Origin of the sequence: Sorangium sp. So ce124 (assembly GCF_051525235.1) — a bacterium.
Classification (GTDB): Bacteria; Myxococcota_A; Polyangia; order Polyangiales; family Polyangiaceae; genus Sorangium; species Sorangium atrum.
The window spans coordinates 6663632-6721302 of record NZ_CP150312.1 but is presented as its reverse complement, the minus strand read 5'-3'; the positions used below and the strand labels follow the sequence as shown (position 1 = coordinate 6721302).

Here is a 57671-nt window from a genome sequence, read left to right as displayed (position 1 = left end):
GGACGGCCTCGCAGCGTCCTCGGCGGTTCTCGATGCGTGCAATGACGCTGGCGTCCTCGAGGGCGTCGTCTCTACGCTGGTCTTTGGCCATTCTCGTGCTGGTCCTCGTCGCGTGCGGCACGCACGAGCGGCAGGCTGTCGACGGGCTCGGCACGGCCGTCTCCGCGGCGACGGTCACCGTGCCGCCTGTCCTGCGCGATCCGCTGGAGATGCCGCAGGCATCGATCGTCCGCGGCGACGATGTCGGCTACCTCCCTGGCGAGGGGCAGGTCACCGCGGACGGCGCCTTCTCCTACACCATTCCTCTCGACGTTCCGCAGGGGCTCGGGGTAACGCCAGGCCTCGCGCTCCGCTACTCGAGCCGCGGAGGCAACGGCCCTGTGGGGCGCGGGTGGAGCGTCGCCGGCAGCTCGTCGGTGATCGCGCGCTGCGATGCGACGATCGCCACGGAGGGGCGGGCCGACGGCGTGGACTACGACGCGTCCGATAGCTATTGCCTCGACGGCAAGAAGCTCGTCCCGGTGAAGTGGTCCGATCAGCGAGGCGAATACCGCACCGAGGACGACGAGATGTCGAGGATCTTCGGGCTCGGCGGGGCGAGCGCGGGCGGGCCGGGGGCCTTCGAGGTGCGCACCAAGGACGGCCGGATCCGCATTTACGAGGAGACGTACGCCACGCAGATCGTGGCTCGCAGCGTGGCCGAGCGGTCGGCCCGCGTCGTGACGCCGCTTTGGCTGCTCTCGCGCGAGCTGGACCGCTCGGGGAACGAGATCCGGTACCTGTACGAGAAGCACATCGCCTCCGAACCGCCTTACTCGCACGAGTTCCTGATCGAGACGATCGCCTATGGGCCGGGCTCATCGCCTCGCCGGAAGATCGTGTTCGAGTACGAGGACCGCCCTGACCCGAGCATCTCGTACAAGAGCGGGGTCCGCTGGCGGTCGACGAGGCGGCTCAAGACGATCTCGATGTGGGCTCCGAATCCGGGGACGACGCGGAAGGTCTGGGAGTACACGCTCGATTACGAGGTGGGGCAGCTCGGCCGGAGCCTGCTCTCCTCCGTGCAGAAGTGCGGACGGGAGGGGACGTGCCTCTGGCCGAAGCGGCTGCACTGGGTGCACGAGGACCCATTGCAGTTCGCCGGCGGTCCGGTGCTCCCCGTCTCCGGGGTCGTCACCTCGCTGCGCGTCTTCGACGCCAACGGGGACGGCAAGGACGACATCCTCCGCGCCATCGACGTTCCGACGCCCCCGGGGCTCCCGCGCCCTGTGATCGGGCTGCCCCATCCCTACGACCCGCCGGAGCCGCCGGACGAGCTGTACCTGAGCCTCTCCCAGCCGGGCAGCGACATTTCGTTCCGGACCGTGCGCGTCAATCCGGCGGGGTCCGCGCTGGAGAACACCAACCTCAAGCACAGCCGCCCGATCGACGCCAACGGGGACGGCAAGGTGGAGCTGCTCGCCTATGACACCAAGACGTGTCGCTACCAGCTCGTCCAATGGAGCGATACGAAGGGAGCGTTCTTCGCCACGCGCACGACGGTGTCGGCGGGTACGGGGTTCTACTGTACGGGCAAGTTCTCGTCGCCCCCGCCCGCGCTCGAGCTGGTCGATCTGGACGGTGATGCGTTGCTCGATGTCGTGATCGCGTTCGCGCCGTCCCTGCTCGAGTCGTTCTGGAGCATCCAGCTGAACGAGGGCGGCTTGTTCGGCGAGCGCATCGAGACGGGCGTGCGCGCCGCGCGCGGCAGGTGTCCGGGGGCGGTCGGCGGCGACCTCGACGGCGATGGCCGCGGCGAGCTGGTCGTCGGCGAGGTGGTCGTCGGCGAGGAGATCACGTGCCAGGGAGGGGTGGCGATCGGGCTCGATGACGCCGGGGAGGTGACGACCACGCCAGCGTTCCCGCTCGAGCGAGAGGGGGCGCCGGTGGCGCTCGCCGACATCAACGGCGACGGGCTGAGCGACGCGCTGTGGGTCCACGCGGGCTCGGTGGAGCTCAGCTTGAACACGGGCAACGGGCTCGGGCCCGCGGTGCCGCTCTCGGATCCCGGGATGGTGGAGGTGCTGGGCCTGGAGACGAACGAGTCGGGAGGGAAGGTGGTCGAGCCGTTCGACCTGAACCGCGACGGGCGCGACGATCTCCTCGTGTCGATCTCCGGCGCGTTCAACCCCTGGCCGTCCGAGCCTCGCTACATCGATCGCATCATCGCGCTCCTCTCGCGCGGCGATGGCACGTTCCTGCGCGAGGAGATCGGATGGGAGGAGCCGGAGATGGGGACGCACTACTCGCCCATCCCCGCCGGAGACGCGATGTGGAGCGGCGACTTCGACGGTGACGGCCGCGCCGACGTGCTCACACGGGACGGGTCTTCGCTCGAGGTCACGCTCGCGGCCGGGCCGGACGTGGAGCTCCTCAGCGGCGTCTCGGACGGCGATCAGCCGAGATCCCGCCGCGTGCAGGTCCGGTACGGCCGGACGGATCCGGCGTCGGCGCCTCGGGCTACGTGCACGTATCCGCAACTGTGTGTACGCCGTGGGGTGCCGGTGGTGGCGTGGCTGGGCGGGCTCGAGAGGCCCGGCGGGACGCGCTACCGCTTCGAGGACCTGCGGACGGACCTGCTCGGGCGCGGAGCGCTCGGGTTCGGGCGGATGATGGAGTGGAGCAGCGCGTGGCCCGTGGAGCGGGTCACCACCTTCGACCATGCGACGCGGGTGGGCATGACCTATCCCTTCGCCGGGCGCCCGCGGTCGATCCAGGAGGTCACGCCGATCCTGCCCCACGGCCCGCTGGGCGCGCGCGACTGCGAGCCGCTGACCGACGGATCATGCACGCTCGAGGAGGGCCCCGCGCGCGCGCGTGCGCGGGTGGTCCACCAGGAGCTCGATTACCAGGTGGTGCAGCTCAACGGGGGTCGCAGCTATTTCGTTGCCACGCAGGGGATGGCGCGACGCGAGTACGAGGACCCGGAGGTGAGCATCGACTGGAACGAGGAGGCGCGCACGCACTGCGTGGACGTGGACGACCCCGGCGGCGCGGCGCCGATCCGGCAGAGCGCGACGTACGAGGTCGACGACTATGGCAACCTGCGGAAGGAGATCGTTCAGACCGAGGGAGGCGTGCGCCGCGAGGTGACGAGGACGTTCGACGTGCGGCCTGGTGTGTGGCTCGTCGGGCTGATCGACACGCAGGCGGAGCGCGCGTACGAGGTCGGCTCGACCCTGCCGGGGAAGCTGCACATCGACTACCACCATGACGAGCGCGGGCTGCTCGACGAGGTGAAGATCGAGCCGGACAGCACGGACGCCGATGTCCGGGAGACGACCTCGCTCGTCTACGACGAGGCTGGGCGGCTGACGCAGGAGAGGCGGGAGGCGCCCGGGGAAGCGCCGCGGATCTGGAACTATGAGCACGACGATATGTCGGGCGAAGGGATCTTCGTCAGCCAGACGTGGAACGGGCTTGGTGTGTCGCACTGGACGTACACGCACCCGGCGTACGGGGTGCTGATCGGGGAGATCGACGTGAACGGCGCGTGGTCGACGCGGGTGCATGACGATCTCGGGCGGCTGAGGAGGACGATCTCCGGCACCGGCGCGGTGAGCGAGACGGCGATGGCCGCGTGGGTGGACGCCGGCAAGACGGCGGGGCTGACCGTGGAGACGACGCTGTCGCGCGGAGGCCGCGCGGTGGCGACGGTGGACGAGCGGGGCCTTGTGGTGGAAGAGGCGGAGCGGTCGTTCGACGGGCGGATGAAGGTGCGCGCGCGATCGTACGACGTGTTCGGGCGGCTGCTGTCGGTGAGTCGGCCCGGGTTCGACGCGGCCGCCGAGGAGAAGGCCGAGCGGACGTACGACAGCCTGGGCCGTGTGCTCTCGGAGACCGGGCCGGACGGCGCGCGCCAGCGGTACGAGCACGAGCTGCTGCAGACGATCAAGATCGACCCGGAAGGCCGGCGCAGCCGGAGGGTCGTGGATCCCGAGGGGCGGCCGCGCGAGACGGCGGTGGAGGTGGACGGCGCGTGGCAGTCGACGATGTTCGCCTACGGGCTGAACAGCAAGCTGTGGAAAGTGACCGACCCGAAGGGGAACGTGACGGAGATGCAGCACGACATCCGCGGGCGGCGCACGACCGTGCGTGACCCCGACGCCGGGACGCGGCGGACGCGGTACAACGGTCATGGGGAGATCCGGGAGGAGGTGAACGCGCTCGGAGAGTGGACGGTGGTGGTGCGGGACGCGATGGGGCGGCGGCGCCAGGTGAAGAGGGTCGACGAGGTGACGACGTTCACGTGGGACACGGCGCCGCACGGGGTGGGTCAGCTCGCCGGCGTGGTGAGCCCGGATGGGACCGCGGTCTCCTATACATACGGCGCGATGGGGCGGCTCTCGGAGGTGCGGACGAGCGTCGAGGGCGAGGAGTTCGCGGTGGGGATCACGTACACGCCTGACGGGCTGCGCGATGAGCTCCTGTACCCGAAGGTGCCGGGGCGGGATCGCTTCCGCGTGAAGCACGTGTACGAGGACGGGTCGCTGTCGGAGCTGCGCGCGAGCCAGGATGACGGGACGACTCGGCTCCTGTGGAAGGTGCACAAGAGGAACGCGGACGGGGCGCTGCTGGCGGCGACCTTCGGCAACGAGGTGTTCGTGCAGCGGACGTACGACCCGGTGACGGGACGGCTGGAGACGGCGCAGGCGACCAAGCGCGAGCCGCTGCAGGCGCTGACGTACGGGTACTACGAAGACGGCCGGGTGCGCGAGCGGCGCGACGGCGTCGCGTTGCGGATCGAGACGTTCCAGTACGACGACGCGGGCCGGCTGGAGAGGTGGGACCTCGCCGCGCCGGATGGTGCGCAGGGAACGGAGTACAATTACGATGAGCTTGGCAACCTGCGCACGGTCGCGGTCGACGGGGTGCTGGCGGAGGAGAGCCGCCACGATCCGGCGGGAAGGCCGCACGTGGCCGTGGCGCAAGACGGGGTGGCGTTCAAACACGACGCGGCCGGGCGGCTGGAGTGGTCGAGCGAGGGGCTGAAGATCGGGTACACCACGTTCGATCTGCCGAGGTGGGTACAGAAGAAGGGCGAGAGCTGGGAGTTCCTGTACGACGCGTTCGGGGCGCGGGTGAAGAAGACGCACGGCGAGGAGGAGACGATCTACATCGGCGGCGTGTACGAGCGGCGCACGGACGCGGGCGGGACGCGGCACGTGTTCCGCGTGGCGTCGCCCGAGGGCGAGGTGGCGCAGGTGGTCTTCGCGGGCCCCAAGGACGAGCGGACGCTGTATGTGCACAGTGACCCGCTGGGGAGCGTGGGGGTCGTGACGGACGCGGCGGGCAAGGAGGTGGAGCGGCTGCACTACGAGCCGTTCGGGCGGCGGATCGAGGCCGACGGCAGGGCGCCGGGCGTGGCGAAGGGCGAGGTGAAGCACGGGTTTACAGGGCACCGGCACGACGACGAGCTCGGGCTCATCGACATGCGCGGGAGGCTGTATGATCCGAACCAGCGCCGCTTCTTGACGCCGGACCCGCTCGTGACCGACCCGCTGTGGGGGCAGAGCTACAACCGGTACAGTTATGTGATGAACGATCCGGTGAACCTCGTGGATCCGACGGGGTTGTACTGGAAGCGGGTCACGTATACCGACGGCAGTACGGGGTGGGCGGAGTTCGACGACACCACCGGAGCGCTGATCGGGATAGAGGCGGAGACCATCGAGGTCGTTGCGCCGTCTGGGGATGGGCAGCCTCCGCGTCCCGGTGGGGCGCGTGAGCGAGGGGGGGCGGAGATCAGGAGAGATCTGGCGCAGTTCTTCGAGGCTGGAGACGAGTATTTCGAGCAGGGCGGTGGCTCTTCGGTCGGCGACGACTACTCGGGCGCCGGGGATACGCTCGCCGCGACGCTGGAGCGCGGGGTCAGGCTGTCGGATCTGACCGGAGAGAAGCCGATGCCGGGCCTGGTGAGCGGGTCGGTGATCGGGGATCCGGACATCGTGCCGAGGTTCACCCGGTCGGCGGCCGTCGCGCGGGACTTCCACAACTCCCTCGAGCTCGGGGGGCTGGCATGGCACGCGGGCAATGACGGCGAGGCATTGATGCTGGACCTCCGGGCGGCGATGGATGTCGTGGCGCTGTGCGCGACGGTTGCCGTCGAGAGCGGCATCGGGGTGGCGATGGTCCTCGGCGCCGTGCTGCCCGGGGGGCAAGGGGGAGTGGCCGTATCAGGGGCGGCCGCCGAAGCAAGGGCCAGCATCACGAGCGGATCTCAGGTCACCGAGCAGGTGATCCGAGAGGCTATGAAGGACGCTCCGCTCGCATCGCAGCAAGCGCGCGGTGTATCCCTGCCGCTGGTTCAGCAATACGTGGATAAACTGATTGCTGGTGAGGTCGCGCCTGCCATCAAAGTTGATGGCCGGATGATTGTGGACGGCAACCACCGGTACATCGCCGGTAGGGTGCTCGGGCAAGAGCCGACGATACAGGTATGGGCGGGAGGTCGTCCGGAGCGCATTATTTCCTGGGAGAGTATTCCAATCAACCCGGAGACATGGTGATGATCGTGATACGTTGTGAGACTGGCGATGACGTGTATGTGGACGCCGAAAGCCTCGTCGGCGCGAATCTGTCCCGACAGAATCTCCATCGAGCGCTTCTCGACGGGCAGCTTCTTCGAGGCGCCGATCTGTCGGATTCCGAGCTGCGATCGGCATGGATGGAAGGCGCATGTCTCGAGCAGGCGAAGCTCATGCGATCGAGTCTCGCTGCGTGCAATGCTTCGCGTGCGAGCTTTGCGAAGGCGGACCTGAGGGACGCAATGATGCGGAGTGGAGGCTTCCAAGAAGCCGATTTCACCGGCGCCGACCTTCGCGGTGCAAAGGTCGGCGGGGCGACCTTTGCCAGAGCGACGCTCCATGGCGCTGACCTCCGTTGCGAGGGGCTTGAGCGAGCCGAGCTCGCGGGAGCGCGGGCGGACACACTCACACGTTGGCCTGATGGCTTCGATCCGGCGGCACAGGGAGTTCTCGTCGAGCCGGCTGCCAATTGATCCACTGCCTCGGCGACCTGTTCGCCGACGATGAGGATGATCGAGCAGGAGCGAAATCGCTCCTCGGGGCCGGCGTCTCCCTCGACAGGCTGAGGACGCTCGGGTTCGATCGTCGTACCCCCCTCGTGGAACGCACCGCGCTGCGAATCGGCGCAAAATCTGCGATCAGTGTCGATGATGCCCCCTGGGGCGCGACGCTCCACGTCGCATTTCGTGAGAATCGGCCGGCGCTCACGGGAATGCGTGCCTACGCTCCGGTGAGCGCCGCCGGCGCTTACTTCACCGGCCCATGACGCCTTTACGCGAGCGGAGCGACGGTGTATCTCCCGCCACCGCTCGCGCACCCATGGCGACGGGCATCCAGGACAGCTCATGTCGACTTCGTTTCTCACGCGCTCCCTCCGCGCCGCCGCGCTCGTGACCTGGGCCGCCAGCGGGCTCGGGTGTGCTCCGCCCAAGCCGCCGCTCACCTGCGCGTCCCAGGGCGGTGCCCCGTGGGTGGAGCTCTCCTCGGAGCACTTCGTGATGTGGACTGATCTCGACCGCTCCGAAGCGCGCGACGCGCTCGCCGAGTTCGAGACCTCGTACAACGCGCTCGAAGACGTTTGCTTCCCGAGCGACACGCCCGACCCGTTTCGGATGCAGATCGTCCTGTTCGCGCGCGAGCGGGATTTCAGTCAGTTCGTTCGGCGGCCCTTCGGCGGCTATTTCATGCACGCGCTGCCGAACGACCTCGAGCCAGCTCCGACCATGGTCATGTACGGTTCGCTCGGGGAACAGACGCGCCTCACGTTCCAGCACGAGCTCGCGCACCACTTCATCGCGCAGAGCATCGGACCCACGCCAGCGTGGCTCAGCGAAGGGCTCGCCCAGTTCTACTCGACGCTCCGCTTGCAGGACGGTTATGCGATGATCGGCTCACCGCTGCCCGATCGAAGCTTCCTGAAGGGGGCGTCCTGGCGCGCCGCAAGCAATGGCCCGTTCACTCGCTTGCTGATCCCCGTCAGCCGGGCGCGGTCCGCCACGGAGCTCATCGACCTTGGCCGAGACGATTTCTACGGCCGCTCCGGCGAGCCATCGGAGGCCGAGCGCCGCCAAGTGGCGATCAACTACCTGAGCTCGTGGGCGCTCGTTCACATGCTGAGCAACGGTCCCGAGCCCTACGTGCGGCGCTTCGCCGGATTTCTCGAGGCAGCCTCGCGAGGCGTGCCCGTGCGGCAGGCCTTCCAGCAAGCCATCGCCGACATCCCGTCCGAGCAGCTCGATGAGCATTTCCGGAGCTACCTCGTGGGCCCGCGGCTGATCAAGAAGGTGGGCCCCTATGCGCCCCCGCCGCCTCCGCCGCCGCAGACCGAGCGCGCGATGAACGACGCCGAGGTCCACGTGCTCTGGGCGCGTCTCAAGTCGTGGGATGGTGACGAGAGGGCCTGGGCGGCGGCGCACCTCGAGGAGGCGCTCGCTCATGAACCGAACAACGCGGAGGCCCGCCTCTGGCGCGGGCGCCTCTGGACCGCCGAGGGCCGCCTCAGGGAAGCGGAGCAGGAGCTCACGGTGGCGCTCGCGGCGAGGCCGATGGATCCTCGGTATCTCCTGGCGATGGGGAGGTTGCTCTACACGCTGGCGAGCCATCGCGTCATCACGACCCTCGACGCCATGGGACGCGCCGCCCCGCTCGTCGACCGTCTGAGCCGGGCCGCATCCACCGCGGCGCAGCTCGATTTCGTGGCCCGATACCGCATCGAGCACCGCGAGCTCGACGAGGCACAGACGTTCATAAGGCGCGCCCTGAAAACCGACCCAGGCTGCGCGTCCTGCTACGACACCTACGGCATGCTGCTCCTCATGCAGGGTCGAGTCACGGAGGCCATCAGCGCGGCGGGGCACGCGCTCGATCTCGTGCCGGAAGGGAGTGAAAGTCCGGTCATCGAGGCGCGTCTCCGCTGCTTCCTCGCGCACGAGCAGGCGGCGCGGGACGGCGCGCCGACGCGTGCGGAGAAGTGCTTCGACCCGCTCCGACGGTGACGCCGGGCGCGCTCGCGTCGCCTCAGCGCTGGCAACCGCCGAGCAGCGGCGCCCCGAGCAGATCGAGCTGCTCGACCGCGCGCTGCGGCCGGCGCGCGCGCCCGCCCGCGCCCACACCCGGGGCGGCGCTCCGGGAGCTCGCCCGCCAACCACGGCTCCGGAGGCAACACGACGTACGCGCCCGGCAAGCGCCCGCTCTCGGCCCACGCGTCATGAAAACGGAAGTCGAACGTGGGAATGTTGAGCTCCAGGTCGACGAGGATCCTCCGCCCGTCCTCCTGGAGGCACACGAACTCCCGCTCCTGGTCGCTCCATGAGCGCTCCGTCGTCCTGCACGAGAACGCAAGGCCCGACAGGCCGACGCGCCGAGGCCGGTGAGCGAGTAGTAGAGCAGCAGCGCGCTGCGCCCTCGCGCGCGCTCCGCGCCGGGCAGGATCGCGCCCGCGTTCAGCACGTTCAGGTCGGGGGAGACGAGATAGATGAGAAAGAAGAAGAAGATCAACGCGAAGACGCCGTCCCAGATCCCGAAGAACCGATAGAGCCAGTGGAGCTCTCCGATGGTATAGAAGTAGAAGGTGAAGAGAGAATAGATGCTTTTCGCCACGATCCCCGTGACGAGCAGATCGGTGCTCACCTGGGCGGCACGGAAGATGAGGAAGGCCAGCACGCCGATGGTGAACGAGAACCCCGAGACAAACGCGAAGCTCGGGACGTCGATCGGCGGCGGGACGCCCAGCAAGGCGAAGATCGGCCGGTGGAACAGCAGGAGGAGCACGTTTCCTCCAGCGTTGGCGATCGCCGTGATCAGGCTGAGCACGCGGAAAACCCGGAGCAGTCCAGGCGGCGCTCCAACCGCATAGCCCTGCATTTCGAGACGCTCTTTCCTGACGGAAGCGACCGCGGCGATCCCCCCGATTTTACTGCTCGATGGCCCCTGAGGATCGCCCCCGCGCGATCCGGAGGAGATAGAGGAAGAAAAACGCGACGAAGCCGAAAAGCGCACGCGCCTTGTCGCTCAGGGCCGCGGCCCCCGAGACGCGGAACGACAGAAGGAGAAGCACCCCGTCAATCGGCCGGAGCCGCGCCACCCCCTCGCCAACCGCGCTCCCGTGCTCGTCATCCCCCTCCTGGATCCGGAAGGGGAGCACGACGCTCTCCCTCCACAGCCGCCATAAGGCGAAGGCGCTGCGCGGCCGGAACACCCGCGCGCCGCGCAGCGTGAACCGCCGGCCGTCGGCGCCGTCGAAGGGAAGCACGTAGCGTATCTCTCGCTCCGGGCCGGTCCCTGTGGCGACGAAAAGATTCCAGACGCCCTCCCTGATCGGAGTCTCTCCCGCGGTCAGCCCTCCCGCCGACAGCGTCCCCGTCACGAGCCCTGGGTGCGCCGAATCGGAGATGAACCTCGCCAGATAGGAGATCGTGATGCGCAGGTGAAGGCGCACCTGGCGGGGCGCCGCTCGCCGGTCGGCGGCCGCTCCTGGGGTGCTCTCCCAGGAGCCGGAGAGGCGCTCCCGGAACGTCAGACCAAGCCCCGGATGCCGCGGCGGCGCCGTCCCTGCGGCCGGTATCGCGATGGCCGTCAGCGGATCCGCATAGGGCGCGGCGTGCGCCCGCTCCGGCGGTGTCCAGCCCGGCTCGCCCGTGATCCGGCGGATGATCCGCTCGATGTTCCGCTCGGTCACCGCGGCGATGGTGTGCGACGGGTTCACGCCGGTCGCCGCTGGCAGGATCGCGCCGTCGAGGACGAAGAGGTTTGGATAGTTGAACACCTCGCCGAGGCCGCTCGTGACGCCGTGCTCCTCGCTGTCGCTCATCCGGCAGCCGCCGAGGCTGTGGACGGTGATGGGCAGGTGCGCGAACCGCCAGAAAGGCGAGACCGCGTAAGCGCCGCCGAGCTGCGCCACGATGTCCTGGGCGAGCCGCTCTTCCACGCTGTAGAGCAGGAGGTTCGACGGGACGTCCCACCGGACCGACAGCTTTCCGCCCCGCACGAGCTCCAGCCGCCCGTTGGCCAGGTCCCTCCCCATGCCCAGGAACATCGCGGTGTTCCGCATCTCCTCCGGCGTGACCGGGGGCGGCTCCCGCTCCGACGCCGCCCGCATGATCTCGTCGAGCGCGGCGCCGGTCGGCGGCTCTGCCGGGGTCGCCCAGGGCCTGTCCAACGCCGCCGCCGGCCAAGAGCGCCAGTCGATGTGCGGCCTCGAGAGCTTGATGATCGGCCAGAGCTGCCTCGGGAAGCCGCCGTCTTCGATCAAGAACCACGCCTGGTCGCGCCCGGGGCCGCCCGCGTAGACGACGCCGGCGGTGATGGGCGGCCCGCTCGCCGGCTCGAACGGAGCGGCGACATCGAAGCCGAGGGCGAGCAGATCCCCGTTGCCCGAGTACCCCGCGCCGAGCTGCGCGCTGAGCCGAGGCAGCGCGCCCGCCTCCTTGCAACGCAGGAGCAGCTCGGTCGAGCCGAGCGAGCCCGCGCAGACGAAGACGTGCTCGGCCTCCTCGAACAGCTCCTGTCCGCCGCGCCCGTGATCGCGGTACGCGACGCGGTACCGTGGTCCCTCCGCGCCGGAGAGCGGCTCTATCAGCGTGACCTCGCACTCCGTGCGCATCGTCGCGCCAGCGCGCTCCGCAAGCGGGAGATAGTTCATGTCCAGGGTGTTCTTCGACCGATGGACGCAGCCGATGGTGCAGTCGCCGCACTCGACGCACCCGCCCTGCAACACCCCGAACTTGTTCGGGTGGAGCCCCGGCTTATTGGAGAAATTGATCGCCAGCGGCGGATAGAAGAGCTGCTCCTTGCGGCGCAGCTTGGTGAGCGCCTCGGACATCTGCCGCGTCTTCGGCGGCAGTCCGCCCGGCGAGCGGGTGATCGGCTGGATGTCCAGCATGTAGGCGACCAGGTCGTAATAAGCATCGAGCGCCGCGCGGCTGTAGCCCTCGGGCCACCCGCGCTCGAAGACCTCCGACGGCGCGCGCAGGTGCACGTTGGCGTAGATCAGGGAGCCGCCGCCGTAGCCCGCCGACTGCACGACGCGCATCTGATCGATAGGCCGGACGTCATACAGCCCTCTCGTCTTTTCCCAGAGCCACTGATCGAGTCGACCTCTCGGAAACTCGGGGACCTTCTGGTCGTACCGGCGGCCGCGCTCGAACACGGTCACCGCAAATCCGGCCTGCGCGAGGCGACAGGCGGAGACCGCTCCACCAAAACCCGTCCCGATCACGATCGCTCGATGCTGTCCCATGGCTCCCCCCTGCTTCGATGCTGTCCCATGGCGCCCCTTGGCAGAGGCGTCTTCGGCCCGTCATGGATCTTCACGTTCGCCTCCGCTCGCGGCCTGCGCCCGTGAGACGGGGATGCGCCTGGCTCACGGAGCGGAGGAACGCGGCGAAAAGCCCGACAGAGACCCGATTCCCGGCGACCGGGATCAGAAACAGCCTCGGCACCTGCCCGGGGGTAGGCCGGGAAATTTCAGAGGAGTATCGCCGCGAAGGGACCTTCGACCCAACACATCGAACAGCGAGCCGGAGAGGTCAAGGGACCCTCCTTGCGATCCCTTCATTGTCGTCGATCTCCGCGGTATTTGCACCCTGCGTCACGACGCGGAAACCGAGAGCGGGCGCCTGCCGGGAGCGTATGTCACGTCGCCTCCGGATCCGTGGTTGAAGTGCGCCGTCAGCGCGCATGCGAACGCCTGCATCGTCGCCGCCTTCTATCGAGACGTGCTCAAGCGGAACGGCGTCGACAACCGCGGCCACAGGTTCACCTCGAGCGTCCAGTGCCTGTACGGGCCGGAAGGGATGCAGACTCGGGAATGGCGGAACGCGGTCTGGGACGGCGAGCAGATGAACTACGGCCAGCCCGATCACATGAACGATTACCGGCGCTTCCCGTGTCGCGAGCTGCGCGAGCTGGTAGAGCGCCGGTCGCGAGCTGGTAGAGCGCTCCGACAGGGAGGCGGACGCGCTCGCGTCGCCTCAGCGCGGGCAGCCGCCGAGCAGCGGCGCCCCGAGCAGATCGAGCTGCTCGACCGCGCGCTGCGCCCGGCGCGCGCGCGCGCCCGTGGCGCTCCGGGAGCTCGCCCGCTGCACGAGCTCCTCGCGGAGCGCCACGAGCTCACGCGTCGGCAGCGTGCTCGTGTCCGTCACGAGCCGCGCTCCGTCACGGTAGCCGGTCCACACCGTGTAGCCGTCCCGTGTGACCTCGATCCCGAAGCTGGGGCCATAATCCGTGATCTCGTAGCTGCGCCCCAGGGCCAGGAAGCTCCACTTCTTCATCGCGACCGTCTCGCCAGTGTCCGTCGAGGCGGTCGGATCGGCCAACAAACCGGGGGTCGGGCCCTCCCGGGCCCATGGCCCCGTGCGCGCGCGAGCTGCGCGCGAGCTGCGCGGAACCCGTGCGTAACCCGCGTGACCCGCGCGTCACCAGCGCCCGCGCTCCGGAGCGACGCGCCCTCGCAGGGCTCCCTCCGCGCCGCTCCGCACCGCGAGGTGCCTCACGTCGTGGGATACCTATCGTGATGGCGGACCCAAGACATCGTGTGAGGCAGCGCGGCCTCGTCGCGGCCCAGGGGCGTGAGATCCAGGTAGTTGTAGGTGCCGATCAGGACATCGAGCCCGCGCGCGTAGGTCGAGTAGGTGTGGAAGACCTCATCGCCTTCGCGGGCGAACACGCTCAGCCCAGGAGCCTCCGGGAAGGGGGAGCTCGCCTTCTTGAAGTTGTACTCCATATCGCCTCGAGCGCGCTCCTCCTCACGGAACGAGACGTGATAGTCATAGTTGAAGTCCGTCTCTCCCGAGGAGACCCACGGGAACGTCCAGCCCATCCGCGCCTTGAACGGCTCGATCTTGGCGAGCGGCGCGCGGGAGACGGCGCAGTACGCCGTGTCGCGGGCGGCGAGGTGGACGTGGCCACCCTGGATGTTGTCGGCCACGTACGAGCAGCTCTTGCAGCCCTCGTCCCAGCTCGGCGCGAACATGAAATGGTAGACGAGGAGCTGCCGGCGCTCGCCGAAGAGCTCGCGCAGCGTCAGCTTGCCTGAAGGCGCGTCGAACACATACGCCTTCTCGACCCTCACCCACGGCAGCTCGCGGCGCGCGGCGCTCAGCGCGTCGCGCCGCCGGTCGTGCTCCTTCTCTCTCTCCAGCAGCGCGAGGCGCGCCGCCAGCCACTCTTCCCTCGAAACGACCTTGGCGCGGCTCATCGGCGCTCTCCCTTCGACGCGGGGGCGCCGGCGGCGCTCCTGCTCTGGTTCCGGTTGCGGAGCTTCTTGACGGCGATCGCGGTCACGGCGCCGGCGGAGGCCGCCTGGGCGAGGACCCATCCGATGGACGCTAGGCACGCTGGGCACATGGGGATCTCCTCCTGTGGGCGGCGCGCGCGGCGTCTCGCCGCGCCAGCCGCTGACCCGCCGAAATGACCACGGCGCCTGCGGCCGCGACAGCAACATCGATGTCGCGATCCGTTGGCGCGCGCCGCCGGGCGTGCGACGCTGCCGCGATGGATGCGACGGCCGAGGTCCCCGCCGAGCTCGGCGCGCTGGCGGCCCGCTCGCTCGCGGCGGGCGACGCGCTCGACGCGCTCAATGTGGTCGGCCCCTTCGGAGGGCCACACGCGCTCGCGCTCCGCGGGATCGCGCTCGCGCAGATGGGCGCCTATCCGGAGGCGAAGGCAGCGCTCGGCCGCGCCGCGCGGGCGTTCGCGGCGGCGGGCGCCGAGCGCGCCCGGGCGCGCGCGAGCGCCGCCCTCGCGGAGATCGCGCTCGCGCAGCGGGAGCTCGGCGAGGCGCGCCAGGGGCTCGTCGAGGCGGGTGACGCCCTCGAGCGCGCCGGCGATCTCACGAACGCGGCGTGGGCTCGCCTGGGCGCGGCGCGGGCCGCGCTCCTCGAAGGCCGCGTCGCCGAGGCGGAGCGCGCGCTCGCGGCCGCCGAGGCCACGGTCACGAGCGACGCGCCGGTGTTCACCAGGGCCGCGCTGGCGCTCGTGCGCGCCGAGGCGCATGCGCGGCTCGTGCGCGCGTCCTCGGCGCGGCGCGCCGCCGAGCAGGCCGCGGCGTGGGCGCGGGCGAGCGGACACCCGCTGCTCATCACCGAGGCCGAGCGCTTCCTCCGCGCGCACGACGAGCCCGTGGCGCGCCGCGTCCAGGGTGGCCGCGACGAGCCCGTGCGCCTCGCCGATGTCGAGGCCCTGGTCGCCGCGCCTGCGGGGCGGGTCGTCGTGGACGCGCTCCGCCGCCGCGTCCTCGACGGCGGCGAGGTGCGGGCCGACCTCGCGCGCCGACCGGTCCTGTTCGCCCTGATCGAGGCGCTCGCGCGCGCCCACCCGGCGGCGCTCGCGAGCGACGACCTCGCGCGCGCCGCGTTCGGCGTTCGCGCGGTCAACGAGTCCCACGGGCGGCGGCTGCGCGTCGAGGTGGGGCGCCTGCGCGCCGCGATCCACGGCGTCGGGGTCGTGCGGGCGCTCGGGAACGCGTACCGCTGGGAGCTCGGCGCGGGCGTGGAGGTGGTCGTCCTCGCGCCGCTCGAGCCGGGCGACGCGGCCGCCATCCGCGCGCTCCTCTCGGACGGCGCCGCGTGGAGCGCCGCGGCCATCGGCGCCGCGCTCGGCAAGAGCGCGCGCACGGTGCAGCGCGCGCTGGCGGAGCTCTCGCTCGCGCGCGCGGTCGAGGTCACCGGCAGCGGCCCCTCGCGGCGCTACGCGAGGCCAAGAGCGGCGCTGTCGATCGCGTCACAGATGTTGCTCCTCGGGCTCGCGCTTCCTGGTTGAGTGCGCGTCGGGTGCGCGGGGCGAGGGAGGAGTTGACCATGAAAGCCCGGCAGGCCGAGATCATCGCGGAGCGCACGTTCGAGGGGGTGGAGTCGATTCACGGGGTCGCGTTCGACGGACACGCCGTGTGGTTCGCGCACGGCGATCGCGGAGACCTCGTGTCCGCCGAGCCCGAGAGCGGCCGCGTGCTGCGTCGCCTGAAGGCGCCCGCGAGCGCCGGGGTGGCGTTCGACGGGCGCCACCTGTGGGTCGTCGGCGGCGGCAGGATCCGGAAGATCGATCCCGCGAGCGGGGCCGCGGTCGGCGAGGTGCCGGGCTTCGACGCGACGCCCGTGAGCGGGCTCGCGTGGGCCGACGGCGCGCTCTATGCGGGCATCTACCGCGAGCGGAAGATCCTCAAGATCGATCCCGAGCGCGGCGCCGTCCTCCGCACGCTCGTCTCCGATCGGCTCGTCACCGGCGTCACGTGGACCGACGGCGATCTCTGGCACGGCGTGATGTGCGAGGAGGAGGGCGCGCCGTCGGAGCTCCGCCGCGTCGATCCCCGGAGCGGCGAGGTCCTGGACCGGCTCGCGCTGCCGGAGAGCGTGCGCCTCTCCGGCGTCGAGGCGGACGCGAGCGGCCGCATGTGGTGCGGCGACCCGGCGACAGGCAAGCTCCGCGCGGTGAAGAGGCCGCGAAAGGCGGTCTGATTCACCCTGGGTTCGACCTGCCGGGTGCAGCGGGCCAGCGTGTGGAGACAAACTCACAGCGTGAGTGACACCGCGCCGGCGGGAAACGTCTGGGTCGCTGCGCGCGGCGATGATCAGAATCGAAACCTTCGGGAATGCGAAGGCGCGAATGCGTGACTCGCGGACAGCGTTGGACTTCCAGCCTCCTCGACGGGAGCGGTGTCGATCGGCGCCGCGTACCCATGTGGAGATCCGATATGCATCTTCGATCGTCTGGCTGGATCTTCGTTCTGGGTTCCTTGGCGCCCGCCTGCACCGGGCAGCTCGGCGATCCGTCCTCGGGTCCGGCTGGCGGCGAGACCGGCGGGAAGAACCTGGGCGTGAACGTGGGCCAGTACATCAACAACACCACCGCGCAGAGCTCGAACAAGCTGCTCACGTCGGTGATGAATGCGCTCGGCTACGCCGCGACCGGCATCGGCATCGAGCCGAGCTGCGGACCGCTGCCGGGCTTCCTCGCCTGACGCGTGCTCGTGGCAGGGCAGCGCAGGCTCCCAACCGTCCTCTCTTGAGCGAGGAGCCGGGAACAAACCGCCTCGACCCCGTGTTCCATCGGCCATGGCGCGACGTGTGATGGGCTGGGTCCTGATTCTGTTCACGCTGGCCCTGGTGGGGTGCGATCATGCGACCAAGGCGGCTGCGCAGGCCGCGCTGGAGCGGCGAGGTCCCCTGTCGATCGTGCCGGGCGTGCTCGATCTGCGCTACGCCGAGAACCGCGACATGGCCTTCAGCCTGCTCCGCGGCATCGAGTCGCCGGCGAAGGTGGCGATCCTCTTCGTGTGCTCGATCCTCGTCCTGGGCGTGATCATCGCGGGCTGGTGGAGCAGCCGCCGCGCTTCGGCCACCGAGCAGGCCGGGTACGCGCTCATCGTCGCCGGCGCGATCGGGAACGCGATCGATCGCGCCTTCCGCGGCTATGTCGTCGACTTCATCCACCTTCACAGCTGGCCGGTGTTCAACGTCGCTGACATGGCCATCGTGGCGGGCGGGATCTTGCTCGCGATCGTGATGTTCCGGCGTGCGCGCCGGGAGCCGCGCGAGGTGTCCTGAGCATCGCCTCGTGAGATCGTCTCGCCCGAGCACGCCGCCGTCGATCAGGGTTTCTCATACCCGGACGACAGGGCGGTCGCGCCGCACCTCTTCCGGTCCGATCCCTGATTCAGCCCAAGAGGACTGGCCGTGCGGCAGCGCCGCTGGGATCAGGTACAGAGCAGCTTCTTCAGCTCCTCCTTGGTCTTGGCCTTCGCGCCGGCCAGGGCGGTGACGGCGAGCTGCTGTATCTGCTTCGCCCTGGAGCAATCGTCTGGCCGGTTGGGCGCCTGCTCCAGCAAGGGGCCGAGCTCCTCCGTGGGACCTTTCGCCTGCTTCTTGATGCAGAGCACGGGCTCGCCCTCCTGAAGATAGTACCGGCGCTGCGTGACGCTGCTCGTCGTCGCCGGCTTGTCCGGCGTACCCCTCGTCCCGTCAAAGGCCCAGGATCCATCGTCGTGCAGCGCGAAGACCAGCTGGCCCTGGTCGTAGTAGAACTGGTACGTCGACTCGCCGTGCCCCGCGTCGGCGGCCGCGATCTCCGCTTTCTGGACCGCGCCGTCCGCCTGGTACAACCGGAGCTCGCCGCGCCCCTCGCCGCCGGCGCACTCGAAGCGGAGCTCGCTTCGCTTCAGGTCGTTGCGGGCCTGGATGTCCTGATACCGGGCCCTGATCTTCTGGATCCGCGGATCGTCGAGGCTCACAACGGGGCCCTCGGCGCTGTCCGCTGCTGCCTGGGGTGCTGCCGCGGTCGTCGGGCTTTCCACCGCGGAGGTGCCGGCCGGGGGCGTGGTCGCGCCGGGCGCCGGAGCTCGCCCCGTACCTGCGGGGGCCTCGGAGACGCTCGCCGGCGAGGTGGAAGACGGCGAGCTACACCCGATGCCGACGGCGACCAGCAGGGCGATGGAGGATCGGTTCATGAGGACCCAGAACGCTTGGTGCAACCGTCACATTCGGCGGGTCGGGTCACCCGCCCTTGCGTCGAAACTCCACGAAGAACCGCACCGGGCCGTCGGGGTCGACGTGGTGCAGCACCTCGGGCGCGACGACGCCCGGGGTCTCTGGATCGAGAGAGAGCTCTCGACCGCCGAGCCCATCGATCCGGTAGCGGAGCCGCCCCGAGATCACGTGGATCACCCCCCATACGCCGGGCTTCGTGGAATGGTTCTTTCGCAGGCCGGCAGGGATCGTGGCCTCGTCGAAATCGGCCGTCCGCTTGTACGCGACCAGCCCGTCGGGCATCTCGAGCCGATCGCAGCGCACGCAGTCGAGCTCGGTGCCGAGCATCGAGGCGCGGCCTTCGGGCGTGACGACCCAGGGGCGCGAGAGGAACGGTGGCTTGTGCCGGACGTGCTGGCCATGTCCACAGCTCAGCTCGGCCACCCAGTCGTTCGCATCGTCCTGATGATAGCCCGTGATCGATCGGCGCATCGTCGTGCCCGACGACGTACTACGCGCCCAGCAGCGCGGCCATCGCAGGCGCGATGACCTCGGCGACCGCGCGGCGGTGGGAGGCGGCAAGCGCCGCGCCGTCAGGGCGCCCGTGCGCGGCGAGGGCGTCGGCCTCGGCGTCCGGCGCCGTGGCGGCCGGAGGAGGCGAGGCGAGGGCCGCCTCGAAGGCCTCGGAGACCGCCCGGCGCACCGGCTCTCCGCCCGTCTGGAGCGCCCAGGCCACGAAGCGCCATGCGAGCTCGGCGTGCCGCGCCTCGTCCTCGGCGATCGTGGCAAGGGCCCTCCGGACCGCGGCGTCGGTGGCTCGCGAGAGCTGCTCGCTGGCTTGCAGGGCGGCGAGCGTCTCGCCGACGCAGCCCTCGCGGACGGCGCGCGCCGCGAGCTCGGGCAGGTCCGAGGCGACCTCGACCCGCCCGCCGAACGCGAACGGCGCCGGCGCGAGCGCCGCGCCGGCGTACGCGCTCGCCAGGCCGAAGCAGAGCGCCGCGTGGCGCACCTCGTCGCCCGCGGCCTCGTGCGCGGCCGCGAGCATGTCCGGGGGGGCCCCGACCGCCATCAGCTCCAGCGAGAACCGCGCGAAGGAGGCGACCGATGCGTGCTCGAGCAAGGCGTCGCGGAGCCATGCCTCGGCCAGCGCGGCGCGGGTCGCCTGCGTCAACGCCGCCACGTCCGGGCGCGCCGCGGCGCCCCACGCGCTCGCCGCGCGCCGCTCTGCCCGCGCCGTGCGCGCGCGCTCGCCCACGAGGAACGGACGGCCTGAGCCGCCGCAGGTCGCGGTGAACTCGTAGCAGCACTCGCCGCCCCTTAGGACGCCTTCACCGAGGGTGGTGTACCAGCACCCCGCGGGCGCGCCGGGCAGCGGTTGCGGCGCGGAGGAGCTGTAGGGGTCCAAGGTCGGGCACGTGCCCGCGGGTGAGCCGCCGATGCCCCCCTCGCCGGCAGTCCCCCCTTCGCCGGCAGCGCCTCCGACACCGCCCTGTCCTCCCTGGCCCGAGGGCCCCAGGGCGACACAGACCGTTCCTTCCTCGGTCCATTCGACGCCGCCTGCCTGGATTGACGTGGCGGCATCGCTGCTTGGCCCGCCATTCCCACCCATCCCTCCACGCGTCCCCGAGCTCTCGTCGTCGGATGCGGGGCCACCGCCTCCGCCTGGCGCGCGCTCCAGGGTGACGTCGCCGCCGCAGGCGACGCCTCCAACAGCCACGTTGAGCGTCGCCGTGGCGAGAATCGCGCGTGTCAGCTGGTGAGCGAGCGCGATCCGGAATTGAGCCGGAGAAAAGGGAGTACTGGCCATGGTGCCAGAGAACAGCAGCATCCATACCAGCGCAGGATTCGCGGGCGCAGCCTTTCAGCGCGGGAATGGCCGGCACAGCATGGCACAGGCCTGGTCTGCACCGATTGCGCCGCTGCCGCGGCGAGCCCTCGCGGCCCGCGGGCGGCGTGGCCCGCGCGCGCGTCGACGTCGCGCTGCGCTGCGCCGCGCCCGCCTGGCATCGAGCCGGCCGTCCAGATCGCGGCGCGACGCAGCGCCTCCGGCTGCGCTCGGCTCTGCGGTCGCCGCTGCGCTCGGCTCAGCGGACGCCGCTGCGCTCGGCTCCGCGGTCGCGGCTGCGCTCGGCTCCGCGGACGCCGCTGCGCTCGGCTCCGCGGTCGCGGCTGCGCTCGGCTCTGCGGACGCCGCTGCGCACCGAACCGCGCTCGCCGCTGGTATAGAGGCGCTCATGACCCTCCTCCGAGACGTCCTTTCAGCGCTCGAGTCGATCGCGCCGCTCCGGTTCGCGGAGTCCTGGGACAACGTCGGCCTGCTCGCGGGCGACCCGGCGCGGCCCTCGTCGGCGGCGCTCCTCGCCATCGATTACACGCCCGAGGTCGCCCTGGAGGCGCGCCATCTCGGCTGCGATCTCGTCGTCGCCTACCATCCGCCCCTCTTCGAGGCCGTGAAGCGCGTGGTCGCGCCGAGCCCCGTCTTCGCGGCCATCCGCGACGGCATCGCGCTGTACTCGCCCCACACGGCGCTCGACGTCGCCGAGGGGGGCACCAACGACGTCCTCGCCGACGCGCTCGGGATCTCGGCGGACCGAGCGCCGCTCAGGAGGGCGCCCTCCAAGGCGTGGCAGCACAAGCTGGTCGTCTTCGTCCCGGAGGATCGCGCCGACGCGGTGGCCGACGCCCTCGCCGAGGCGGGCGCGGGTCGGATCGGCCGGTATTCGCGCTGCAGCTTCCGCACGCTGGGGACGGGCACCTTCTTCGGGGAGGAGGGCGCGAGCCCCACGGTCGGCGAGAAGGGCCGCCTCGAGCGCGTCGCCGAGGTGCGGCTGGAGATGGTCTTCCCCCGCGACCGGACCGCCGCGGTCGTGCAGGCGATGCGCGCCGCGCACCCGTACGAGGAGGTCGCGTTCGACCTCGTCGAGCTCGCCGCGGAGCCGCTCCGGGCCGGCATCGGCCGGATCGGGCCGCTCACCGGCGCAGCGCCGGTCTCCGAGCTGCTCGGCCGCGTCAAGGAGGGCCTGGGGGTCGACGCCTTGCTCGTGGCCGGCCCCGAGCAGCGCGCCGTCTCCCGCGCGGCCACGTGTGCCGGCGCGGGCGGCGCGCTCCTCGACGACGCCATCGCGCAGGGCGCGGAGCTCTACCTGACCGGCGAGCTGCGCCACCACGACGCCCTCCGCGCGGCGAGCGCGGGCGTCACCGTGGTGTGCGCGCTGCACTCGAACAGCGAGCGCGCCGCGCTGACGCGCCTCGCCGAGCGCCTGCGCGCCGCGGTGCCGTCGCTGCGCGTCGAGCTCAGCGCGCGCGACCGGGATCCGTTCTCGATCCGCTGACGGAGCGGCGCTGCGCCGGGAGGGGGGCGGGGCGCGGGCGCGCGTCAGGGCGCGGCGGCGCGCCCGGCGCACCGAGGCCCCTGGCTCGGACGGGACCCACCGATGCGGCAGTGTTGGCAAAGGTGTGCAAAGCCGCTGGACGAAACGGCCCGCCGCGATCAGCTTGCCGGCCCTCATGCGCGACCACGGCACGCCACCCGCCCCCGATCTGCGCGCGGACGCTGTTGCACCCTCGTCCCCCTCGGCCCGCGGCGCGGGCGTCTGGTCCACGCTCCGCGACGCGGTCCGCGGCGGCGAGCACGACTTCACCACCGGCTCCATCGACCGCGCGATCGCCCTGCTCGCGATCCCGATGGTCATGGAGATGCTCATGGAGTCGCTCTTCGTCGTGGTCGACGTCTTCTGGGTCTCGCGGCTCGGGGCCGATGCCGTCGCCGCGGTCGGGCTCACGGAGTCGCTCCTCGCGATCGTCTACGCCATGGCGATGGGCCTCGCGGTCGCCGCGTCCGCCACGGTCGCGCGGCGGGTCGGCGAGGGGCGCCCCGAGGAGGCCGCCGCGATGGCGGGGCAGGCGATCGCGCTCGGCCTGCTCATCTCGCTGCCGATCTCGGCGGTCGGCGCGCTGCTCGCGTCGCGGCTGCTCGCGGTGATGGGGGCGACGCCCGGGGTGATCGCGACCGGCGCGCCGTTCGCCTCGATCATGCTGCTCGGCAACGCGTCGATCCTGATGCTGTTCGTCATCAACGCGATCTTCCGCGGGGCGGGCGACGCGGCGCTGTCGATGCGGGTGCTCTGGTTCTCGAACGCGCTGAACATGGCGCTCGGCCCGTGCTTCATCTTCGGCCTCGGTCCGTTCCCGGAGCTCGGCGTGGCCGGCGCGGCGGTCGGGACGACCCTTGGCCGCGGGGCCGGCGTCGTGCTGCAGGTCTTCTTCCTCACGCGCGGCAGCGGCCGGGTGAGGGTGCGAGCGCGGCACCTCGTCCCCGACCCGGGGGCGCTCGCGGCGCTGCTCCGGCTCTTCGCGAACGGCGCGTTGCAGAACGTCATCGGCACGGCGAGCTGGATCGGCATGGCGCGCATCCTCGCGCCCTTCGGGAGCGCGGCGCTCGCCGGCTACACGATCGGGATGCGCGTCATCGTGTTCGCGATCCTGCCGGCGTTCGGGCTCTCGAACGCCGCCGCGACCATGGTCGGGCAGAACCTTGGCGCGGGGCGCCCCGACCGGGCCGAGGCCGCCGTGTACCGCGCGGGCATCTGGACCACCGTCATGCTCGGCGCGGTGGGCGTCGTCTTCGCCGTGGGCGCGCGCGCCATCGTCGGCGCGTTCACGGACGAGGCCGAGGTGCTCCGGTTCGGCGCGCAGGCGCTGCGGATCGTCTCGTGCGGGTTCCTGTTCTACGGCTTCGGCATGGTGTTCACGCAGGCGTTCAACGGCGCCGGCGACACCTGGACGCCCACGCTGCTGAACTTCGCCTGCTTCTGGCTCTGGGAGATCCCGCTCGCCTGGGGCCTCTCGGAGGCCGCGGGGCTCGGCCCGGCGGGCGTGTTCGTCGCGATCGCGGTGGCGTTCTCGACGTTTGCCGTCGCGGGCGGGCTCGTGTTCCGCCGCGGCGCGTGGAAGCTTCGCCGCGTCTGAGGCGCGCGGATGCCGCGCCAAGCGGGGCGGCGCTACGCCGTGCCGATGCTGCCCTCCTCGAAGACGTCGCGGTGACGCATGCGAGCCGTCCGGACGGCCTGGATCACGAATCCCAGCGAACCCGGACGCCGGGGTAGCGGGAGACGAGCTCATCCTTGCTCACCAGCTCGGCGTTGTGCTCCATGGCCGTGGCGATGATCACCCGGTCAATCGGATCACGGTGCAGATCGGGCAAAGCTGCCGATTTGGCCGCAATCTGCGGAGTCAGGGGAAGCAGGACAAGGCCTGCTTGGTCGATCGCCTTCGTGAAGAAGTCCTCAACAGAGACCGGGAGCATCACGCGCCCCTTCTTTGCAAGCCAGGCGACCTCCAGGCAGGAGACCGACGCGATGCCGACGGGTCCAGGCTCATGCTCGATGAGCGCCTTCGTCTTCGAAGGAAGATCCGCTGTGGTGCCTTGGATCCACCAGAGCCAGGTATGCGTGTCGAGGACGATCACGCGTCGCTCACGCCCCAGTCAGGCTCATCGATGGCCGGGGTGACCACGTCGCCCAGGATCTGGAGCCCAGACAGCTCCGGAGGGGGTCGACGCACCGGAGTCGACAGCGGGGGCGGTTCTTCGAGCACCAGAAAGATCGCCTCGACCCGTGCGCGAGGAGGGAGGACCGGCATTTCCTTCAGCTTGCCTTGCTCGTCGGTCTCGAGCAGCGCTCGGTGAGCCTGCATGTATGGACGCTAGCACGGTCGCACGGGAGCGCCGATCCGCGGCGCCGCCTACCGCGCCGGCCGCGCGAGCCAGGCCTCGATGAGCTTCCTGGCGATGCTGAGCGGCGGCGGCAGGAGCGGCAGCGCGTCGCGGTGGAACCAGCGCGCGTCCTCCAGCTCGCGCGTGTCGACGCGGAGATCGCCGCCGGCGTAACGCGCGGTGAAGCCGACCATGATCTGGTGCGGGAAGGGCCAGGGCTGGCTGCCGAAATAGACGATATCGGCGGCGTCGACGCCCGTCTCCTCGTGGACCTCGCGCGCGACGCACGCCTCCAGCGTCTCGCCCGGCTCGACGAACCCGGCGACGAGGCCGTACATGCCCGCAGGGAACCGCGCCTGGCGCGTCATCAGGACGCGCGGGCCGTCCTCGACGAGCACGATCGTCGCCGGCGTGATCCTGGGGAAGTAGTTGCTCGCGCAGCGGACGCAGCGCTTCACGCGCTCGTCTTGCCCGGTCTCGAGCGCGGCGCCGCACGCCGCGCAGTACTGGTGCGCCTTGTCCCAGTGCTGCACCTGGTACGCCGTGCCCGCGATCTCGAACAGCTCCGGATCGATGCGCCCGTGGAGGCGCCGCAGCGAGACGTAGGCGTATCCCGCCGGCGCCGGCGCGCCCTGCGCGAGCTCCGCGGACCGGCAGGCGCGCCCGTCGAGCTCGCCGAGCGTCTGCGCGCGCGTGACGACGACGCCGAGGTCGGCGAGATCGGCCGCGATCGGGATGTCGAAGCGATCGCCGCCGTCGCCCGGCGCGCGGACGAGGAGGTCGTCGCCGTGGAACGCGAACCACGCGATCTCGGCGGGCGCCGAGCTCGGACGGCCGAGCCCGGCGCGGAAGCGGGAGGACGGCATGGCGTTACCTGGGGCAGAGCCGCGCGGGCTCCCCGTCGAGGCGTCGCTCGGGTGAGCCGATCGGCTGCATGCGCGGGAGCCTAGCGCCTCGATGGAGGGAGCGATACCGCGACGTCGCGGTGGGGGGAGGCGCGGGCGTCGCGCCGCGGGCTCACGCGGGGCCGGCGAGCGTCGCGGCCCAGGCGAGCGCGACGAACGCGACCTCGACGTCGTTCTTCTTGGGGACGAGGCGCTTCGTCTCGATGCCCTCGCTCGCGCGGAGGGGGAGCTGCTCCAGCGCCGCGAGCTCGGCGGCCTGCGCGGCGTGGAGATCCCGGAGCGCGGCGTCCGCCTCGGTCCATTCCTGCCGCGCGCGCTCGAGCTTCGCGGCGGCCTTGTCGCGCTGGGTCCCGGCGCGCCGGGCGGTGTCCCGGCCGGCGACGAGCCCGAGGAGCGCGGCGCCGACCGCGCCGGGGAGCGCGGCCATCTCGGCCTCGGCCTGGTCGTACCGCGCCTTTGCGGCGGCGATGCGCTCGCCGAGGCGCGCGATCCTGGGCGCGAACCGGCCGACGACCTGCTGCTGCTCGGCGGCGGCGAGCCGGGCCGCGGCGGCGCGGCAACGGGCGGCGAACGCCTCGAGGGGCTCGCCGTCGTCCTGCGCGAGCCCGAGCTCCTTGTGGACGGCCACGGCGGCCTCGGTCGTGCGGTAGGCGTGCTCGCGGAGCGCGCGCGCGGCGGCCTGCGCGGCGGCGCGCTTCGCGAGCGGGGCGGGCAGCTCGGCGAAGCGGGCGCCAGCGGCGGGCGCCGTGGCGAGCAGCGACGCGTCGAGCCGGGTGACGCGCGAGAGATCCGGCTTGCCATCGGGCAGGAGCGGGGCGGCGAGGAGCTGGCTCCGGTTGAGGGCGACGCCGAGCTTCGTGTCGCGCAGGTGGGCGATCACCGAGGCAGCCACCCAGGGGATGTAACGGAAGCCCTCCGGCGCGGCGGCAGGGGCGTGCGCGTAGAGGCTCCGCCAGCCATCGGGCGGCGGCGGGGGTGCCGTCGCTGCCGGGCGCGGCGGTGCCGGCGCGGGCGGAGCGGCGTCCGCACGAGCGGCACCTCTGCGCAGCGCGGGCTGCGGTGCGGAGGGCGTGTGGCGCGGGTCGAGGAGGACCGTCCCGCCCGGGCCCACCGGCGCGCGATGGGCTGGGCTCGACGGGCCGGGCGACGCGCGTCTCGGATCTGGATGTGCGAGCCTTGGATCGAGAGAATCGACTCTGGAATCTGGATGTATGGACCTAGAATCCAGAGAATCGACTCTGGGATCTGGATGTGCGGACCTCGAATCCAGAGAATCGACTCTGGGATCTGGATGTGTGGACCTCGAATCCAGAGAATCGACTCTGGAATCTGGATGTGCGGACCTCGGATCGAGAGAATCGCGTGTGGGCTTGGGCGCGGCGGGCGCCGGCTTGGGCGCTGCGGGTACAGGAGCAGGCGGGGGAGGGGAGATGCTCCGGACGAGGCGGCTCACCTCGCGCCGGGTGACCGGGCCGCGCAGCCACGACAGGCTGAAGCGCGTCTCGGCGAGGAACGACGGCGGCTGCATGTGGACGTCGCGCACGAAGAACGTGCGCGGGGGGAGCGCCTTCAGCGTGGCCGAGAGGGCCGCGGCCCCGACGCCGCCGGCGCCGCCGTCGGCCCCCGAGAGCCCCTCGACCACGCGCTCGCGGTCGGCGTCCGTCTGGAGCCGGCCGACGAACCACGCGCCGGCGTTCGAGAGGGCCTTGTAGTCGAGGTCCATCGGGTTCTGCGTGGCGAGGACGACGCCGACCCCGAAGGCGCGCGCCTGCTTCAGGAGCGCGAGCAGCGGCCGCTTCGTGGGCGGGTTCGCCGGGTGCGGGGGCAGAAAGCCGAAGACCTCGTCGAAGACGACGAGGGCGCGCAGGTCGCTCGTGCCGGAGAGGCCGCGCACCCACGAGAGCAGCTGATCGAACAGCAGCCCGAGGACGAGGAGCCGCTCGTCGTCGTCGAGGTGCGCGACGCTGACGATCACCGCCGGGGTCTTGCCGCCGCCGCTGCCGCTGCCGACCTGCGGCGCGAGCCACCCCGCGACGTCGAGCGGCGCGCCCTTGCGCCAGGTGGCGAACGTGGGCGAGGCGAGCAGGGTGTTGAGCTCGCGGGCGAGCGCCTGGCGCTCCTTGGGGGCGAAGAACTCGTCGACGCCGAGGGCGCCCACGGCGGCGATCGGCGGATCGGCCAGGTCCGCGAGCAGCTCCTCGAGCCCCGCGGCCCGCCGCGCGCGCAGCCGCCGCTCGGCGAGGTGCGCGAGCAGCACGTGCTCGCGGCTCCGCGCCGGATCCGGGTCGCGGCCGACGAGCCGGAGCAGGAGCGACAGCGAGGCCGAGAGCGCCTCGCGGGCGGCCTCCTCGTCCTCGTCCCAGAGCGGCGAGGGGGTCTCGAGCGCCGACAGCACGTGGACCGGCTCGCCGGCCGTGGTGCCCGGCGTCAGCAGGCGCGGGGCCATGCGGGCGCGGAGCGCGGCGACGTCGGCCGCCCCGAGCCCCGAGGAGGCGAGCCCGTCGCGCCACCGCGCCGCGAGCCCCTCGGCGACGTCGGCGGTCGAGCGGCCGTCGCGCGCGGCGGCGGACGGGTCGATCCACGGCTCGAACTCGGCCGCGGAGAGCTCCGGGAACGTGAAGAGCAGGTTGGGCAGGTCGCCCTTCACGTCGACCATGAGCACCGGGACGCCCGAGCGCAGCGCCTCCTCGACGAGGACCATGACGAGCCCCGTCTTGCCGCTGCCGGTCATGCCGACGACCACGCCGTGGGTCACGAGGTGGTGCGCCGGGAGCTCGAACGGGCGCGCGCCGGCGGCGCCGGGATCGCCCGAGAGCGGGCGGGAGCGGCCCAGGGTGAAGGGGCGGGTCGGCATGAGGGCGGGCTCGTGCCATGGCGAGCGGGCTGTCGCAATGCTGGAGGGGGACGCGCGGCGACGCTTGGCGAGCGTGCAGGGCGGGGAGTCTCCGGATCCATGAGGCACAGGCTGCATGGGATCGTTCTCCGCATCCCAGACGCGCTGGGGCTCGCCCTCGACTCCCGCGTCTTTCTGTTTCGACACGATCGATCCGGTGTTCCCATCGACCTCCTCTCGATGGAAGCCCCGCCATTCGAGGAGTCGCGGTCGCCCCTCGTGCTATCGTCGCTGCATGTCGCGCCGCCCGCTGTGGGAAACGCTCTTCCAGCGCTTCGACCCGGAGCAGCCCGCGGAGCAGCCCGCGTGGCGGGCCCACCGGCCGCTCAGCCCGGCAGACGCCATCGGCAAGGCGCTCGATCGCCCGTTCGGCGTCCCGCGCGTCCTCCTGACGGGCACGGTCGGTACAGGAAAGACCACGGAGCTCCTCCGGATCGCGCAGGCCCGTGCGCACAAGGAGTTCGTCGTCTTCCTGGACCTGGCGCGGCACTTCGACGACGTCGTCGGGGATCTCGCCGCCCTCCAGCAGGTCAGCCCCTGGGAGGTCTGCTTCCTCGCCGGCCTCGCGCTCCTCCGCAGCGCCGAGGAGCGGCTGGCCTTCGCGTTTCCAGAGAGCCACGTGCGCGATCTCGGGAAAGCGTGGGCCGCGCTCGCCAAGGCGTCAGGTGAGGTCGACAAGGAGCCCGAACTCGACGTGGCGAAGCTCGCCAAATCCATGGTGCTCCTCGCGTCGAACGCCGCGTCAGCCGCGGCCGGGCCGGTGGGCGCGGCGGTCGGAACGGGCCTGAGCGCCCTCGCGTCGGTCGCCGACGCGGGCAAGTGGTCACTCCCGTTCGGCCTCGACAAGCGCGCCTTGCCGGACCAGGACAGCCAGGTTCAGACCCTGCTCCGATGCGTCAACGTGCTCATCGGCCTCGTGCAGCAACGCGCCACCAAGGTGCTGCTCATCATCGATGGCCTCGACAGGATCGAGGCGTTCGACCGCGCCAAAGCGCTGTTCCTCGACTCGCAGCTCATCGGGCAGCTCTCCTGTCGCACGGTGGTGTGCGGGCCCTTCGCGCTCCGCCGCGACGGCGCCATCGTCAACGTGCGCGGCTTCTCCGACGTCCCGCCGCTCGTGAACGTCCCTGTGCTCTCGCAGGTCGACCCGTCGAAGCCGGGGGTGGGCGTGTCCTTCCTATGCGACCTGTACGCCCGCCGCGTCGCGGATCTCGGCGTTGAAGGGCTCGTCCCGCAGCCCCTCCTCGAACGGATGGCCTACTACTCGGGGGGTCGCGCCAGGGAGTTCGTCGTCTTCGTACGCCGACTATCGGAGTTCGCCTGGGATGAAGGCGCCGACGTCGCCGCCGCCGCCCTGGTCGACCGGGTGCTCGACGAACGGCGTCGCCGGCGCGAGACAGGGCTGCACCGCGGCCACATCCGCCTCCTCGAGGCGGTTGCAGCCGACCCGGATCACCGGCTGCCAGAGGACGAGCTCGCCTACAAGCTCCTGACCTACGGGGCGCTTCTCCCCTACCCGGATGGGTCCGAATGGTACTACCCGCACCCGCTCCTGACGATCAACCTCGTCCACGTCAAGCCGACTGGATCGAGCAGATAAAGCGCGGGCTGCGGCTTAGCCGGGCAGGGATCCTCCTTCATGTGGATGACGCCCGGATGGAGCGGCTCGGAGAGCTCGTGCGCGCCCTCGTCTCGGATCACCCGGAGATGGATGTCCACACGGACGTCCGCGACGCGGAGACGGTCCCGGAGGGGAGCGTCATGGTGGTCGTGCCGAAGCCGGAGGACGCGGAGTGGCTCAACCTGAGGCGCCCCCTGTTCGCCCGGCGCGCGCTGAAGGTGGTCCTCTTCTGTGATCGGGAGACCACCATCGCGCTCGCGCAGCGGGCCGTTGACTTCTTCGACTGGGTCTCGCAGCACCACGAGTGTCCGTCTGCTCCCGTGCCGCATGCGGTCTCGGGGCTCCGTGGCGCAGCGGAGGCCAAGGCGCCGGGAGTCCTATGGATGCGCGCGGGCGACCTGGCCGATACCGGGCGCATGTGGGCCGCGTTCTCGGCGGCGTTTCCGGGAGACACGCTGCGCTGGGTGTCGGCGGAGCATCCGCAACGCTATGAGAAGCTCATTGACGACATCCGGGCTGCAGGCTCGGCCTGGATCGCCTGCCATGTCGACGGGAGCACCGAGCTCCGTCGCCTCCGCTGGGCCCTGGCGGAGGCGGGCAGGCGATCACCGGTGATCGCGCTCGCTCCGCCGCTCGCCTGTCCTGGCTGGTGGGCCATCCACGATCGGCTCACGCCGCTCGCGGATGCGCGCCGGTCGCTGGAGGGCGCGCAGGCCACGCGCCCCGGCTGCGTCGCCGCGCTGTCGAACCTGGAGCCCGAAGCCGTGGAGCTCGCGCGGGCGCTGTCGGCGCACGGGCTGACTCACCCCGACTTCGTTGCGCTCCTCAAGGAGGCTCCTGATCCGGGCGCTGCGCTCGCGGCACGAGCGCTCCAGGCCGGCCTGATCGATCGCGACCGCGTAGCCCAAGGCGACGCGCCCGCGCCGGCCCTCCGGGCGCTCTCGCAGGCTCCGGACGTGCGAAAGCGTCGCTCCGACCAGATCGCGTCGGTCCGCGAGGCGCTCGCGAAACGAGAGGACGTATCCGACGAGGCGGTCGGCCTGTGGGCCGCGACGGTCATCGCGCCTCCGCGGGTCAAGATCGGGCCAGGTCGGCTCGACGCGGCCACGTTAGGTTACGTGATGGAGTCCCAGCTGCGTCGACGCCTGAGCGCGGCGGGGTGGGCGGAGCTCGCCGGCCCCGCGCTCGATCTGGGTGAGACGGGGGCGGCGGGCCTCTGGGCCCAGCGCTCCATCGATAGAGCCGTGTTTCCGGATGGCGCGCTCGTCGACGTCGGAGCCCGGCTCGCTGCGATGAACGACTGGCGCGGCATTTACATCAACGGGAGGCTCGCCAGCGCCTCCAGGCCCCAGCTAACTGCTCCCGCGGCGCTCTGTGGGCTCTTGTCCATCTTCCCGATCTACATGGCGCTTTCAACCGGGCTGGAGCCCTGGGACAGGCTCAAGGCCTTCGCCGTGGGCGCAGGCGGCTTGAGCATGTCGCTCTATCACCTCGTCAGACGCCGCCTCCTCGCGCGCGCGCTCGCGGAGCGGTCGATGGACGCGCTGACCGCGATGACCCGAAGCGTCGAGGCTGCGATCGAGCTCGGTGCGCAAGGCCAGCCCGCGCTCGCTGTGCCCGCGCTGAAGGAGGCGCGCGATGCGGTTCGAGGCAAGCTCGGCGAGAGACATCCTCTCTACCGGAGGTTGCTGGCGTATCTCGCCATGAACGCCGCTGCCGCTGGCGCGAAGGGAGAGGCGCTCTATTTCCTGGAAGAGGCCCTCAGCCTCCAGGATCGGACCATCGGGTTCGACGATCCGTGGTTCGCGGAGCTCATCGCGGTGCTCGCTGACGTGCTCACCCATCAGGGGAGCCCCGTGGAATCCGAGGTGCTCTTGCACAAGCTGCTTGGTCCCGAGGGGGCAAGTCCAATGGAAGAGCGCGTGACCGCGCTGCCGCAGGCCATGCTCGCGGGCCTTTCCGATCGCAAGTCGCGCGAGCTCGTGGAGATCTTCCTGGCCCGACCGGACTCTCGCCGCGAGCTCGCGCCGGAGGTCAAGAGCCGCGCGTTGCGCCACCTCGCCGAGGCGCTGTCGGCGCAGGGGCGATACGAGGAGGCCGAACACGCCGCGGAGATCGCGCTGGAGCGCGCGTCGCACGGCCTTCCCACGCAGAACCCGGAGCGATGGCGCGCGCTCGTCGCCCTCGGACAGGTCCTTTCGCTCCAGCGCAGAGACGACGACGCGGAGCAGGCGATCGAGCAGGCGGCGCACCTCGTGCGGGCGGCCGTCGGCGAACGGCACATCGATGTTGCGCGCACCTTGCGGGAGCTCGCACGAATCAAGGCGCGCCGGCATGATCCCGCTGCTGCCAGCGTCGCACAGGAGGCGCTGGCGGCGTATGCGGCGATCCCGTGCGGCGACGACGAGCGGGACGCCGCACACAAGGAGCTCATTCGCATCAGCGAGCAGGGCGGCGACCCCGGCGGCGCGAGCTCGGCTCTCTCCCGGAAAGACGGTGATCGTCTGGAGTAGAAGGTGCGCCGCTCGCTCCCGCGACGCCCGCGACCGCGGCGACCTCGTTCCGCTGCCCCCGCATTCTGTCGCCCCCACCCCCGACGCCCCGCATCTTCGCGTCAAAAAAGGTGGGAGCGCGGCTATAGTGTGCCCATGGAGGTCGGGCCATCGGAACCGGATGCCCCCGCGTCGACGGCGGGCATCCCAGCGATAGGCGAGGTCTTCGCGCAGAAATACCGCCTGGAGCGCAGCCTCGGCCGGGGCGCCATGGGCGTCATCTTCGCCGCCGAGCACGTCTCGCTGCGCCAGCGCGTGGCCGTCAAATTCCTCCTCCCCCGCGCGATGACGCTGCCCGGCGCGAGCGCCCGCTTCCTGCGCGAGGCGCGCGCCGCGGCGGCGATCCGCAGCGAGCACGTCGCCCGCGTCATCGACGTCGGCACGGCCGACCGCGGCGTCCCCTACCTCGTCATGGAGTACCTGCGCGGCCGCGATCTCCAGCGGGAGATCGAGGCCCGCGGCCCATTGCCCGTGTCCGAGGCGGTCGATTACGTGATCCAGGGCTGCGAGGCCATCGCGGAGGCGCACGCGCGCGGCATCGTCCACCGGGACCTCAAGCCGGGGAACCTCTTCCTCACGACCGGCGCGACCGGCGCGCCCATCGTCAAGGTGCTCGATTTCGGCCTCTCCAAGTCGGCCGGCGCCGAGGACGACGGCAAGCTCACGGCGTCGGAGATGATGCTCGGCTCCCCCTGCTACATGTCGCCCGAGCAGGTGCGGTGCTCGAAGGACGTCGACGAGCGCACCGACATCTGGTCGCTCGGCGTCATCCTCTACCAGCTCCTGACGGCGCGGTTTCCCTTCGAGGTGTCCAGGATCTCGGCGCTCTTCGTCGCCATCGCGATGCAGGCGCCCACGCCGCCGCGGGTGCACCGGATGGAGCTGCCGGCCCGGCTCGAGGACCTCATCCTGCGCTGCCTCGAGAAAGAGCCGGAGGTGCGCGTCCAGACCGTGGCGGATCTGGCGCGAGAGCTCGCGCCGTTCGGCACGGAGCACTCCGCCCGCGCCCTGGCGCAGATCGAGGCGATCGCCCGGGGTAAGGCCTTTCCGTCGTCCCGGCCCCTCGGGCCCTCGGGCGACGGCGTCGCGAGCACGCTCCCCGCCGCGGCCAACGACGGCCCGGGCGCGTCGTCGACCCTGCCGGACGCCGACAAGGGGGCGGGAGCCGGGGCAGGTCCCTGCTCGACGGCGCTCGCGCCCGGCGGCGACCACGTGACCACCCTGCCCAGCCAGGGCGCCGCGGCGGCGACCTCGTCCAGCGCCGACGCCTCGTCCAGCGGCGAGCGTCGCACGCTCCCCCTCGTGGCCGCCGGCGAGCGACCCACGCTCGCGCTGGCGCGGAGCACCGGCCCCACGACCCCGGCGCAGGACAGCAGGCCCACGCTGAGGATGGCGCGGAACGACCGGTCCTCTCCCGGGGGAAGCTCCGAGGACGGCCCCACGCTGACGATGCCCCGAAGCGACATCCTCGCGCTGACGATGGCGCAAGGCAGCGGTTCCGTGCTGGCGACGCCGCAGGGCAGCGGTGCCGCGCTGAAGATGGCGCAGGACATCGGCCCCGCGCCGGCGACGGCGCAGGACAGCGGTGCCACGCTGAAGACGGCGCAGGACAGCGGCATCGCGCTGAAGTCGGCTCCCGAAGAAGGTCCCACGCTGACGATGGCGCGCGAGGAAGGCCCCACGCTGACGATGGCGCGCGAGGAAGGTCCCACGCTGAAGTTGGCGCGTGAGGAAGGCCCCACGCTGACCATGGCGCGCGACGACTCCCCCACGCTGACGATGGCGCGCAAGCCCGGGGCGACGCCGCGGCAGCTCGGTGCGGGCAAGCGGGCGGTGCCGCTGACCCAGCCGGACGGGAAGGAGATCGCCGGGAGCCCGCGCGAAGGGACCGAACGCCGCCGCGATAGGTGGAGCTCCCGCGCGTTCCGCTGGCGCCGCAACGCGGGCGCGTGGATCGCGGCCGCCGCAGCTCTCCTCGGCGCCGTGGCGCTCGGCGCGGCGCGGTGGACAGCGAGCTCGAACGCGCCGGTGGCCGGCAGCTCGCCGGCGGGCCAGGACGCGCCGATGGCCCCCGCGAGCACGGCCGGCCCCGCTCCGTTCAGCGCGCCCCTGCCAGCGCCCTCCGGCGTCGCGCGCGCGCCGGCCCCGGAAGCGCCCTCGCAACCTGCGGATCCGGCCGGGGCCGACGCGCCCTCCACGTGGGCCGGCGACACCGCCGCCACGACGCCCGATCCCGCAGCGGTCCCCGAGCACCGCTCGCAGGGGGTCCGGCCTCCCAAGGTGCGGCGGCCCGGCACCCTCGCGCCCCCGCGCCCGGGGCCCGTATCGCCAGAGCGCGGCGCGTACGGCGGCGGGGCCGAGGACGTGTACGAGGGCCTGGAGCCGATCCGCGACAAGCGGTAGACCGGCCCCGCGCTCCCCGCGCGGGTCGGCCTCGCCGGACCGGGCGGACCGCAGGGACAGGCATCATGGCGAAGAAGAAGCTCTCGGCCCGCGCCGCCCGGCGCGAAAGCGATCGCACGTCGGCGAAGCTCACCCGCGATGTCGAGCGGCTCGCGCTGCTCGAGCCGGGCCACACCCCCGGCCGCGCCATCGCCCTCGACGCGGCCTCGCAGGTCGAGGTGGCCGCCCGGTCGATCCCGTGCCCGCGCTGCCGCGGCGCCTTCCGCGTGGAAGACCACACGGCCGAGACGCTCGACGGCGTCCGCCTCCGCGTCGCGAAGGTCGCCTGCAGCGCGTGCGGCGCACGCCGATCGCTCTACTTCCGCCTCGGCGCCGCCTCGCTCAACTGAGCTCGTCGATGGGGGATCAGTACCGCGGGACGCTCTCGTCGATGTGGATCGACCACGCATCGATGCCGCCCTGGAGCGAGGCGACGCGCTCGTGTCCGAGCTTCTCGAGGAGGGCGGCGGCCGAGAGGCTCCGGACGCCATGGTGGCAGTAGGCGACGACCAGCGCGCCCTCGCCGGGCGCCACCTCGTCGGCCCGCTCGACGAGCTCGTTCAGCGGGATCAGCGTGCTGCCCGGCAGCGCGGCGATGTCGTGCTCGCCGGGCGTGCGCACGTCGAGGAGGTACACGGGCTCGCCCGCCTTCAGCTTCAGAAAGAGCTCTTTCACGGAAATCTGTTGGACCATGGCCCTGCTCGCCATCCCGCCAGGGGCGGCGCCGTAAAGGCTTCTACCTAATCGAAGGAGCGCCCCCGGAGCAACCGCCGCTCATCGGCTCGTCCGATCCGTCGGGTTCGTCGGCTGCATCGGATTCGTCGAATCCGTCGGTTCCGTCGGTTCCGTCGGTTCCGTCGGATTCGTCCGATTCGTTCGATCCTTGGTGAGCGCCGCGATCACCCCGACGAGCTCCGCCGGATCCAGGGGCTTGGCGACGTGCGCCTGGTACCCGACGCCGAGCGCCCGCGCCTTGTCCTCGGCCCGCGCCAGCGCGCTGAGCGCGACGGCCGGCGTCGCCCCGCCGCGCGCCTCGCCGAGGCCCCGCACCCTGCGGATGAGCTGGAAGCCGTCCTCGCCCGGCATCCCGAGGTCACTGACGAGGACGTCGGGCCGCTCCTGCGAGAGGATGACCAGCGCCTCGGCGGCCGATCCCGCGGTCGTGACCGTCGCCTCGCACTCCTCCAGCACGCGCTGGGCGACCTCGCGCGCGTCGGGCTGGTCGTCGACCACCAGCACCCGCAGGCCGGCGAGCGACGCGCCCGGGTAGTCGGCCAGCGCCTCGACGCACGCCTCGCTGGGGCGCGCCGCCGCGTCCGGCGCCTCCTGCGAGACGCCGGCGAGCGGCAGCCTCACGGTGAAGGTCGCGCCCAGATGCTCGCCGCGGCTCGCGACCTCCACGGTGCCGCCGTGCAGCTCGACCAGGTGCTTGACGATCGAGAGCCCGATGCCGAGCCCGCCGTGCTTCCTCGTCGAGGACGCGTCCGCCTGCCGGAAGCGCTCGAACAGGTGGGGGAGGAACTGCGGGGCGATGCCCATCCCGGTGTCGGTCACCGACAGCGCGGCGTGCGCGCCCGCGCGCCGCAGCGCGACGTCGATCCGCCCGCCGGGGGGCGTGAACTTCACGGCGTTCGACAGGAGGTTCCAGACGACCTGGTGGATCCGCGCGGGGTCCCCCCTCAGCGAGCTCGCCTCGGGGTCGATGCTCGAGGCGACAGCGATCTCCTTCGTCTCGGCCGCGAGCTGGATCGCCTCGAGCGCGCTCCGGATGACCGACGGCAGGTCGACCGGCTGCACGTCGAGCCGCAGCTTCCCCGAGACGATCCGGCTCATGTCGAGCAGCTCGGACACCATGTCGGCCTGGAGCCGCGCGTTGCGCTCGATGACCTCGAGCCCCCGCGCGAGCGTCGGCGGCTCGGGCACCCGGCCCCGCAGGATGCGCGCCCAGCCCAGGATGGCGTTGATGGGCGAGCGCAGCTCGTGCGAGAGCGTCGCGACGAAGTCGTCCTTGACCCGGCTGACGCGCTCCGCCTCGTCGCGCGCGGCGCGCTCGCTGTCGAGGAGCTTCTGGCGCTCTTCCTCGGCCAGCCACTCCGCGGTGACGTCCTCGGTGATCCCCATGAACGAGTCCACGGCGCCGCTCGGCCCGAGCTCGGGGATGACCCGGGCGCGGAATCTCCGCTCGCCGATGCTGAACTCCATCCGCTGCGGTCTGATCGTCGCGAGCACCTCGCGGCACGCGGCCTCGCTCATCTCGACAACGTCGGGCGGGAGCCCGTTCTCGCGGGGCGTCTTGCCGAGGTAGTGCTCCGGCGGGAACCCCATCACCGTCACCGAGGTGGGCGACATGAAGGTGCAGCGCAGGCCGCGATCCAGGCGGTAGATCACGTCGGGCGAGTTCGCCATCAGCGACGCGAGCTCCCGCTCGCGAGCGCGGAGCTCGTCCTCCAGGCGCTCGCGCTCGGCGAGGACCCGCTGCGCCTCGTCGAGCGCCGCGAGGAGGCGGCCCTCGCTCTCGCGCAGCGCCTCCTCCGTGCGCTTGAGCCGGCTGACGTCCAGACAGAGGCCGATCCAGGCGGTGATCTTGCCTTGCTCGTCGCGGACCGGGACGCCTCGATTGAGGATGGGGTGGACGGCGCCGTCAGGGCCGAGGTACCGGAGCTCCTCCTCGAACGGCTCACCCGTCTGCACGCACCGCTCGAAGATCGCCACCTTGTGCCGATCCTCGGGGTGGAGCGTCTCGATCCACCCGTGCTTCGAGCACTGCTCTTGCATCATCCCGGCCATCCTGAGGAATGCGTTGCTGGCGTAGACGTTTCGCCCCTCGGCGTCGCTGACCCAGACGCCATAATCGATGGATTCGCCGATGGCGCGGAAGATCTGTTCGCACCTCCGGACCGCCGCCTCCGATTGCCGGAGCTCCGTCATGTCGAGCACGATCGCGAAGCCGGCCTCCTCGTACCGCTCCCCGGGCAGCAGACAGCCGCTCACCAGCATCTTGAGGCGCGTGCCGTCGCGCAGCACATAGGTCCTCTCGAAGGGCGTGAACGCCCACCTGCTCGACCGCAGCTCCGCCAGGGCGCGGTCGCCGGCGGCGCGATCCTCCGGCGACATGTCGGCATCCCAGCGGACCAGGCCGGCCGTGACCTCTTCCCGCGTGTGGCCCACGAGCTTCAGATAGGCGTCGTTCGCCTCGACGATGCGTCCGTCATGCGTCCAGAAGGCCATCGGGGCCATGTCGCTGTAGAAGATGTTCCGCAGCCTGGCCTCGCTCTCCGCCAGCGCCTGCTCCGCGGCGAGCGCCCGCTCCTCCGCGTTCCTTGGCTCGGTGATGTCCTCGACGAGCACCACCGCGCGATACGGCCTCTGCCGGACGTCACGGACGAAGACGCCGGTCACGTGGAGCCAGCGGACGCCGCCGTCCTTGCAGCGGCAGCGCATCTCGAACGTGAGGTCCTCCTCGTCCGCTTCGAGGAGCGAGCGCCACGCCGCGAGCGAGCCCGTGCGGTCTTCCGGCAGGGCGAGATCCGACAGCTTCTTCTGGCGAAGCTCGTCCTCCGAGTACCCCAGCAGCAGGCAAAGCGATCTGCTGACGCGCAGGATCCGCCCGCTCGACGCGTCGATCTGCGCGGTCCCCCTGCTGGGCGATCGCGTCGCCCAGACTGGCTGTCCGGCCCTCTCCCCCATCCCCGCCCGTCCCGATCCTCCATGCACCGGCCCGATCGGCCGTGTGTGCATGGTGTTCCCTCCTGCTGTTTCGTCCGGCCACGCTATCACGATCGCGTGACGCTGCGGGCGGCATGGCGACGCGATCGCCTCCGTCCTCTGCTCGTCCGGATCGCCTGGACGGAGCCTGCTGCGCCTGCTCCGTCTCTTCCGTCTGCCGTGTCTGTCGCGCCGGCGCGTCAGCGGTGTCGGTTCCGCCCGCTGCGTCGCTCCCGTTCCGACGGCGCGTCGTCGGCGATCCGACCTGGACATGGAGGAGTTTGCTTGCATTCGCGCTGAAACCAGGCTTCTGCATGGATGCGCCCGCGCCCGCGGGCGCGCGCCCGACAGCCGCCATGGATCAAGCCACCGCTCCGCTCCTCGCTCGCCTCCCGCCGTCACCTCACGACTTCACGGCCGACGACCTGCTGAACGGCTTCCTCGACTACGTCGCCGAGCGGGGGCTCGAGCTCTACCCGGCGCAGGAGGAGGCCATCCTCGAGATCTTCGGCGGCAAGAACGTGATCCTCAATACGCCGACCGGCTCGGGCAAGTCGCTCGTCGCGGCCGCCATGCACTTCAAGGCGATCGCGGAGGGGATGAAGTCGTACTACACGTGCCCGATCAAGGCGCTCGTCAGCGAGAAGTTCTTCTCGCTCTGCAACGACTTCGGCCCCGAGAACGTGGGCATGTTGACGGGCGACGCGGCCGTGAACCGCGACGCGCCCATCATCTGCTGCACGGCGGAGATCCTCGCGAACATCGCGCTCCGCGAGGGCGAGAAGGCGCTCTGCGACTACGTGATCATGGACGAGTTCCACTACTACTCGGATCGCGATCGCGGCGCGGCCTGGCAGATCCCGCTGCTCACGCTGCCGCAGGCGAGGTTCCTGCTCATGAGCGCCACGCTCGGAGGCACCGAGTTCTTCCAGGAGGAGATCACGCGCCTGACGGGCGAGCAGACGGCCGTGGTCAAGTCGACCGTGCGCCCGGTGCCGCTCGACTTCGAGTACCGCGAGACGCCGCTCCACGAGACCGTCGCGACCCTCGTGAAGAGCGGCAAGGCGCCGATCTACATCGTGAGCTTCACGCAGCGGGGCTGCGCCGAGGAGGCGCAGAACCTGATGAGCCAGGACTACTGCACCAAGGAGGAGAAGCGGGCGATCACCGCCGCCCTCGCGGGCGCAGGGCCGGGGTCCGCGTTCGGGGGCCCCTTCAAGTTCTCGAGCCCCTACGGCCGCGAGGTGCAGCGCTTCGTCAGGCACGGGATCGGGCTCCACCACGCGGGGCTCTTGCCGAAATACAGGCTGCTCGTCGAGAAGCTGGCTCAGCAGGGGCACCTCAAGATCATCTGCGGCACGGACACGCTCGGCGTCGGCGTCAACATCCCGATCCGAACGGTGCTGTTCACGAAGCTCTGCAAGTTCGACGGCGAGAAGACGGCCATCCTGAGCGTGCGTGACTTCCAGCAGATCAGCGGCCGGGCCGGCCGGAAAGGGTTCGACACGCAGGGGAGCGTCGTCGCCCAGGCGCCGGAGCACGTCATCGAGAACATGAGGCTCGAGGCGAAGGCGGGGAACGACCCGGCCAAGCGGCGGAAGATCGTCAGGAAGAAGCCGCCGGAGAAGGGCTATGTGCACTGGGACCGGCAGACGTTCGAGAAGCTGATCCAGTCGCCGCCCGAGCCGCTCGTGTCCCGGTTCCAGGTCACGCACGGCATGCTCGTCAACGTGCTCGGGCGCGAGGAGGGCGGCTGTCAGGCGCTGAAGCGGCTCATCCGCAGCACCCATGATCGGCCGGCGGTCCGGCGCCAGCACGGGAGGACGGCGATGCTCCTCTTCCGCTCGCTCGTGGAGGCGCGCATCATCGAGTTCGTCCCCAGGGAAGACGGGCCGGGCAAGCGCATCCGCATCAACGCGGATCTCCAGGAAGACTTCTCCCTGAACCACGCGCTCTCGCTCTACGTCCTCGAGACGGTGGGCAAGCTGGATCCCGACAGCGGCACGTATCCGCTCGATCTCTTGACGCTCGTGGAGTCCATCCTCGAGAACCCCGATCTCATCCTGCAAAAGCAGCTCGATCGGCTGAAGACAGAGAAGCTCGCGGAGCTGAAGGCGGCGGGCGTGGAGTACGAGCAGCGGATGGAGGAGCTCGAGAAGCTCGATTATCCGAGGCCGAACCGCGAGTTCATCTACGGGACCTTCAACGACTTCGCGCGGCGGCACCCCTGGGTAGGGCAGGAGAACATCCGTCCGAAGGGCGTGGCGCGCGAGATGTACGAGCAATACCTGTCGTTCAGCGAGTATATCCGGGAGTACAACCTGGAGCGGGCGGAGGGGCTGCTCCTCAGGTACGTCTCCGAGGTGTACAAGGCGCTCGTCCAGACGGTGCCCGAGTACGCGAAGGACAGCGACACCATCGACATGATCGCCTATTTCCGGGCGCTCATCCGGGGCGTGGACTCGAGCCTGCTCGACGAGTGGGAGCGGCTGCGCGACCCGTCGTTCCAGCCGCGCTCGGCGGCCCCGGGCGGCGCCGGGGAGCCGGCCGCGTTCGACGTCACGCGGAACGTCAAGGACTTCACGGTGCTCGTGAGGAACGAGCTCTTCTTCTTCCTGCGCGCGCTGGCCCGCCGCGACTACGAGGTCGCCTCCGAGATGGTGGAGGGGGAGGAGGCGCCCTGGACGGCGGAGCGGCTGGACGAGGCGCTCCGGGGTTATTACGCGGAGCACGCCGCGATTCGCACCGATCCGGCGGCCCGGAGCCCGAGCAACACGATCATCCACCCCGCCGAGGACGGCGGCTCCTGGGTGGTCCAGCAGATCATCGCCGATCCCGAGGACCACAACGACTGGATGCTCGACTGCAAGGTGGATATCGATCGCTCGCGCGACGCGGGGCGGCCGGTCATCGTGCTCCGGCGCATCGCGAGCTGAGGGCGCGCTCCCTCGCCAGAGCACCGATCGCGTTGAAACCCGGAGAATTTTCACAGGGAGGCGGGGAGGCGGGGAGGAAGAAAAAATGAATTTCTTCCTCTTGCCGTCTCTCGCTCCCCGCCTCCCCGTCTCCCTGTGAACTCCTGCTTTTTCTCGTGGTTTCAACCCGTTTGTCGCTCTACGGCTCGACTCGAGTGCCCTTGAGCCGGTAGCCCACGCCGGGCTCGGTGATCAGGATCTGCGGTCGCGCCGGGTCGCGCTCCAGCTTGTGCCGGAGCTGCGCCATGTAGACGCGCAGATAGTGTGTCTGCCCCGCGTAGGCAGGGCCCCACACCTCACCGAGGAGCTGGCGATGAGTCAGCACCTTCCCGGCGTGTCGGATCAGCGTCGTGAGCAGCTTGTACTCGATGGGCGTCAGGTGGATCTCCTCGCCGCCCCGCAGCACGACCCGGCGCGCGAGATCGACGTCGACGTCCTGCACCTTGAAGGTCGAGCTCTCCGCCTTCGCCCCGTGCGCCGCGTGGGCGGCGTGGCGCAGGGCCACGCGCAGCCGCGCCAGGAGCTCGCCCGCGCTGAACGGCTTGGTCAGGTAATCGTCGGCGCCGCCGTCCAGCGCGTCGATCTTGTCCTGCTCCTGGCCGCGGGCCGATAGCACGATGATCGGGACAGCGCTCCACTCCCGGAGCCGCCGGGTCACCTCCAGGCCATCCATGTCAGGGAGCCCGAGATCGAGGAGCACGAGATCCGGATTGCGCGTCGTCGCCTGGGCGATGCCCTCGGCGCCCGTCTCCGTCTCCACGAGCCGGTAGCCGCGGGCCGCCAGCATCGCGCGCAAGAACCGGCGCATCTGCGGCTCGTCCTCGATCAGCAGCACGAGAGGAGACGCTTCCGCCATCGCCCACCCACGATATCAAGCGCCGGCGGCCGCCGGCAGCTCCGGGGCGGCGAGGTTCGGCGGGCGGCCCTCGATGGGCAACGTCACGCGGAAGACCGCGCCCCCATGAGGCCGATCCTCGGCCGTGATCTGTCCGCCGTGCGCGGCCACGATGCCGCGGCAGATGGTGAGGCCGAGGCCGAGGCCGCGCTGCGTCTGGCCGCGGCCTCGGTGGAATTTCTCGAAGATGGTCTCCTCCTCGCCGGGCGGCAGGCCTGGACCGCGATCCATGATCTCGAGCATCGCCGTGCTCCGCTCGGTGAACCCCCGGATCCCGATCGGGCTGCCGGCCGGCGAGTACTTGAGCGCGTTCTCGAGCAGGTTGATGAGCACCTGCTCCATCAGCACGCCATCCATCGGGACGAGCTCCGTGGCCCGGTCGAGCTCGATCGAGACCTCCCGGCCTTCCAGGCGCTCCTCGACCCGGTTCAGCGCTGCCCCCACGATCTCCTCGAGCGGCAGCCACTCCTTCTTCACCGCGAGCGCGCCGGACTCCAGGCGCGTCATGTCGAGCAGGTTGCGCACGAGGCGCTCGAGCCGCTGCGCCTCCTCCAGCACGGTCTGCGTCAGGTCGCGCCGGGCCGCCGGGTCGAGCGCGGCCCCCTCGTCGAGCAGCGCGCCCGCGACGCCGGTGATCGTGGCGAGCGGCGTGCGCAGATCGTGCGAGACCGAGCTCAGGAGGGCGTTGCGGAGCTCCTCCGCCTGGGCGTGGAGCTGCGCGCGCTGGGCCTGCCGCGCGAGCAGGGCGCGCTCCAGCGCGAGCGACGTCTGCGTGGCGAAGGCGCCGAGCAGCTCGCGCCGGCCCAGGTCGAGGGACTGCCACGACCCGCGCGGCCGGACGCTGAGGACGCCGATCGGCCCGGAGGACCCCTGGAGCGGCAGGTGCATCGCGCCCGCGCTCGGGAGCGTGTCGGTCCCGGCCCCCGCGACCTTGCCGCGCGCATACGCCCACTCCGCGACCGCCCGCTCCTGCTCGCCGGCGACGACGCCCTCCGCCGTCCCGGCGCAGACGGCGAGGCGGCCGTCGGGGCCGGGCAGGAGGACGGCCGCATCGGCCTCGAAGACGTCGCGCACGTGGCGCGCCGCCGCGAGGCTGAGCTTGTCGGTCTCGCGCAGGGCGGTCAGCTCCCTGCTCATCGCGTAGAGCGCCGCGGTGCGCTGCTCGCGCTGGCCGGCGCTCTCGGCGTCGCGGCGGATGCGCACGGTGAGGCCGGCGATGATCAGCGCCACGAGCAGCATGATCGCGAACGTGACGAGGTACCGGAGATCGCTGACGACGAAGGTCAGGTACGGCTTGACGAAGAAGAAATCGAAGGCCGCGACGCCGAGCACCGACGCGAGCACCGAGGGGCCTCGCCCGAAGCGGCTCGCGACGAAGACCACCCCGAGCAGGTACACCATGATGAGGTTCGCCAGGTCGGAGAGCGGGTGCATGACCCACGAGACCAGCGTGCAGAGCGCCACGACGCCCGCGCTGAGGGCGTAGGCCAGCGGCGCGACGCGGCGCCGCTCCGGCGACCCGACCTCGGGCCGCTGCGCCTCCGCCGTCCCCTGGATGACGTAGACGTCGATGTCGCCGCTCTGGCGCACGAGATCGTCGAGCAGCGAGCCGTAGACGAAGTCCTTCCAGCGAGGGTGGGTCGGCTTGCCGACGACGATCTTGCTGACGTTGTGCTGCCTGGCGTACCGCAGGACCTCGCCGGCGACCTGAGCGCCGTGGAGCTGGACCGTTGTGGCGCCGAGGCGCTCGGCGAGCGCGAGGTTCCGGTCGACCCGCCCGCGGTCGGCCTGGGAGAGCCGCGCCTGCGCAGGCGTCTGCACGGTGACCGCGTGCCAATCCGCCTTCAGGCTGCCGGCCATCCGCCGCGTCGCCCGGATGAGGCGCGCCGACATGGGGCTCGGCCCCACGCAGACGACGATCCGCTCGGCGACGGCCCACGTCTTCTGGATGCCGTGGGCGCGCATGTAGCCGCGCATCTGATCGTCGACGCGCTCGGCGGTGCGCCGCAGGGCGAGCTCGCGCAGGGCGATCAGGTTGCCCTTGCGGAAGAAGTTGCTCGCCGCGCGCTCGATCTGCTCCGAGAGGTAGACCTTGCCCTCGCGCAGCCGCTCGAGGAGGTCGTCCGGCGGGAGGTCGATGAGCTCGATCTCGTCGGCGCGCTCGATCATCGAGTCGGGCACCGTCTCCCGGACCACGACGCCCGTCACCTGGGCCACCACGTCGTTCAGGCTCTCGATGTGCTGGACGTTGACGGTTGTGTAGACGTCGATCCCCGCGTCGAGGAGGTCGATGACGTCCTGCCAGCGCTTCGGGTGCCTGAGCCCCGGCGCGTTCGTGTGCGCGAGCTCGTCGACGAGGAGGAGCTTCGGGCGGCGCTCCAGCGCGGCCTCGAGGTCGAAGTCGCGCAGCGTCCTGCCGCGGTGCTCGACCTCGATCGCCGGCAGGCGCGGCAGCGGCGGAGGCCCGCCGAGGAGCGCCTCCGTCTCGGCGCGCCCGTGCGTCTCGACCCACCCGACGACGACGTCGACCGCTTCCGCGTGGAGCGACCGCGCCGCCGCCAGCATCGCGTACGTCTTGCCGACGCCGGGCGCGGCGCCGAAGAAGATCTTGAGCTTGCCCTTCCCCTCGCGCTCCTCCTCCTCGCGGGCCGCGGCGAGCAGCGCCTCGGGATCCGGCCGGTCGTCGCGTGCGTCCGCCACCGCTCGCGCTCTCCTCAGCGGGCGCCGTCGAGGGCGAGGTTCAGGAGGAGCACGTTCACGTGGGGCTCGCCGAGGAGCCCGAGCCAGCGCCCCTCCGTGTGCCGCGCGACGAGCCGGCGAACCTCGTCGTCTCCCAGGCTCCGCGCGCGCGCCACGCGCCGCACCTGGTACTCCGCCGCCGCGGGGCTGATGTGCGGATCGAGGCCGCTGCCGGAGGCGGTCACCAGGTCGACGGGCACCGGCGCGGCGGCCTCCGGATCCGCGGCGCGGAGCGCCTCGATCCTGGCCTTGACCGCCTCGACCAGGGCAGGGTTCGTGGGCCCGAGGTTGCTCCCGGCAGAGGCCTGCCCGGCGTAGGGGACGGGGCTCGTCGCCGAGGGGCGGCCCCAGAAGTAGCGCGGGTCGTGCGAGTCGTGGAATGCCTGGCCGAGCAGGCTCGATCCGACAACGCGGCCGCCCTGGAGCACGAGGCTGCCGTTCGCCTGGTGCGGGAACGCGGCCTGCGCGACGGCGGTCGAGAGCAGCGGGTAGGCGAACCCCGTGAGGCCGGTGAGGACGAGGAGGAGGACGAGGGCGGGTCGCAGGTGCGCGAGCATGGCGTTCTTTCCTTGAGACCTCAGGCGAGGCCGAGGGCGGAGAGGAGGAGATCGATCCCTTTGATGCCCACGAACGGCGCGATGAGCCCGCCGAGGCCGTAGACGAGCAGGTTCCTGCGGAGCATCCGCTCCGCGCCGACGGACCGGTAGCGGATGCCCCGGAGCGCGAGCGGGATGAGCGCGACGATGACGAGCGCGTTGAAGATCACAGCGGAGAGCACGGCGCTCCGCGGCGTGGCGAGCCCCATCACGTCGAGCCGCCCGAGCGCAGGATACGTCGAGACGAAGGCCGCCGGGATGATGGCGAAGTACTTCGCGACGTCGTTCGCCAGGCTGAAGGTCGTGAGCGCGCCCCGCGTCATCAGGAGCTGCTTGCCGATCTCGACGATCTCGATGAGCTTGGTCGGGTTCGAGTCGAGGTCGACCATGTTCCCGGCCTCCTTCGCGGCCTGGGTGCCCGTGTTCATGGCGACCGCGACGTCCGCCTGCGCCAGCGCGGGGGCGTCGTTCGTCCCGTCGCCGGTCATGGCGACGAGCCTTCCGCCCGTCTGGTAATCGCGGATCAGCGAGAGCTTGGCCTCGGGCGTGGCGTGCGCCAGGAAGTCGTCGACGCCGGCCTCGGCGGCGATGGCGGCGGCGGTGAGCGGGTTGTCGCCCGTGATCATCACCGTCTTGATGCCCATGCGCCGGAGATCGCCGAAGCGCTCCTTGATGCCGCCCTTCACGATGTCCTTGAGGTGGATGACGCCGAGCACGGCGCTGCCCTCGGCGACGACGAGCGGCGTGCCGCCCTTCCGGGCGATGCCCTCCGTCGCAGCCCGCACCGCGGGCGGGACCGCGCCGCCCTTCTCCTTGACGTAGGCCTCGATCGCGTCGACGGCGCCCTTCCGGATCTCGCGCGCGCCGCTGTCGACGCCGCTCATCCGGGTCTGCGCGGTGAAGGGGACGAAGCGGGCGCCGAGGGTCGAGAGATCGCGCTCGCGCAGGCCATACTTCTCCTTGGCGAGCACGACGACGCTGCGCCCCTCGGGGGTCTCGTCGGCGAGCGACGCGAGCTGCGCGGCGTCGGCGAGCGCCTGCGCCCCGATCCCGTCCGCCGGGATGAGCTCCGTGGCCTGCCGGTTACCGAGCGTGATCGTGCCGGTCTTGTCGAGCAGCAGCACGTCCACGTCGCCCGCGGCCTCGACGGCGCGGCCCGACATGGCGATGACGTTCGCCTGGATCATGCGGTCCATCCCGGCGATGCCGATGGCCGAGAGCAGCCCGCCGATGGTGGTGGGGATCAGGCAGACGAGCAGCGCCACGAGCACGGTGATGCTGATCGGCGCTCCCTGTCCTGCCGCCCGGACGCCGTAGATCGAGAACGGCAGCAGCGTCACGGTCGCGAGGAGGAAGACGATCGTGAGCGCGGCGAGCAGGATGTCGAGCGCGATCTCGTTCGGCGTCTTCTTCCGCTTCGCCCCTTCGACCATCGAGATCATGCGGTCGAGGAACGCCTCGCCGGGGTTGGCGGAGATGCGGAGGATGAGCCAGTCGGACAGGACGCGCGTCCCGCCGGTGACCGCGCTCCTGTCGCCGCCGCTCTCCCGCACCACGGGGGCGCTCTCGCCCGTGACGGCGCTCTCGTCGACGGACGCGACGCCGACCACGATGTCGCCGTCGCCGGGGATGATCGCGCCTGCCTCCACGAGCACGAGGTCTCCTCGCCGGAGGCTCGACGCCCGCACGGTGGTCTGCGCCGCGTCGCGCTCCGGGGCGGAGAGCTTCACGGCCTCTACGTCGCGCCGCGCCTTGCGGAGCGTGTCCGCCTGAGCCTTTCCGCGCCCCTCGGCCATGGCCTCCGCGAAGTTCGCGAAGAGCACGGTGAACCAGAGCCACAGGGAGATGGCGAGGACGAACCCGGCCGGCGCATCGCCCTCGCGCTCGCGCTGAAAGAGCGCGTGCACGAACAGGGCCGTGGTGAGCGCGCTCCCGGCCAGGACCACGAACATCACCGGGTTGCGGACCTGGTGGCGCGGGTCGAGCTTGCGGAACGCCGCGACGATCGCCGGCCTCAGGATCGCGGGGTCGAGGAGCGGCCTCGCCGCGGTCTTCTTCCCCTCCACGTCGCGGGACGGGTGGCGCGACCTCGGCGGCGGCGACAGCTCGGGGAGCACGGGAGCAGGCGCGCCGCGCCGGGGGCTCGCTTCGCCGGTGCGATGAAGGTCCATGGTCATCGGGTCATCTCCAGGTGCTCGACGATCGGCCCGAGCGCGAGCGCGGGGACGTACGTGAGCGCCCCGACGAGCACGACGGTGCCTGTCAGGAGCGCGACGAAGAGCGGTGTGTGCGTGGGCAGCGTGCCCGGTCCGGCCGGGACGAGCTTCTTCCGCGCGAGCGAGCCCGCGAGCGCGAGCACGGGGACGATCAGCGCATAGCGGCCGACGAGCATCGCGACGCCGAGGGCGGTGTTGTAGAACGGGCTGTTCGCGCCGAGGCCGCCGAAGGCGCTGCCGTTGTTGTTCGCGCCGGACGAGAACGCATAGAGCACCTCGCTGAACCCGTGCGGCCCGGGGTTGAAGACGCCCTTCCGCCCCTCCTCGGTCATCACCGCGATGGCGGTGCCGAGGAGGACCGTGATCGCGGGGAAGAGCACGACGAGGGACGCCATCTTCATCTCGAACGCCTCGATCTTCTTGCCGAGGTATTCCGGCGTGCGGCCGACCATCAGGCCGGCCACGAAGACGGCGATGACGACGAACATGAGCATGCCGTAGAGGCCGGAGCCGACCCCGCCGAAGACCACCTCGCCGAGCTGCATGAGCCAGAGGGGCACGAGCCCGCCGAGGGGCGTGAAGGAGTCGTGCATCGCGTTGACCGAGCCGTTCGAGGCCGCCGTGGTGGCGGTCGCCCAGATGGCGGAGCTCGCGACGCCGAAGCGCGCCTCCTTCCCCTCCATGTTGCCGCCGGCCTGGAGCGCGCTCGCCGCCTGATCGACGCCCAGGCCGGAGAGGGCGGGGTTGCCCGCCTGCTCCGAGGCGATGCAGGCGACGAGGAGGACCGCGAAGATGGCCGTCATCGCGGCGAGCACCATCCAGCCCTGGCGCCTGTCGCCCACCATCCGGCCGAACGTGTGGCAGAGCGCGGCGGGGATGAGGAGCAGCGCGAGCATCTCGAGGAAGTTCGAGAGGGCCGTGGGGTTCTCGAACGGATGGGCCGAGTTCACGTTGAAGAAGCCGCCGCCGTTCGTCCCGAGCTGCTTGATCGCGATCTGCGACGCCGCGGGCCCCATCGGGATCACCTGATGAACGACCGCGCTGCCGCCCTGGTCCTTGACGGCCTGGAGCAGCGACGCGCTCTGGTAGCCCCCGAAGCCCTGAACGACCCCCTCGGACACGAGGAGGACGGTGAGCAGGAGCGAGAGCGGCAGGAGGATGTAAAGGGTGCTCCGGACGAGATCGACCCAGAAGCTCCCGACGGTGTCCGCCGTCTTCCGCGTGATCCCGCGGATCAGCGCGACGAGCACGGCCATCCCGGTCGCGGCCGAGACGAAGTTCTGCACGCCGAGCCCGGCCATCTGCGTCAGGTAGCTGAGCGTCGACTCGCCGCCGTACGCCTGCCAGTTCGTGTTGGAGGCGAAGCTCGATGCGGTGTTGAACGCGAGATCGGGCGGGACGGCGGCCATCCCCTCCGGGTTCAGGGGCAAGGCGCCCTGGAGCCGCAGGAGGGCATAGACGGCGACGAGCCCGGCCAGGTTGAACGCGAGCACGGCAAAGGCGTAGTCCTGCCAGCGCATCTCCTGATCCGCGCGCACGCCCGCCGCGCGGTAGATGAGCCGCTCGACCGGCCCGAGCACGCGGACCATGAGGCCGCGTTTTCCCTGGTAGACCCGCGCCATGTAGAGGCCGAGCGGGACGGAGAGGGCAATGAGGACGGCCAGGTAGATCGCGGCTTGCAGCGCCGCGCTGGCGGTCATGACAGGCTCTCCGGCTTGAGGAGGGCGAAGAGCAGATAGAAAAGCAGGCCCAGGGCGAGGAGGCCCGAGATCCAGGTGAACGCGATCATGGCGCTCAAACCCTCTCACAGAGCTTGATGAGCCCTGCGAACAGCGAAAACAGGAGGAGCGTCAGCCCCATGTAAACCATATCCATGGCGACCTCATCGGCCGCGTCGGGCGTGCTTTCGTCCGCGCCGGCCGAGCGGGACTGAACGTAGTGCTCCGCGGGTCAAAGGGCCGTCAAGATGGGGGAGGGGCGCCATCAAGAAAGTATCAAGACGAAGGTGAGCCCGCGCGCCCCGGCCTCGCCCGCGGCGCGCAGCGCTGTTTGACATCTCCATGGCGACGGGAGAGATAGCGGCCATGCGACGTCCGCTGCTCCCCGCGCGCTTTGGGTTGCTCTCCGTCCTCTCGGTCGCCGCGTGCGCCCCGCCCACCGGCTCGTCCCCGCCGAGGGCCGCCCCGCCCGCCAAGGCCGCCCCGGCCGGGGCCGCCGCGGCGGCGAAGCAGGCCGCCCTGCCGGAGAAGACGCGCATCGCCGGCCCGGAGGCGAGCCGGATCACGTATGCCCACCTCGGCCGGCAGCCGCCGCTCGGAGCGCGGCTGCCCAGGGCGATCCAGTACGCGCCCGGCGGCAAGCTGATCACCTACCTCCAGCGGCAGACGGACGGGCCGGAGCAGGCGCTCTTCGCCTTCGACACAACATCGCGCGAGATTCGGCAGCTCGTCGCCTCCGGCGATCTGCTGAAGGACGCGAAGCCGCTGTCCCGCGAGGAGGAGCTCCGCCGCGAGCGACAGCGCATGTTCTCCAAGGGGATCACGGCCTATTCGTGGGCGAAGCGGGCGGAGGTCGCCCTCATCCCGTTCGGAGGGGACGTCTTCTTGCGCGACTCGCGCGACCCGAAAGGCGCGATCGCGCGGCTCACCGACACGCCCGAGCCGGAGATCGATCCGAAGGTGTGCGACGGCGGCGAGCGCGTCGTGTTCGTCCGCGGGCGCGAGCTCTTCATGATCGACGTCGCCTCGCGCCGCGAGACGGCGCTGACCCGGGGGGCGCCCGAGGGGGTCTCGCGCGGCCTGAGCGATTTCAACGGTCAGGAGGAGTTCGATGAGCCGAGCGGCTTCTGGATCTCCCCCGGCTGCGACCGCGTGGCGTACCTGGAGGTCGACGAGCGACAGGTCGAGAAGGTGCCAGTCCTCGGCTTCCGCGGCGGCAAGGAAGATCTCATGATGGCGCGTTACCCGCGCGTCGGCGGCAAGAACCCCCGCGTCAGGGCGGGCATCCTCGATCTCGCCACCAAAAAGACGACATGGCTCACGTGGAAGGGCGGCGACGGCGAAGACGAGCGCTACCTCGGCCGGTTCGCCTGGGCGGGAGACGGCAAGGCGCTCTGGTTCCAGACGCTCTCGCGGGACCAGAAGCGCCTCTCGCTCCTCCGCGCGAGGCCGCGCTCGGGCGAGGCCGCCGAGGTCGTCGTCGAGACCTCGCCTACCTGGGTGGACTTCGCCGACATGCGGCTCCTCGAGCGCTCGCCGAGGTTCGTCTGGTCGACCGCAGAGAGCGGCCATCGCCACCTCGCGCTGCGGGACGCCGACTCGGGCGCCGAGATCGCCAGGCTCACCCAGGGCGACTGGGACGTCACCTCGCTCCTCCCGCCGGACGAGGAGCGCGGCCTGGCGCGCTTCGTGGCGACCAAGGAGCGCCCGACGGAGCGCCATCTCTACACCGTGCCGCTCGCGGGCGGCGAGGTGAAGCGGCTCACGTCCGACCCGGGGATGCACCAGATCACCGTGGATCCGAGGGGGCCGGGGTACGTCGAGCTCCACGCGGCCCTGGATCGCCCGTGGAAAGGGGCGGTGAGGGGCGCGGACAACGCCGAGGTCGGCGCGCTGCCGGCGCCCGTGGACCGCGAGCTCGCGGAGCTCGAGCTGCGCGCCCCCGAGATCGTCGAGGTGCGCGCCGCGAGCGGCGACACGCTCTACGGCGCGCTGCTCGCGCCGCGGAGGATCGAGCCCGGCCGCCGCTATCCGGTCGTCGTGAGCGTGTACGGGGGGCCCGGCGTCCAGACGGTCTTCAACTCGTGGTCTCCGTGGCTCCTGTGGAATCACCTCGCGGATCGCGGGGTGGTGGTCTTTCAGCTCGACAACCGCGGCTCGGCGAACCGCGGGCGCGCGTTCGAGTCGGCCATCTACGGGCGCCTCGGCGAGGTCGAGCTCGCCGATCAGATCGCGGGCCTCGATTTCCTGAAGACGCTGCCTTACGTCGACGCGGGCCGCGTCGGGATCTACGGCCACAGCTACGGCGGCAGGATGGCGCTGGACGCGCTCCTCACGGCGCCGGACCGCTTCCACGTGGGCGTCGCGGGATCACCGGTGACCGACGATCGGCTGTACGACACGGGCTACACGGAGCGGTACATGGGCCTCCTCGACAAGCAGGCCGCGCGGTACGAGGCGACCGATCTCACGAAGCGCGCGGGCAACCTGCGCGGCAAGCTGCTCCTCATGCACGGGCTCATGGATGAGAACGTGCACTTTGCGCACACGGCGAAGATGATCGAGGCGCTGATGGCCGCGGACAAGCGGTTCGACACCCTGGTGTTCCCGGGCGAGCGGCACGGTTACCGGTCGCCGGCCGCGAGCCACTATGCGAACCGCGCCATCGTCGAGTACCTGACAGAGCACCTCTGATCGCCGCGCGCCGCGCCCGGCCGGCGCGCTGCCCGCCTCGCGGGCGCGGCGCGCGGCGGCCTGCGAATCGCATGCGCCCCGGTCGGAGGGATGCATGAAGAAGCTTGCACAGACGAACAGAGACAAGGCCATCGACCTGCTCAGCGAGCGGCTGACCTTCGAGCGCGCAGGCGTCAAGCTGTACGATTCCATCGTGGAGAAGATCGGCCGCGCGGCCGATCCCTTCCTGATGGCCCGGCTCGGCGAGCTCAAGGAGCACCGGGACCAGGAGAAGGAGCACGAGGAGTGGCTCGAGGCGCAGATCCGCGCGCTGGGCGGGGACGCGCACGCCGAGACGGACATGTCGCGGCTCATCACGGTCGAGTCGCGGGGCATCGAGCAGATCGTGCTCGATGGGGACATGAACCCGACCCACCTCTTCCACGCGCTGCTGACCGCGGAGCTCGTCGACAACTCCGGCTGGCAGCTGCTGCTCGAGCTCGCCGACGAGGCGGACGACAGCGAGGCGAGGCAGGCGTTCCGGCGCCGCCTGCACGAGGAGGAAGATCACCTGATCTTCACGCGCAAGGTCGTCGAGCGGCTCACCCGCAAGGAGCTGCTCGGGTCGCCAGGCGAGCTGTTCACGACGGCGCACCCGGCGTGATCCGGCGCCGGACGGCGCGTATGGCGGAACCGGCGGGCTAGGCCCGCTTCGCGGCGGCGGCCTTGGCGGGCTTCGCGGCGGCCTTGGCGGGCTTCGCGGCGGCCTTGGCGGGCTTCGCGGCGGCCTTGGCGGGCTTCGCAGCGGCGCCCCTGGCCGGCTTCGCGGCAGGCGCGGCGGCCGGCTTCCTGGCCCAGATCTTCTCGATGTAGGCTGTCGCGTCGGGCGTCTTGCAGTTCGTCTCGCCGTGGTCGATCTCGACCTTGCCGATGCGCCGCGCGGCCGTGAGCGCCTTGCCGCGCAGCGGCTCGTTCCGCGCGCCGATGCTGATGAGCGCGCTGTTCATCCCCTCGCGGGCGCGGTTCCTGGCCCGGTGGATCGACGCCTCGATCACCGAGAGCCGCTCCTCGAACACGCTGTCGGGCAGCGACGGGTCCTCGGTCGCGAGCAGGCCGAGGAGCGTCCAGCCCGCGCGGCCGATCCACTCGTCGTTCGACGCGGTCCAGCGCGCCATCGCGTCCCGGGCGAACGGAGTCTTCAGCGCGACCCGCTTCATGAGCAGGTCGATGAGCACCGGAGAGCGCAGGCCATCGAGCCACGCCTCGAGCTTGTCCCAGGTGAAGCGCTCCGGATCGGCGATCGTCACCGCCAGCGTCCTCGCGTCGGCGTTGCCCGTCGCCCAGAGCGCCTCGGCGAGCTCGTGGTCGCGCTTGATCCGCTTCTCCAGCGCGTTCATGTGGGCGAAGCTCACGCCGAAGAGCGGATCGGTCATCCCGTGGCGCCGGTACACCTTGCGGTTCTGCTCGGTGCCGAGCCGCTCCAGCTCGCCCATCACCTCGGTGACATCCATGGGCCACACCTAGCCCTTCTGTCCATCGTGCGCCATTGCGCGCTCGCCCGGCCGCGCCCTCCATGGCGCCGCGGTCTCGGTCCGCTCCGCGAGCGGCCGCTCACCCCGTCGGCGGCAGCCGCCCCCCGGGGCGCGGCGGGTGGGCGCTCCTCGTCGATCCGTTGCCCCCACCGGTGCCCAGCAGCGCCCGGCGCACCAGGGTGCCCCGCTCCTCGGCCACCCGGACTCGCTCCTCGTAAAGGGCCAGCAACAGCGGCTGGTTCCGCTCCGCCGCGCGCGCCGCCATCTTGCGCGCCAGCGCCAGGCTGTCCTCGATCGTGCGGAGCGCGATCCACAGCGCCGCGTCGAGCGCCGAAGCCTGCTCGTCCTCCAGGCCCTCCGGAGAGTACCGATGGCCGACCTTGCACCTGAAATGGAGCATCGTGCCGTCGTCGCTCCGGATCAGGTTCCCGCCGCACCCCGGACAGGTGAAATCGCTCTCGACCGCATCCACAGTCGCTCCCCCCAGCGCCGCTCGCCCCTCTGCCGGGGCATCACCGGCCTCCTGCTGCACCAGATCCATGAGGAGCGGCGCCAGCTGCGCCAGGGGGACACAGTGGTCCACCGGGACGTTGTCGAGCGCGCTCTGCGGCATCTCCGAGAACAGGGCGTCCTCCGGATCCTGGACCACGGCGATGCCGCCGCTGCGCTTCACGTCCAAGAGCCCGGCCGTGCCGCAGTCGCGCATGCCCGAGAGGACCACGCCGATCACGCGGTCGCCGTACGCCGCCGCCGCGGTCCTGAACAGAGGGTCCACGGCCGGCCTGTGCCCGTTCTCGCGCGCGCCGTGCACCACGCGCACCACGCCTTCCTCGATCAGGAGGTGGTTGTCCACCGGCGCGACGTAGACCCGCCCTCGCTCGATCGGCTCGCCGTCGACCGCCGCCCCCACCTGCAGCCGGGTCGACCGCCCGAGGATCTCCGGGAGCATGCTCCGCGCCGTCGGCGGGAGGTGGAGGACCACGAACAGAGACGCCGGCAGATCGGCAGGCAGCCCCCCGAGGAGAACGATCAGCGCCTCCACGCCTCCAGCCGACGCCCCGATCGTGATGATGTCCGGTTCCGGCACAGTGCGCCTCGCTGAGGAGAGGGGGAGAAGCGAAGAAGACGAGAAGAAGAGGAGAGGCGCGACCCGCTCGCAGGCGCCGCCTACGAAGGCGGGCGCACCACCCGCGCCATGGTGGAGAGGAGCACGCCCATGCTCGCCGGCTTCTGGATCACCGCCGCCGCCGAGAGCTGCTCGGCCGCTGCCCGGAGATCATCGGGCGTCCGCGCCGAGAAGAGCACGATGGGCGGCCGGTCCGACACGCCCCGCAGCCGCTCGATCAGCTCCTCCGTCGTCGCGCCGGACACGGTCAGATCGACCAGCGCGGCGTCATAGCGCCGCTCCGTCATCGCGGCGATCGCCTCGTCGGCGGTCTCGGCCGACTCGACGGCATAGTCGGCCATCCCCAGCAGCTCCCGGAGCATGTTGCTCGAATCCAGGTCGTCTTCCACCACCAAGATCGTCCCCTTCATGGGCCTGGTTCCTCCCCGCAGCGCCGCTCTACCGGCCACGCGCGAGCGCACGGCCGCGCGCGAGCGCAGGAGAGCGGGGTCGATTCAGCGCATCAATCGTGTGCTTGTCCGTCCTCGATCAGGGGCAGCCTGACCGTGAAGGTCGCCCCCTTGCCTTCCGTGCTGCGCACAAAGATCTGGCCGCCGTGGGCCCTGACGATCTCCCTGCAAATGAAGAGCCCGAGGCCCATGCCTCCGCCGGAAGGGGGGCCGGCTCTCTCCACCTGGTAAAAGCTCGAGAACAGGTGCGGCAGGCTGGCCGCAGGGATCCCCGGGCCGTAGTCCTCCACGTCGAGCTCGGCGCCCCCGCCGGCGCGCCGCAATCGCACCTCGATCTGGGGGGTGGCGCTCGCGTGCTTGAAGGCGTTGACGATCAGGTTCATGAGGACCTGCTCCAGGCGCGCGGCGTCGCCCTTCACCACGAGCGGCTCCGCGGTGCCGGGGGGCAGCACGACGTGGATCTTCGGCGTCGCCGCGAGCGACTGGGCGCTCTCGGCGGCGCTCGCGACCAGAGGGACGAGGTCCACGTCCTCGAGCCGGAGCTCGAACTTCCCGCTCTGGATGCGGCTCGCGCTCACGAGATCGTCGACCAGCCGCGCGAGGCGATCGCTCTGGGTGCGGGCGAGCGAGGCGAAGCGATGGAGGCGTGGGTCGCCGTCCATGGGGAGCAGGCTGATCAGCATGTCGAGGTAGCCGTGGATGGGCACGAGCGGCGTGCGGAGCTCGTGGCTCGCCATCGCGATGAAGCGATCTTGCAGCTTGCGGAGGCTCCGGTCCGTGATGTCGCGGATGACGATCACGCCGCGCTCGGCCGTCTCTGCGGGGCGCGGGCTGGCGGTGGCGATGGGCTGGCCGGTGGCCTCGAAGTGCCGGCTCGCGCCGCCCGTGCCGGGGATGGAGAACTCGATCTGGAACTTCTCGCCTCGCGCGGCCCGCTGCTCCGGCGCGTCGTGGGCGGGCAGCAGCCGGCCCTTGTCGTCCATCGCGACGGGCCGACCTTCACCGAACATCGTGAGATACGCGTCGTTCGTGAGCACCGGACGCCCGGCGCCGTCGACCACGAGGAGCGCGTCGCCCATGCTGTGCAGGATCGCGGAGAGCCGCGCCCGCTCGTTCTCGATCGGCGCGGAGAGCTCCTGGATCTCGCGGCTCCTCGCCTCGAGATCGGCGTTCGTCGTGTTCAGCTCCTCGATCGTCGCCTGGAGCTCCTCGTTGACGGTCTCGAGCTCCTCGTTGGTCGCCTGGAACTCCTCGTTCAGCGTCTCGACCTCCTCCATGGCGGCCTGCGCCTCCTCGGTGGAGACCATCAGCTCCTCGTTGAGGGCTCGGAGCTGCTCGTGCGCCGACGTGAGCTCCTCGTTGGCCCGGAGCAGCTGCCGGTTCTGCTCCGATAGCCGCCGGATCATCAGCCTGTCCGCCTCGCCGGCGCGCTCCGCCTGCGAGCGCGCGGCGGCGTGCGCGTCGGCCTCGGAGCGCAGGCGTTCGAGCTCGGACACCGTCCGATCGAGCTCCGCCCGGAGCTGCGCCGCCTGGGCGATCGCGTCGTCGCTGGCCTCCCGGCGCCGCACGGCCGCGGTGATGTCCTCGATCACCAGCAGCGCAACGCCGAGCTTGTTCGGGTCGATCTCGATGTGGGGCGCGAGGCACGAGAGCTGGATGTTGGTCCGCTCGCCTTGCGGCGTCGGGTCGAGGGCGATCTCGATCGGGTCCCGCGCCTCGCCCCGGAAGGCGGCGTCGATGGCGTCGAGCAGCGGCCGGTGGGGGATGACCTGCGCCAGGTGCACGAAGTCCTGCCCGAGCGCCGTGCCGTGGATGCCGAGCAGGCGCCGCGCCGCGAAGTTGATCTCCAGGATGTCGTAGCGGCTGTCGATGACCACGATGCCATGGCGGATGCCCGAGAGCAGCAGGTCGATGGACAGGCGGGCGCGCGGCTGCTCCCTGAGGGGCCGCATGTTCATGAGGGGGCTCTTGCCGCGGGGAGCGCGCCTGGGCAGCACGGGGGGGAGGGAGGGCCCGGGGGGGATGAGGATGCGCTCGCCGCGGCGCACGTAGATCTTGTAGTGGATGTCGTTGGGGACGAAGTACTCGCTGAGCGGGCTCGTCGTCTCGGCCTTGCCGAGCACGAGGTAGCCGCCTTCTCGCAGGGAGAAGGCGAAGAGGTGCAGCGTGCGGCGCTGGAGGTCGCTCGTGAAGTAGATGAGCACGTTGCGGCACACCACCAGGTCGAGGTGCGGGAAGGGCGCGCGCTGGCCGAGGTCGTGCTCGCCGAAGACGGTGAGGCTGCGGATGCGCTTCTTGACCTGGTACTGGCCGTCGACCGCGACGAAGTAGCGTTCGAGCAGGCCATGGGGCAGGTCCTCGACGGCGCTCGCCGCGTAGATCCCGCGGCGGGCGAACG

At 71.2% G+C, this 57671-nt stretch carries 40 protein-coding genes and 2 pseudogenes (1 of these 42 cut by a window edge); 18 read left to right on the top strand and 24 right to left on the bottom strand.

The window, feature by feature from the left end; all coding sequences use genetic code 11:
- Positions 1 to 83: 83 nt before the first annotated feature.
- The 4 genes from WMF19_RS25055 (at position 84) to WMF19_RS25040 (ending at position 9061) form a co-directional block, all read left to right on the top strand.
- A complete protein-coding gene (locus WMF19_RS25055) occupies positions 84 to 6548 on the top strand; it encodes an FG-GAP-like repeat-containing protein (protein ID WP_437901434.1) in 6465 nt (2154 codons plus the stop codon).
- Entirely contained in the window at positions 6542 to 7039 is a 498-nt protein-coding gene (locus WMF19_RS25050; RefSeq protein ID WP_437901433.1) for a pentapeptide repeat-containing protein, read from the top strand. The genes WMF19_RS25055 and WMF19_RS25050 overlap by 7 nt, the downstream gene beginning before the upstream one ends.
- Entirely contained in the window at positions 7036 to 7332 is a 297-nt protein-coding gene (locus WMF19_RS25045; RefSeq protein WP_437901432.1) for a hypothetical protein, read from the top strand. The genes WMF19_RS25050 and WMF19_RS25045 overlap by 4 nt, the downstream gene beginning before the upstream one ends.
- A 79-nt stretch (positions 7333 to 7411) precedes the next feature.
- Positions 7412 to 9061 (top strand): tetratricopeptide repeat protein, encoded by a 1650-nt coding sequence (locus tag WMF19_RS25040; RefSeq protein WP_437901431.1) that lies wholly within the window; start codon positions 7412 to 7414, stop codon positions 9059 to 9061.
- Positions 9062 to 9083: 22 nt separating this feature from the next.
- Here WMF19_RS25040 and WMF19_RS25035 read toward each other — a convergent pair whose 3' ends face one another.
- Together WMF19_RS25035 and WMF19_RS25030 are read right to left on the bottom strand one after the other, a co-directional pair.
- The gene (locus tag WMF19_RS25035; protein WP_437901430.1) at positions 9084 to 9929 is read right to left on the bottom strand and encodes a hypothetical protein; all 846 of its coding nucleotides are present in this window, start codon (positions 9927 to 9929) and stop codon (positions 9084 to 9086) included.
- Positions 9930 to 9978: 49 nt separating this feature from the next.
- A complete protein-coding gene (locus WMF19_RS25030; protein ID WP_437901429.1) occupies positions 9979 to 12303 on the bottom strand; it encodes an FAD-dependent oxidoreductase in 2325 nt (774 codons plus the stop codon).
- Here WMF19_RS25030 and WMF19_RS25025 point away from each other — a divergent pair.
- A pseudogene (locus WMF19_RS25025) lies at positions 12302 to 12913 on the top strand (hypothetical protein); the annotation flags it as partial. The gene WMF19_RS25030 and the pseudogene WMF19_RS25025 sit on opposite strands and share 2 nt — an antisense overlap.
- A 123-nt stretch (positions 12914 to 13036) precedes the next feature.
- Here WMF19_RS25025 and WMF19_RS25020 read toward each other — a convergent pair.
- From WMF19_RS25020 to WMF19_RS25010, 3 genes are all read right to left on the bottom strand, one after another.
- Positions 13037 to 13336, bottom strand: coding sequence for a hypothetical protein (locus tag WMF19_RS25020; RefSeq protein ID WP_437594662.1), 300 nt, complete (start codon positions 13334 to 13336; stop codon positions 13037 to 13039).
- 218 nt (positions 13337 to 13554) lie between these two features.
- Complete coding sequence (locus tag WMF19_RS25015) at positions 13555 to 14262, bottom strand: DUF899 domain-containing protein (RefSeq protein ID WP_272093271.1); 708 nt, start codon at positions 14260 to 14262, stop codon at positions 13555 to 13557.
- Positions 14259 to 14411 (bottom strand): hypothetical protein, encoded by a 153-nt coding sequence (locus WMF19_RS25010; RefSeq protein WP_437331036.1) that lies wholly within the window; start codon positions 14409 to 14411, stop codon positions 14259 to 14261. The genes WMF19_RS25015 and WMF19_RS25010 overlap by 4 nt, the downstream gene beginning before the upstream one ends.
- Before the next feature lie 99 nt (positions 14412 to 14510).
- Between WMF19_RS25010 and WMF19_RS25005 the strand changes: the two genes are divergently transcribed.
- The 4 genes from WMF19_RS25005 to lspA all read left to right on the top strand — a co-directional run bounded on the left by WMF19_RS25005 (position 14511) and on the right by lspA (position 17605).
- A complete protein-coding gene (locus WMF19_RS25005) occupies positions 14511 to 15824 on the top strand; it encodes a helix-turn-helix domain-containing protein (protein ID WP_437901428.1) in 1314 nt (437 codons plus the stop codon).
- 38 nt (positions 15825 to 15862) lie between these two features.
- Entirely contained in the window at positions 15863 to 16516 is a 654-nt protein-coding gene (locus WMF19_RS25000) for a Vgb family protein (protein ID WP_437901427.1), read from the top strand.
- Positions 16517 to 16752: 236 nt separating this feature from the next.
- Entirely contained in the window at positions 16753 to 17019 is a 267-nt protein-coding gene (locus WMF19_RS24995; protein WP_272093266.1) for a hypothetical protein, read from the top strand.
- Between the two features lie 94 nt (positions 17020 to 17113).
- Positions 17114 to 17605, top strand: coding sequence for a signal peptidase II (lspA, locus tag WMF19_RS24990; RefSeq protein ID WP_272093265.1), 492 nt, complete (start codon positions 17114 to 17116; stop codon positions 17603 to 17605).
- 149 nt (positions 17606 to 17754) lie between these two features.
- Here lspA and WMF19_RS24985 read toward each other — a convergent pair whose 3' ends face one another.
- Genes WMF19_RS24985 through WMF19_RS24975 form a run of 3 tightly spaced genes read right to left on the bottom strand, consistent with a single transcriptional unit; the run spans position 17755 to position 19928 of the window.
- Entirely contained in the window at positions 17755 to 18504 is a 750-nt protein-coding gene (locus WMF19_RS24985; protein WP_437901426.1) for a hypothetical protein, read from the bottom strand.
- Positions 18505 to 18550: 46 nt separating this feature from the next.
- Positions 18551 to 19015 carry a DUF3565 domain-containing protein gene (locus WMF19_RS24980; protein ID WP_437901425.1) on the bottom strand — a complete coding sequence of 155 codons (465 nt, stop codon included), beginning with the start codon at positions 19013 to 19015 and terminating at the stop codon, positions 18551 to 18553.
- 19 nt (positions 19016 to 19034) lie between these two features.
- A complete protein-coding gene (locus tag WMF19_RS24975; RefSeq protein WP_437901424.1) occupies positions 19035 to 19928 on the bottom strand; it encodes a ferritin-like domain-containing protein in 894 nt (297 codons plus the stop codon).
- Positions 19929 to 20757: 829 nt separating this feature from the next.
- Here WMF19_RS24975 and WMF19_RS24970 point away from each other — a divergent pair.
- Entirely contained in the window at positions 20758 to 21855 is a 1098-nt protein-coding gene (locus tag WMF19_RS24970; protein WP_437901423.1) for a Nif3-like dinuclear metal center hexameric protein, read from the top strand.
- A 175-nt stretch (positions 21856 to 22030) separates the two neighbouring features.
- Positions 22031 to 23491, top strand: coding sequence for an MATE family efflux transporter (locus WMF19_RS24965; RefSeq protein WP_437901422.1), 1461 nt, complete (start codon positions 22031 to 22033; stop codon positions 23489 to 23491).
- A 103-nt stretch (positions 23492 to 23594) separates the two neighbouring features.
- Here the strand turns inward: WMF19_RS24965 and WMF19_RS24960 are convergent, their stop codons facing one another.
- The 4 genes from WMF19_RS24960 to WMF19_RS24945 all read right to left on the bottom strand — a co-directional run bounded on the left by WMF19_RS24960 (position 23595) and on the right by WMF19_RS24945 (position 27995).
- Positions 23595 to 23990: a type II toxin-antitoxin system VapC family toxin gene (locus WMF19_RS24960; RefSeq protein ID WP_437901421.1), complete on the bottom strand. Its 396-nt coding sequence runs from the start codon at positions 23988 to 23990 to the stop codon at positions 23595 to 23597.
- Entirely contained in the window at positions 23987 to 24217 is a 231-nt protein-coding gene (locus tag WMF19_RS24955) for a hypothetical protein (protein WP_437331027.1), read from the bottom strand. Before WMF19_RS24955 ends, WMF19_RS24960 begins: the two co-directional genes overlap by 4 nt.
- Positions 24218 to 24265: 48 nt before the next feature.
- A complete protein-coding gene (gene nudC, locus WMF19_RS24950) occupies positions 24266 to 25102 on the bottom strand; it encodes an NAD(+) diphosphatase (protein ID WP_437901420.1) in 837 nt (278 codons plus the stop codon).
- A gap of 151 nt (positions 25103 to 25253) precedes the next feature.
- Positions 25254 to 27995, bottom strand: coding sequence for an ATP-binding protein (locus WMF19_RS24945; RefSeq protein ID WP_437901419.1), 2742 nt, complete (start codon positions 27993 to 27995; stop codon positions 25254 to 25256).
- 274 nt (positions 27996 to 28269) lie between these two features.
- On the opposite strand from WMF19_RS24945, the gene WMF19_RS24940 reads away from it, so the two are divergent.
- From WMF19_RS24940 to WMF19_RS24925, 4 genes are all read left to right on the top strand, one after another.
- Positions 28270 to 29634, top strand: a complete 1365-nt coding sequence (locus WMF19_RS24940) for a hypothetical protein (protein WP_437901418.1) — start codon at positions 28270 to 28272, stop codon at positions 29632 to 29634.
- A gap of 56 nt (positions 29635 to 29690) precedes the next feature.
- Complete coding sequence (locus WMF19_RS24935) at positions 29691 to 32168, top strand: tetratricopeptide repeat protein (RefSeq protein WP_437901417.1); 2478 nt, start codon at positions 29691 to 29693, stop codon at positions 32166 to 32168.
- A 135-nt stretch (positions 32169 to 32303) separates the two neighbouring features.
- Positions 32304 to 34610, top strand: a complete 2307-nt coding sequence (locus WMF19_RS24930; RefSeq protein ID WP_437901416.1) for a protein kinase domain-containing protein — start codon at positions 32304 to 32306, stop codon at positions 34608 to 34610.
- Positions 34611 to 34675: 65 nt separating this feature from the next.
- Positions 34676 to 34999: a hypothetical protein gene (locus WMF19_RS24925; protein WP_437901415.1), complete on the top strand. Its 324-nt coding sequence runs from the start codon at positions 34676 to 34678 to the stop codon at positions 34997 to 34999.
- Positions 35000 to 35015: 16 nt separating this feature from the next.
- Here WMF19_RS24925 and WMF19_RS24920 read toward each other — a convergent pair whose 3' ends face one another.
- Together WMF19_RS24920 and WMF19_RS24915 are read right to left on the bottom strand one after the other, a co-directional pair.
- Complete coding sequence (locus tag WMF19_RS24920) at positions 35016 to 35342, bottom strand: rhodanese-like domain-containing protein (protein ID WP_272093246.1); 327 nt, start codon at positions 35340 to 35342, stop codon at positions 35016 to 35018.
- A gap of 81 nt (positions 35343 to 35423) precedes the next feature.
- The gene (locus tag WMF19_RS24915) at positions 35424 to 38387 is read right to left on the bottom strand and encodes a PAS domain S-box protein (RefSeq protein WP_437901414.1); all 2964 of its coding nucleotides are present in this window, start codon (positions 38385 to 38387) and stop codon (positions 35424 to 35426) included.
- 323 nt (positions 38388 to 38710) lie between these two features.
- Between WMF19_RS24915 and WMF19_RS24910 the strand changes: the two genes are divergently transcribed.
- Complete coding sequence (locus WMF19_RS24910) at positions 38711 to 41290, top strand: DEAD/DEAH box helicase (protein ID WP_437901413.1); 2580 nt, start codon at positions 38711 to 38713, stop codon at positions 41288 to 41290.
- A 178-nt stretch (positions 41291 to 41468) separates the two neighbouring features.
- On the opposite strand, the gene WMF19_RS24905 is transcribed toward WMF19_RS24910, so the two are convergent.
- From WMF19_RS24905 to kdpF, 6 genes are read right to left on the bottom strand one after another with little or no spacing between them, the layout of a single operon-like run.
- On the bottom strand, positions 41469 to 42185 hold the full coding sequence (locus WMF19_RS24905; protein WP_437901412.1) for a response regulator: 717 nt from the start codon (positions 42183 to 42185) through the stop codon (positions 41469 to 41471).
- A gap of 15 nt (positions 42186 to 42200) precedes the next feature.
- Complete coding sequence (locus tag WMF19_RS24900; protein ID WP_437901411.1) at positions 42201 to 44924, bottom strand: DUF4118 domain-containing protein; 2724 nt, start codon at positions 44922 to 44924, stop codon at positions 42201 to 42203.
- A 14-nt stretch (positions 44925 to 44938) separates the two neighbouring features.
- Complete coding sequence (kdpC, locus tag WMF19_RS24895; RefSeq protein WP_437901410.1) at positions 44939 to 45520, bottom strand: potassium-transporting ATPase subunit KdpC; 582 nt, start codon at positions 45518 to 45520, stop codon at positions 44939 to 44941.
- Between the two features lie 20 nt (positions 45521 to 45540).
- Entirely contained in the window at positions 45541 to 47736 is a 2196-nt protein-coding gene (gene kdpB, locus WMF19_RS24890; protein WP_437901409.1) for a potassium-transporting ATPase subunit KdpB, read from the bottom strand.
- Positions 47733 to 49475, bottom strand: a complete 1743-nt coding sequence (kdpA, locus tag WMF19_RS24885) for a potassium-transporting ATPase subunit KdpA (RefSeq protein WP_437901408.1) — start codon at positions 49473 to 49475, stop codon at positions 47733 to 47735. The genes kdpB and kdpA overlap by 4 nt, the downstream gene beginning before the upstream one ends.
- A complete protein-coding gene (gene kdpF / locus WMF19_RS24880) occupies positions 49472 to 49564 on the bottom strand; it encodes a K(+)-transporting ATPase subunit F (protein WP_437901407.1) in 93 nt (30 codons plus the stop codon). Before kdpF ends, kdpA begins: the two co-directional genes overlap by 4 nt.
- 295 nt (positions 49565 to 49859) lie before the next feature.
- Between kdpF and WMF19_RS24875 the strand changes: the two genes are divergently transcribed.
- Positions 49860 to 52187 carry an alpha/beta fold hydrolase gene (locus WMF19_RS24875; protein ID WP_437901406.1) on the top strand — a complete coding sequence of 776 codons (2328 nt, stop codon included), beginning with the start codon at positions 49860 to 49862 and terminating at the stop codon, positions 52185 to 52187.
- A gap of 94 nt (positions 52188 to 52281) precedes the next feature.
- Positions 52282 to 52830 (top strand): DUF892 family protein, encoded by a 549-nt coding sequence (locus tag WMF19_RS24870; RefSeq protein ID WP_437331011.1) that lies wholly within the window; start codon positions 52282 to 52284, stop codon positions 52828 to 52830.
- A 157-nt stretch (positions 52831 to 52987) separates the two neighbouring features.
- Here the strand turns inward: WMF19_RS24870 and WMF19_RS24865 are convergent.
- From WMF19_RS24865 to WMF19_RS24850, 4 genes and pseudogenes are all read right to left on the bottom strand, one after another.
- A pseudogene (locus tag WMF19_RS24865) lies at positions 52988 to 53677 on the bottom strand (DNA alkylation repair protein); the annotation flags it as partial.
- A 100-nt stretch (positions 53678 to 53777) separates the two neighbouring features.
- Positions 53778 to 54785 (bottom strand): chemotaxis protein CheB, encoded by a 1008-nt coding sequence (locus WMF19_RS24860; RefSeq protein ID WP_437901405.1) that lies wholly within the window; start codon positions 54783 to 54785, stop codon positions 53778 to 53780.
- An 80-nt stretch (positions 54786 to 54865) separates the two neighbouring features.
- Positions 54866 to 55234, bottom strand: a complete 369-nt coding sequence (locus WMF19_RS24855; RefSeq protein ID WP_437901404.1) for a response regulator — start codon at positions 55232 to 55234, stop codon at positions 54866 to 54868.
- A 92-nt stretch (positions 55235 to 55326) separates the two neighbouring features.
- A protein-coding gene (locus WMF19_RS24850) for a CheR family methyltransferase (RefSeq protein ID WP_437901403.1) crosses the window boundary here: on the bottom strand, positions 55327 to 57671 show its 3' portion. It continues 1033 nt past the right edge of the window; only the last 2345 of its 3378 coding nucleotides appear in the window; its start codon lies off the right edge, out of view — the gene reads right to left on this strand; it ends in the stop codon at positions 55327 to 55329.

Excerpts from the sequence above, each read along its gene's own strand:
- kdpB (WP_437901409.1), bottom strand. The coding sequence starts at position 47,736 with ATGACCATGGACCTTCATCGCACCGGCGAAGCGAGCCCCCGGCGCGGC.
- WMF19_RS24875 (WP_437901406.1), top strand. The coding sequence starts at position 49,860 with ATGCGACGTCCGCTGCTCCCCGCGCGCTTTGGGTTGCTCTCCGTCCTC.
- WMF19_RS25005 (WP_437901428.1), top strand. The coding sequence starts at position 14,511 with ATGTCGCGATCCGTTGGCGCGCGCCGCCGGGCGTGCGACGCTGCCGCG.
- WMF19_RS25035 (WP_437901430.1), bottom strand. The coding sequence starts at position 9,929 with ATGCAGGGCTATGCGGTTGGAGCGCCGCCTGGACTGCTCCGGGTTTTC.
- WMF19_RS24985 (WP_437901426.1), bottom strand. The coding sequence starts at position 18,504 with ATGAACCGATCCTCCATCGCCCTGCTGGTCGCCGTCGGCATCGGGTGT.
- WMF19_RS25015 (WP_272093271.1), bottom strand. The coding sequence starts at position 14,262 with ATGAGCCGCGCCAAGGTCGTTTCGAGGGAAGAGTGGCTGGCGGCGCGC.
- WMF19_RS24925 (WP_437901415.1), top strand. The coding sequence starts at position 34,676 with ATGGCGAAGAAGAAGCTCTCGGCCCGCGCCGCCCGGCGCGAAAGCGAT.
- WMF19_RS24945 (WP_437901419.1), bottom strand. The coding sequence starts at position 27,995 with ATGCCGACCCGCCCCTTCACCCTGGGCCGCTCCCGCCCGCTCTCGGGC.
- WMF19_RS24910 (WP_437901413.1), top strand. The coding sequence starts at position 38,711 with ATGGATCAAGCCACCGCTCCGCTCCTCGCTCGCCTCCCGCCGTCACCT.
- WMF19_RS24905 (WP_437901412.1), bottom strand. The coding sequence starts at position 42,185 with ATGGCGGAAGCGTCTCCTCTCGTGCTGCTGATCGAGGACGAGCCGCAG.
- WMF19_RS25050 (WP_437901433.1), top strand. The coding sequence starts at position 6,542 with ATGGTGATGATCGTGATACGTTGTGAGACTGGCGATGACGTGTATGTG.
- WMF19_RS24940 (WP_437901418.1), top strand. The coding sequence starts at position 28,270 with ATGTCGCGCCGCCCGCTGTGGGAAACGCTCTTCCAGCGCTTCGACCCG.
- WMF19_RS25000 (WP_437901427.1), top strand. The coding sequence starts at position 15,863 with ATGAAAGCCCGGCAGGCCGAGATCATCGCGGAGCGCACGTTCGAGGGG.
- WMF19_RS24930 (WP_437901416.1), top strand. The coding sequence starts at position 32,304 with ATGGAGGTCGGGCCATCGGAACCGGATGCCCCCGCGTCGACGGCGGGC.
- WMF19_RS25040 (WP_437901431.1), top strand. The coding sequence starts at position 7,412 with ATGTCGACTTCGTTTCTCACGCGCTCCCTCCGCGCCGCCGCGCTCGTG.
- WMF19_RS24980 (WP_437901425.1), bottom strand. The coding sequence starts at position 19,015 with ATGCGCCGATCGATCACGGGCTATCATCAGGACGATGCGAACGACTGG.
- WMF19_RS24920 (WP_272093246.1), bottom strand. The coding sequence starts at position 35,342 with ATGGTCCAACAGATTTCCGTGAAAGAGCTCTTTCTGAAGCTGAAGGCG.
- WMF19_RS24935 (WP_437901417.1), top strand. The coding sequence starts at position 29,691 with ATGGAGCGGCTCGGAGAGCTCGTGCGCGCCCTCGTCTCGGATCACCCG.
- WMF19_RS25020 (WP_437594662.1), bottom strand. The coding sequence starts at position 13,336 with ATGAAGAAGTGGAGCTTCCTGGCCCTGGGGCGCAGCTACGAGATCACG.
- nudC (WP_437901420.1), bottom strand. The coding sequence starts at position 25,102 with ATGCCGTCCTCCCGCTTCCGCGCCGGGCTCGGCCGTCCGAGCTCGGCG.
- WMF19_RS25030 (WP_437901429.1), bottom strand. The coding sequence starts at position 12,303 with ATGGGACAGCATCGAGCGATCGTGATCGGGACGGGTTTTGGTGGAGCG.
- WMF19_RS25010 (WP_437331036.1), bottom strand. The coding sequence starts at position 14,411 with ATGTGCCCAGCGTGCCTAGCGTCCATCGGATGGGTCCTCGCCCAGGCG.
- lspA (WP_272093265.1), top strand. The coding sequence starts at position 17,114 with ATGGCGCGACGTGTGATGGGCTGGGTCCTGATTCTGTTCACGCTGGCC.
- WMF19_RS24870 (WP_437331011.1), top strand. The coding sequence starts at position 52,282 with ATGAAGAAGCTTGCACAGACGAACAGAGACAAGGCCATCGACCTGCTC.
- WMF19_RS24965 (WP_437901422.1), top strand. The coding sequence starts at position 22,031 with ATGCGCGACCACGGCACGCCACCCGCCCCCGATCTGCGCGCGGACGCT.
- WMF19_RS24955 (WP_437331027.1), bottom strand. The coding sequence starts at position 24,217 with ATGCAGGCTCACCGAGCGCTGCTCGAGACCGACGAGCAAGGCAAGCTG.
- kdpF (WP_437901407.1), bottom strand. The coding sequence starts at position 49,564 with ATGATCGCGTTCACCTGGATCTCGGGCCTCCTCGCCCTGGGCCTGCTT.
- WMF19_RS24915 (WP_437901414.1), bottom strand. The coding sequence starts at position 38,387 with ATGCACACACGGCCGATCGGGCCGGTGCATGGAGGATCGGGACGGGCG.
- kdpC (WP_437901410.1), bottom strand. The coding sequence starts at position 45,520 with ATGCTCGCGCACCTGCGACCCGCCCTCGTCCTCCTCCTCGTCCTCACC.
- WMF19_RS24995 (WP_272093266.1), top strand. The coding sequence starts at position 16,753 with ATGCATCTTCGATCGTCTGGCTGGATCTTCGTTCTGGGTTCCTTGGCG.
- kdpA (WP_437901408.1), bottom strand. The coding sequence starts at position 49,475 with ATGACCGCCAGCGCGGCGCTGCAAGCCGCGATCTACCTGGCCGTCCTC.
- WMF19_RS24855 (WP_437901404.1), bottom strand. The coding sequence starts at position 55,234 with ATGAAGGGGACGATCTTGGTGGTGGAAGACGACCTGGATTCGAGCAAC.
- WMF19_RS24970 (WP_437901423.1), top strand. The coding sequence starts at position 20,758 with ATGACCCTCCTCCGAGACGTCCTTTCAGCGCTCGAGTCGATCGCGCCG.